Origin of the sequence: Arthrobacter sp. RT-1 (genome assembly GCF_003367205.1) — a bacterium.
GTDB lineage: Bacteria > Actinomycetota > Actinomycetes > Actinomycetales > Micrococcaceae > Arthrobacter.
Genome location: NZ_QRGQ01000040.1, coordinates 1 through 57671, shown reverse-complemented (window position 1 = coordinate 57671; position 57671 = coordinate 1). Strand labels below are relative to the sequence as shown.

The following is a 57671-nucleotide window of genomic DNA, read 5'->3' as shown; positions in this document are numbered from 1 at the left end:
GGCGTGGTGGTGGACACGTCCGACGCCGAGTTGAGGGTTGCGATCATCGCCCGCCTTAACAGGGGCGGACGCCTTGAATGGTGCCTGCCCAAGGGCCATCCGGAGGGCAAGGAAAACAACGAGGAAGCCGCGGTCCGGGAGATCGCCGAGGAAACCGGCATCGAGGGCAGCATCCTCGCCCCGCTGGGCAGCATCGACTACTGGTTTACGGTCAGCGGGCACCGGGTCCACAAAACGGTCCACCACTACCTCCTGCGCGCCACCGGCGGTGAGCTGACCATCGAAAACGATCCCGATCAGGAAGCCGTGGACGTGGCATGGGTGCCTATCCAGGAGCTGGCCCGGAAACTGTCCTTCCCGAATGAGCGGCGCATCGCCGACCTTGCCCGCGAAGTCCTGCCCGGACACCTGTAGCGCCGCACTGCCCGTGGCGGCGTTGCGGCGATAGCGGCGTCCGGGTGAGACGATGAACTCGATGTCAGCTTCCAATTTTCCTTCCGATAAACCCGGCCGGCCCGGCGATGCGGTTCCCGAGGGTGTACCCATAGAACCGGCAGGGCCGGACACCGGTCCAGTAGCCGTCGGCGCCAGCGAAACCCGTTCCAGCGCCATCATGGCCGCCGGCACGCTCGTGTCGCGGTTCCTGGGGTTCGGCAAGACCTGGATGCTGGGCACGGCGCTGGGGCTTGGCTCCACGGTCAATGACACGTTCATCAACGCCAACAACCTGCCCAACCTGATCTTCCTGCTGGTGGCCGGCGGCGTGTTCAACGCCGTCTTGGTTCCGCAGATCATCAAGGCCAGCAAGGCTCCGGACAGGGGAGCGGACTACATCAGCAGGCTGCTGACGCTTGCTGTCCTGCTCCTGCTGGGCCTGACGGCGCTGGTCACCCTGGCAGCCCCGGCGGTCATTGAACTCACCACGCAGGGATACACCCCGCAGCAAAAGGCCCTGGCGGTCACGTTCGCTTTCTGGTGCCTGCCGCAGATCTTCTTTTACGGCCTCTATGCCCTCCTGACCCAGGTCCTCAACGCCAACGGCGCCTTTGGTCCTGCCATGTGGGCGCCCATCCTCAACAACCTCGTGGCCATCGCCGGCCTCGGAATGTTCATCTGGATCTTCGGCACCAACGAGTTTAGTCCGCACACCCTGGAGAACTGGGGTGAGACGCAAACACTGTTCGTGGCCGGGTTCTCCACGATCGGCGTCATCTCCCAGACAGCCATCCTCCTGATACCCGTATTCCGGCTCCGGCTGGGACTCCGGCCACGCTTTGGCTGGCGCGGCGTGGGACTGGGCCAGGCAGCCAAGCTGAGCGTCTGGACCCTGCTGACTGCCGCCGTCGGGCAGCTCGCGTTCCTGTATGTCATGCGCATCGCCACCATCCCGGGTGCGGAACGCCTCCGGCTGCAGGAGGCGGGCGACCCGGCCGCGGAGATGCTGCCGGGCAACGCCGTGCTGGAAGTGGCCAGCCAGCTGTACCTGCTGCCGCACTCCATCATTGCGCTGTCCCTGGCCACGGTGCTGTTCAACCGGATGACCAGGGCCTCGCAGGACGGCAACCGGGACGAGCTGCGGGATGCCCTTTCGCACGGGCTGCGGACCATGGCTGTTGCCACCGTTTTCGGTGCCCTGGCCCTGTTCGCCCTCGCCGGCCCGCTGGGCATGTTCTTCTCGGGCGGGGACAGGCAGGACGGCGTGATGCTGGCCCAGACGCTCACCATCCTGGCGCTCAGCACACCGTTCATGAGCGCCAACTTCATGATGTCCCGGGTGTTTTACGCGAACGAGGACGCACGCACCCCCTTCTACATTCAGCTGCTGCTCGCGGTGGTTTACGTTGCCGGCGCCTTTGCCATCCAGTTCCTGCCGGTCAACCAGATCATCTATGCCATCGCGGTCCTCTACATGGTGGGCAACATCCTGTCCGTGGTCATCAGCGCGTACTTCCTGCGCCGGCTCCTCGGACACCTTGACGGGGCCCGGATCGCCAGCTCCTACATCCGGATGGGCTACGCCGCCCTCGGATCCGCCATCGCCGGTGCCGGTGCGCTGTGGCTGATGGGCAGCTACGACCCCAATGGCTTCGCCTGGCATGACCGGCTGACCGCGCTGATCACGGTCATCGTTGTAGGTCCCGTGATGCTGGTGGTCTACTTCTTCCTGCTCAAACTGTTCCGCGTGGCCGAACTGCGCGACCTCCTCCGCCCCCTGCTCGGCCGCCTGGGCCGCGGCGGCCCCGCTGCGCCCGCGGCGGCAGGCGGGGCCCCGCCGTCGTCCTCTCCGGAGGGAACGCCCTCCGTGGAAGGTGCGGTCGCCGTAGAACGCCCCGTCCGTCCCGAGCGGGCCACGACCTCCGTGGACACGGGGCTCATTCCCCGGATTTCCGGCGAGTTTGATGCTGCTTCCTTCCGTGCCGGCCCCGAGCAGGAGCGTGTGGGCAGCCGCCCGGACTCTTACGACGGCGGCGGCCAGGGAACGTCCGACGGCGGCTACCTGCCGGGCGAGGACCAGCCGGGGACAGCCCGCGGCGGATTGCTCCGTGAGCAGATCCCGCTGCCCGGCCGGCGCACGTTCCAGGGCAAGGCAGGCGAAAACCCCTATTTCAAGCGGCGGCGCCCCCGTAAAAAGTGACTGCCCTGCCGTTTCCGGAGGTCTTTGTCCACGGCGCGCCGGACGCAATCCGCTAGGATCGAAAAGGTACAGGGGGAGTTGTATCCAGGGGCAGGCCGCGCGGCAGTCCCTGAGCGGCGGTTGCGTCATCTATGCCGGCAATCCCGGAAAATCTAGGAGGAACACGTGTCCAACCCGATCGATGTCGGATCAGTACTGGGCGGCCGCTACAAGGTCACAGCCACCGTATTGGCCTCGCACGACCACGATCTGGTGCTGGATGGTGTGGACCAGGTCCTGAACCGGCCCGTCAGCATCCTGGTCGCCGGACCCGAAAACACAGAACAGGTTGCCCAGAGCGCCCGCGAGGTTGCCACCGGTGAACGGCCCGGCACCGTGCAGGTGCTGGACCTCGGCGTCACTGAGGCAGCCACCTACCTCATCACCAACCACACATCCGCCGCTGATCTGCTGGACCTCGTGGTGGCATCAAATCCTCCGTACGTGGAGCCCTTTTTCACCGACACCCTGGGCAGCGAAATCTTTGGCCAGCCCCGGTCACACGAGCCGGAACCCTACGACGATGAAGATCACGTCGACGCCGGCTACATCAACTACGGCCAAACACACCCCAGCCAGGTGGACCCTTACCGGACTGCACCCGTTGTGCCGCCCAGGCCTCCCATCCGGCCCGCAGCATCGCCTAGGGTTGGCCGGTCTGGAGCCTCCGCGGTCGGTGGGTCCTCGGATGATCGTGGGGCCGCCGCTGTTGGCGGTGCTGCGGCTGTTGGTGGTGCTGCCGCTGCGGCGGCTGCCTCCGGTGCCGGTGGGGCATCACGCGGTGGCGCGACGGCGCCCGAAGCTGATCCGGACGCCACCGCCGCGCACCCCGTTCAAGGCGCTTCCCGTGGCGCCGATGCCGGTGCTTCTTCCGGTACTTCAGCCGAAGCAGCAGGCTCGGGGAAGCCCAAGGTCTCGCTGTGGTCGGACGACGATTACGTGCAGTCGGACCAGGAGGGCTACAACCACCACGAAGAACCGGTGGATGAGCCCCAGCCGGTGAACAAGAAATCAGCCGTCTTTGCCCGGGCTGCAGCCCCGGCGGCCGCGGGAGTTTCTTTTGCCGACCCTGGTGACTACGACGGCGACCGGGACGAGCCTGGACGTGAACCGCGGTCCATGCGTTGGCTGGTGGGCGGACTCCTGGCTGTTGTCCTTATCGCCGGTCTCGTGTTCGCCGTAACCAATCTGGGCAGCCTCTTTTCCCAGCCCCAGGCAAATAATCCGGCTCCAGCCACCAACACAAGCGCACCGGAAGGTTCGGCCGCTCCCTCCGCAGCTCCCAGTTCAGCTCCGCCTGCCGCGCCGCCCGTCATTGAGAGTGTGACCCGGCAGGGCAACTTCGACTTTGCCGCCACGTTCGACGGCGACCTGGTGAAGGCGTACGACGGCAATGCCGCAAGCTACTGGTCGGACATGGAATTCGCCACCGACAACTGGGGCGGCCTGGCAGCACAGGGTGTTCCGCTGGTGGTGAAGCTCGAGAGCCCTGCCACTGTTTCTTCCATCACCCTCTCTCAGCTTGGTGGCTCTGGCGGAAACATCACCGTTTACACCAACGACCAGCCATCCCTGGACGGCGCCAAGGCTGTTGGGACCAACAGTTTTACTTCCACGGACCTCAACATGCCGTTGGCCGCGCCTGTGGAAGCGGAGTATGTCATCGTTTCGGTCAACTCCCTTCCCCGGCTCGCTGCACCGAAGACCCGGTACGGCTACGGCATCCGTTTGGCGGAGATCAAAGTCCAGTAGTCGTCCGCTCTTCACCACCTGCGGCCCTCCCCATCAAATGGGGGAGGGCCGCAGGCTTTTAATACGTGTCCGGGTTGCGGTCTTTACAGCCGGTGATGGGGAACTGCTGTGGGACGGTAATCTGGAAAGAGCGTCTGGCGGAGATGGCATGATGCCGTCTACCGGCGGTCTTCCATGTCCAGTCGCCGGAATATCCAGCATCCAGTAGCAGTTGTGCCATATGGCCGGCCTCCACGGGGAGGTGCGTCAAATAAGGAAGAGGTTCACCGTTCAGTGACCATCGAAGAAAACACCGCGTCCGAAGTGCGTGATGTCATCATTGTCGGCTCCGGTCCGGCGGGTTACACGGCTGCCGTCTACACGGCCCGTGCAAATCTCAAGCCCTTGCTGCTCGCTGGCTCCGTAACCGCCGGCGGTGAACTGATGAACACCACTGACGTCGAGAACTACCCGGGCTTCCCCGACGGCATCATGGGTCCGGACCTCATGGAGAACTTCGAGAAGCAGGCTGCCCGCTTTGGCACCGAGATCCAGTTTGAGGATGTCACCGCCCTTGAGCTCGATGGCGCGGTCAAGACGGTGACCATCGCCACGGGGGAGACCTTCCGGGCAAAGGCCGTTATCCTCTCCACCGGCTCTGCATACCGGGAACTGGGGCTGCCGAATGAGAAGCGCCTTTCAGGGCACGGCGTCAGCTGGTGTGCAACCTGCGACGGTTTCTTTTTCAAGGACCAGGACATCGCGGTGATCGGTGGCGGAGACTCCGCAATGGAAGAGGCACTGTTCCTGACCAAGTTCGCGAAATCGGTAACGGTTGTACACCGCCGTGATTCGCTTAAGGCTTCCAAGATCATGGCGGACCGTGCGCTGGCCCATGAGAAGATCAACTTCATCTGGAACAGCACAGTGGATGACGTTATTGGCGAAGACAAAGTCACCGGACTTAAGTTGAAGAACCTGGTTGACGGATCTGTCTCCGATCTTGCCGTTACGGGTGTGTTCGTCGCTATCGGCAACGACCCGAGGACCGACCTCGTGAAGGATGTCCTGGCACTGACCCCGGAGGGAACCATTGCCGTGGAGGGGCGCAGCTCCCGTACCAGCATTCCCGGAGTATTCGCTGCCGGCGACGTTGTCGACCCCACCTACCGGCAGGCAATCACAGCTTCCGGATCAGGTTGTGTAGCCGCCATCGACGTGGAGCATTACCTGGCAGACCTGGCCGCATAAGTTTCGCCCATCCCTATTGGAAAGAAAGACAAGGTATATGAGCAACGCAAAAGATGTAACTGACGCAAGCTTCGGGACCGACGTACTGTCCTCCGACAAGCCGGTTATCGTGGATTTCTGGGCGGAATGGTGCGGTCCGTGCCGCAAGCTCGGTCCGATTCTCGACGAGATCTCCGTTGAGTACAGCGAGAAGGTTGATGTCGTGAAGGTAAATGTTGATGACAACCCCGCCATCGCCGCGGAGTACGGCATCACGTCCATTCCTGCCGTTTACCTGTTCCAGGGCGGCGAAGTGAAGAACACGGTTATCGGTGCGAAGCCGAAGCAGTTCTTTGAAAAGGAATTCTCCGACGTCCTTTCCTAGGGATTCCGATTCTCAGATTGCTATCTGAGACATTCGAAAGTGGTCACTGCCCTCGGGTAGTGGCCACTTTTTGTTTGTCCGGCACATCAGGATCCTGTGTTCTCGTGTGCGATGGTCCCTTGGGTTGCCCTTCGAACCGCTAGCAGCACCAAATCGACCAACTTGAGGATTAGACGTGTCACGGGATGCAAACGTGCGCCCATACATATATTTCACGTGAAACAAGCCGGACCGTAAGGCGCTGCTCCTGTTAGATGGCGGCAGATGGACTTCTGCTCCCCGATACAGCTGGCCGCGGGTTCGCGAAGATGACAGGGAAGATCTGCGTCCTGGTGTCCGTACGGCTGCCGCGAGCTAATTAGGCACTGCATGAGTGTGCTCTCATTATGGTCCGGAGTACGGCAAGCAGGCGGTACTTGTCACAACCTCAAGTAAGCATCGTCAAGGGAATCTGTTGGCGACCACTGGGATGGTCAAATAGGGCTTGACGAGCCGAGTGCTGCTCGTACGCCTGCAATCGGCGCCCTCATGACGGAGGGCGCTCGGACGGTTCGCATTGGCTCAGGCCGACGACTCGCGTGCTGGTGTACTGTTTCACGTGAAACATAGGACCCACCATTTTCGCGCTCCCCAGCTCCGCCGTGGGGAAGGGGGCATTCTGCCGATGCACCTGATACAGTCATCATCGAAATCAAGGTGAATTGCACATCGCTTCGTAAGCGCCCGCTGCCCGCTGACAGCACGATTGTGCTCTGTTGGTATATCCACGAACCTTTCAGTCTCCGCTGATGCCGAGATACCAGCCGTGGTGCGAGCAACTCATGTTTCACGTGAAACAGCGCACCACCGGGGGAAAGTAGCTAGGGAGCATGTAAGCACGCCTACATGTCGCTTTTCCTACTTTCACGTATGCAAGCTTGATTGCATACTCGACGCCCTTCTCCGCCAACGGTGAAGCGAATTTGGCATCTCCTAGGAGCTGTTACGGGATCCCTAGGCCGCAAACGATAGTGGACCATGAGTTCGAAGAGTGCGGGCACGTCAATCGCCGCTTCTTCGTTTGACCCGAACCAGGGGGACCAGGGACGAGTCTCGCACCCATCGCCCCCTTCTTCACAGGCGTAGCCCGCCGACACACGCTTTCGACGCGCCAACTCCAAGTGCCGAATACGAGAGCACGTACAAACGTCCACCTTCTAAAACCATTCGGGCCCAGGACTAGGCCTCCAGAAGGACCATCATCAGCGGCCTGCACACCCACAGAGAGCCTAATCAGACAAGAGAAGCATGCTGCGCGTAAAGACTGGATGAGTCGAAGGGCTCTTCCAGCTGTTCCGGAAGAAGGCGACACAGCTTCAGCTGCTTGCCGTCATCTTCGTCGTGACATAACTTCGCAGCCGCCGGCAACGTCGCCACGTCAACGAAAGGCTGGAGCTTCAGCCGAGGCTTTCGAACCACGCGCCGGATCCGTCGCTGCCACATAGCAACGATTGCCGCCCTGTCGGTTTTCAGAAACACCAGGGGATTGGCCGGCGGCATCGACGTGGAACCCACCGCTAACGTGTGTGATGTTCGTGCTGCCGTAACACAAAGGATCTAGATGATCAGGGTACGACAGTCGGTATCGGCCTAGGCAGCCTTGCCTCAGCAAGGACTGACTAGTGCGACCGAGCAGACCCCGCAAGGAAGCCATAGAGGAACGGCATCTCTAAATGTTTCACGTGAAACGAAAGGCTGCCGGCGGAAGGTGCCAAGAAGCACGAGCTGCACTCGCTCTTGAACCACGCCAAAGCTTCAAGTCGGCCGACATCCAGAAAGTCACCAGTAACCCGGCCTACCACTGGCCGCCCGCTGTCGGTGGATAACCACGACGCTCGGCACCTATCCAATGCCCAGGCCAAGATGGCCTCCGTAGCGAAAGAAGGATGTACAGGGCCAAGATAGGGCGCCATACCAAGAACGGGAAGAGATGAGCGGAACGAACATGCAGTTCGACTGGTGGCTCAACTACAGTTACTGCCTGAGTCGTTTGCACAACGAGCTTTCAGAGGAGACCACTTCAACTATCCGAAGGCCTCGCTTCTGAACTTGCCTGGCTTCGCAGGCAGATGCGTTCTTACCATATGGGCATCAACACCTCGGCGAGTAGACACAAGCTCAGCCGGGCCTTCCACTTCAAACCTCGATGTTCTCCCGGTACATCACGCACTCACGACGACCATACCTACCTCCCCGACACGGAGAGAAAGTCGGCTCTAAGTCGTCCTTGTCCGGCGAGAGACGCGCTGCCGATACCCTCTGATACGGGTCAGGAGACTCCTATGCGCTACGCTAATCCACAAGTTATCCACAAGCAGTGACCCTGGTTATCCACGTAGTTATCAACAGCCCTACGAGGTGTGCTTGTTGTGGTCCGGGAAGCCGCCTCCCCTAATGTGCCTAGCGTCGGGAAGTGTAGACGGCTCTATCTGCCTAGGATCCGCCCTTCAACCTGAAGCGGCAGCACCGGAAGTTGCAGCGTGCGGCCGCTAAAAACGACCATATTCATGCGAGTTTTTGCAGTATGCGCCGCTTCCCGACGCCGTCGTTGGTGTTTCACGTGAAACAGGAGCGCGCGGGAACGGGCGTTAGGTGAACTGGGAGCCTCCAACTTGGGACCTATCCTTCCAAACGCCCTGCATCTGAGTACAGTCCTTGCCGCTTATCCACGCTTGGGCGCCCGGTTGTCCACAAAGTTATCCACAGCGATATCCACTGCCTATGATGTTGCTCATACTCACGGTCAGTGTGGAAATCTCACTGGCCTTGTCGTCCCCTTCGACCTACGGGCGTGACAAGGCGTTGTACTGGAAGTGCTGGGTGTGACCAGAAGTTCACCCGACTGCGACACGTTGTCGGCCCGCATTAAGTCTCGACGGCGTGCTGCCCTGCTGATCCCGAGCCGCCGCACCATAGGAAAGTAGCCCTCCCAACCCGGAAGGAGGCCTGGTCGCTGCAACCCTTCATCAGCGTCTTTGTACGCCAAGCTGAAAGGACAGCGCGAATGCAAGGAGGGTCTCCCTCGAACTCCGCCGTTGTCGGCGCCAGTTCCCGCGGCGGATAAAGAGCATCGAGCTTGTGTCCATTATGAGACTAGTGCCTTTACGTCGGCGCAACGTGAACGCAGGCTTGATGTGATCTCGGCGCAGGGGTTCTGCATCGACGACCACAAACGCAGCGCGGGGTTAGTGGAATCCAATCAGGGGGAGGAATAGGACGGGGATCATGTTTCACATGAAACACTCATCCATGACCGACAGGAGTACGTGAGAGATGGTGGGGCTAGGGCCCGGACGCTATGGTCGACTCGCGGCGGGATTCGCGCCAACTCCAGATTTCCAGGTCGCCCCCTCCGCCCTGGGAGGCCTGCGCCCTTGCCGCGCGACCCCAATCCGCTCATCAAGGCATAACGCTGGGACCGGGTCGTCCTGGTGGCGTCTGATCCTTCTTCCTAGTGCAGCCTTCCGTGCGGTGCTATCGATCGGGGCCTACGAAGGTTTGCCGTGGCGACCATTAGTTCTAGTGATGGCAGCCCCCTGGAGCGGAGGTCTATCGAGAGTGTAGACACCAGGGAGCTCGGAAAGCGCAAGGGGACAGGAGGGTGCGCCAAGTGCCGGCGAGACTGGCGCCGTTTCACGTGAAACACCGACTCCACCTCGATCGCAGACGGGTCAGCGTCCTTGAGGGAAGGGATGGAGAGCCGCAGTTGATCGCGCGATATGCGAGGCTGTAGCTCACCGGCTCGGAGCACAAAACACCACATGGACATAAGGAGCAAGCGAAACATGGGCACGCGGCCTACTGCGGTAGGTGGCGACTATGGCCGCCTCCGCATTATGCTTAGGAAGCGCTGATGCGTAGAGGCTACCAACACCTTTGGTGCCAACCCGCGTGAACAACTCCCGCTTGATCTCTTCGGGATGGCATACGCGCAGTGCAGCTGTCGCCGTGCCGGACGCACACTGGTGCCCGCCTGACAGGAAAACGAGATGCCGAGACTTTTCCGCGTCTGGTGACACCTGTATTCTGCTTCGCCCCACGCCTGCATGGGTGCGCCCCAAGAACCCCATAAAGGATTCTGCTAGGCCGAACGATCAGGGGAGAGAACCGCGCCCGGAACGAGTCCCCATCCACGAGAAGCCCGAAACCGGCCGTCGAGCCATCCTTCGCTTCGGATCACGTGATCGAGCGCGAGTTCTGATGTTCCAGAACCGATAGGCCGGAGCGGCCTACCCCCAGCGGCGGCCATCAAAGTTCCTAACGTTGTTGATCGCCCTTCAGGACCATAATGCCCTCGAGACTCTTGAATGATCTCAGGGTGGATACTCGGGTCCGCTCCATGACGGGCATCATGCCGAACACCGCCACCCGTCTAGCGGGGCCGTTTCACGTGAAACAGTAGGGTTGCCGTACGACGGGTTATCCAAGTCGCTCAGGCTCCCGGGTGCCATCTCCGATAAGTCACACCTGAATTGCCTTGCGGCGAACAAATGGACCAGCTGTCACTTCCCATAAAAGCGCTGAAAGAAGTGCGACCTGAGGGGAGAGCACACGGGGCGGCAGTGCTCCCACGGCCGGCCCGTATGCTTCGCATATCGGTGTCTGTCCCATCCATGGAAAGGCTGCGCATGCTTTTGATGCAGCAGATCGGAGAGGATCCTTGAATGCCTTTGTGTATGACCGAACGGACAACGGTCAGCATCTGGATCTGAACGACGACGCCCGTATTCAAAAGAACTATATTCAGGCCGAAAAAAGGCCCGGTTCGTGGTGAACCGGGCCCTTAGGAAAAGATTAGTTTGTTGAACCGGGAGCCAACACATCCATAATGCGGTTCAGGTCTTCTACACTCGCGAATTCGATGCTGACCTTTCCTTTCCTGACACCCAGCGAAATCTTCACGTTGGTATCCAGGCGGTCTGACAAGGATGATGCGAGGTAGTCAAGACGCTCATGACGCGCGCCGGGACGGGGCACATTGTTTTTCGGCTGCTTCGTCGGGTCCTGGTAAAGGGTGACAGCCTCTTCTGTGGCCCGTACCGACATCCCCTCAGCGACGATCTTTTGGGCCAGACGCTCCATTGCGGCAGCATCTGGAAGGGACAGCAGCGCGCGGGCGTGACCGGCGGACAGGACGCCCGCAGCAACACGCCGCTGCACCAACGGAGGAAGCTTGAGGAGCCGGAGGGTGTTTGACACCTGGGGGCGTGAGCGACCGATACGGTCAGCCAGCTGCTCATGCGTCGTGCCAAAGTCCTCCAGAAGCTGCTGGTAAGCCGCAGCTTCTTCCAAGGGATTCAGCTGGCTGCGGTGCAGGTTCTCCAACAATGCGTCGCGAAGGAGATCATCGTCGGTGGTATCCCTGACGATCGCGGGAATGGTTTCGAGCCCCGCAGCCTGAACGGCACGCCACCGACGCTCACCCATGACGAGCTCATATGGCTCACCACCGGATTCGGTTGATTTACGAACGACAATTGGCTGGAGGACGCCGATTTCGCGAACCGAGTGAACAAGCTCGGCCATGTCGTCTTCATCGAAGACGGAACGCGGCTGCTTCCGGTTGGGATGGATCTCGGAAACGGGTATTTCGGCAAAACGGACACCCGGAACTTCAACAAGCTCAACATCGGCATTGGATCCGGCGAACTCATCCAAAGGCTCGGCGGCAGCAACGTCCGGGCGGACCTCGGGGGATACCTCAGGCTCCTGGCCGGACTCAGCATTGTCGGACTCGCCTTTCCCGGCTGCAGGAGCCGGTGGAGTGGCAGCCTTCTTGGCTGTGGCAGCACTGGAAGAATGGGAAGTAGCTTCGGCAGCCGGGGAGGCGGTGTTCCTGGCAGTCGACTTCGCCGGGGCCTTTCGGGCCGGCGGGGCGGTCAACTTCTCGGCTACGGTCTTTGCTGTGCCCGCGGCATTTTCGTCCGAGGGTTCGGTCTTCCTTCTGCCCTCGGGAAAGAAGAGATCTACAGGACGGGATACGGCTGCACCGTTACCCTGCCCATTGGACGCGGCGGAACTTGGAATCAGCGCGCCAAGACCGCGGCCTAGGCCCCGTCGCTTCTCGCTCATGGGTAAATCCCTCCAGTGGTAGAACCAGGCGTGAGCCGGCTCCGGTCGTTGCAGTGTTGAAGATATTAGCGTTCTGCTATTTCAGCAGCGGCTTCCAAGTAAGACAGGGCTCCACTGGAGGATGGGTCGTACGTCATGACCGTCTGCTGGTAGCTCGGTGCCTCTGAGATCCGTACCGAACGGGGCACCACTGCAGACAGCACCTGGTCGGGGAAGTGCGTCCGCACCTCGGCAGCAACCTGCGCAGCCAGGTTGGTGCGGCCGTCGTACATGGTGAGCAGGATGGTTGAGACGACGAGATCAGCGTTGAGGTGCTTCTGAATCATCTCGATGTTTTTGAGAAGCTGGCTCAAACCTTCGAGGGCATAGTATTCGCACTGGATAGGAATCAGGACTTCATTGGCTGCGCAGAAGGCGTTGACGGTGAGGAGCCCCAGGCTTGGCGGGCAGTCGATGAAGATGTAATCGAGACGCTCTTCGCCGTTCTTTTCACGGGTCTTTGCGTAGACGTCGATCGCCCGGCGCAGTCGCTGCTCCCGCGCTACCAGCGATACCAGTTCAATCTCGGCACCTGCCAAGTGAATGGTGGCCGGCGCGCAGATGAGCTTGTCGATATCGGGGCACTGGGCCACCACATCTGCCAGGGCAACATCGTTGATCAGGACGTCGTAGATGCTGTCCACATCGGCATGGTGCTCAATACCCAGCGCGGTGGAGGCATTGCCCTGGGGATCGATATCGATCACCAGGACGTTCAGTCCCGCTGCTGCCAAAGCGGCGGCGATGTTGACGGTGGTGGTGGTCTTACCCACGCCGCCCTTCTGGTTGGACACGGTGAAGATGCGTGTCTTTTCGGGACGCGGCAGCTTACGTCCCATCAGGCGCTCACGGCGCTTCGTTTCATGGGCCAGCTCCCGCGCAATAGGGCTGGAATCGTCGATTGCATCAATGATGTTGGTTCGACCTGCTGAGGTTGTTTCACGTGAAACAAGCGAGGAGGTTCCAAGGTTTGATACTTGTTTTGGGTGAATTCCCCCTCTGCCGGGGACCGAAAACGGGCCAGCGACAGAACGAGCTGACCCCAATGACACAAACGGCGGTATCCGTTGTGCGGAGGCTTCACTACTGGTCACTGGGGCACACTCACTCTCGTTCAGCCAATTTTGCTGCCGTTGACTAGCCTAACTGCTTGACCCGGCAGACTTCGGTCACCGGGCCTTGATTAGGATTTCTTTTGGGACTTGTTCACAACGATGCGGACTACGGTGGTGGGCTCCTCAAGCAGGTTGTCACCAACTGTAAGGACAGACGTCTGAACACCGCCCAATTTTCGAATGACCTTGGCGGCCTTCTCGATTTCCTCGGCCGCGCTGCGGCCTTTAATGGCAACAACCTCGCCATGGCCGGCCAGGAGGGGGATGGTGAGGCTGGCCAGGTTGCTCAAGGCAGAAACTGCCCGCGCTGTCACCACATCGGCTTCCACTTGGCCCACTGCCAGCTCAGCACGGGTCCGCATCACCGTCACGTTATCCAGTCCGAGGTCGTCGACCACTTCCTGGAGCCAGATCACCCTGCGTTCCAGCGGCTCGATCAGGGTCAGTTCCAGGTCCGGCCGCGCAATCGCGAGGCAGAGGCCTGGCAGCCCGGCGCCGCTTCCGACGTCGGCCACGTGGCTGCCCTGGGCAATCTCGCTTTCGATGACGGCGCAGTTGAGTACATGCCGGCTCCAGAGCCGCGGAATTTCCCGTGGGCCAATCAGCCCGCGCTCTGTTCCGGAAGTAGCCAGATGTTCGACGTAGCGCTTGGCCAGGTCCAGCCGGTCGCCGAAAATCTTCTCAGCGGCCAGAAGCTCAGCTGCCGTGATGTCAACCATGATTAGCGGGTCAGCAATTCTCTAGTCTGCGGAAACAACAATGTGGCGTCCGGTGCCTTCGCCCTCGGACTCGCTGACGAGGCCCAGGTCAGCAACAGCGTCGTGAACAATCTTCCGCTCGTAGGCGCTCATCGGTTCCAGCGCCACGGACTGGCCGGTTTCCTTCACCGTAGCCGCAGCGTCTTCCGCGATCTTCTGCAGGTGGCCGGTGCGTTCCTGCCGGTAGCCGTTGATATCCAGGACCAGCCGTGAACGGTTCTCCGTCGCGGACAGCACAGCAAGCCTGGTGAGCTCCTGAAGGGCTTCAAGGACTTCGCCGTCCTCGCCCACCAGGCTGTCCAGGCCTTCGGTCTCCTCTTCGGCAACGATCGAAATATAGGTGCGGCCGTTGCGGACCTCAATGTCGATGTCACCATCGATGTCAGCGATGTCGAGCAGTTCCTCCAAGTAATCCGCCGCGATGTCGCCTTCTTCTTCAAGACGGCTGACAGCTGAAACCTTGGGGGAGGAAGCTTCTTCGTTCACGGACTCGTCCTGATCTTCGAGGATCTCTTCAGAAAGGGCGTGTTCGGTACTCTCGGCTGACATTACTTCTTCTTCCTGTTCTTGCGTTGTGGCTGGACACGCTGGCCCTTGGATTCAGCGACGGCGGCCGCAGCAGCAGCGTCCGCTGCTTCATCCTTCTTGCCGCTCAGGATCGAAAGGGCCGGAAGGCCCTTGGCGGCACGGCGTTCGGCGAGGGCCTTGGCGGCGGGGGATCCCGGCGTCGGCATGCGGCGGATGACGAAGAACTGCTGGCCCATGGTCCACAGGTTGGTGGTGGTCCAGTAGATCAGGACGCCAATGGGGAAGTTGATGCCACCCACGCCAAAGACGATGGGCAGGATGTAGAGCATCATCTTCTGCTGGCGCATGAAGGGGCTGGCCATGGCTTCTTCAGACATGTTCTTGGCCATGATCTGCTTCTGGGTGATGAACTGCGAGGCCGTCATGGCCAGGATCATCAGAATCGAGAGGATGGCAACAGTGATCTGGTTATCGCCGCCGCCGCCGTGCAGCAGCGTTGCATTCAGCGGTGCGCCGAAGATGGTGGAGTCGTCGAACTGCACCACCTGGTCGTGGCTCATGGCACCGATGCCCTCGCCCTTGTCGCGGGCACCGGAGATGCCGGACAGCACAGTGAACAAGGCGAAGAAGAACGGCATCTGGATCAGCATGGGCAGGCAGGCCGAGAACGGGTTGGTCCCGTGCTTCTTGTACATGGCCATCTGTTCCTGCGCCATTGCCTGGCGGGACAGCTGGTCCGTCTTGCCCTTGTACTTGTCCTGGAGCTTCTTCAGGTCCGGCTGCAGCAACTGCATGCCGCGCTGGGCCTTGATCTGCTTGACGAAGACGGGAATCAGGGCGGCACGGATCACCAGCACGAGGCCAATGATGGACAAGGTCCAGGTCCAGCCGGAGGCTTCAGGAAGCCCAATAGCAGTCAGGCCCTCATGGAAGCCCACCATGATGATGGACACAAGCCATTTGAACGGAAACATGATTGTTTCAAAGAAGTCCATACTTATCCCTATTCGTCAGGCCGCACTGCGGCCTTCTTCATCAGTCCGAGCAGCCAGGTACTTGTCCGGGTTGTTCAGCACAACAATTGTGGGGGCTTGGCTCTCCGGCCAATCCCGCTTACCGGCGGGGACATGGTCCACGCCGCCGGCATTCCATGGATGGCAGCGGCCAAGGCGCCTGACTGCGAGCCAGCTGCCCTTGACGGCTCCATGGACAGTAACCGCTTCAAGGGCGTAGGCCGAGCATGAAGGGAAGAATCGGCAAACCTGGCCGTACAAGGGAGAAATCACCTTGCGGTAGGCCTTGAGTAACACGATGAGGATGTTCCTGGGCAGGTTCCACAAGAACATCCCGACGGCGGCGGCAACAGGATGGGGACGGGCGACGACGGCGGTGGCGTTACGCACGCGGTGTCCCCTCCTGTGTTGTACCGGCCGAACCGTTGGCGGCAGCCTTCGGGAGGCGGCCGGCCAGCCGGGTCAGCGTCGATTCCAGTGCAGCGTTGTAGTCCGACAGCAGCTGATCCCAGCTGGCAGTCGCGGACGCAGGAAGCGCCCGGACCACTATGGCGAAGCCTGTGCCATGCTCGCGCAGCGACGCAGCACCTGCTTCTCTTAGTCTCCTCTTAACGAGGTTCCTGACCACAGCGTTCCCTACACTCTTGGAAACGATGAACCCGATCCGGCTGGGTTCGTCGGCAGCAATAGCTGCCGCATATAACACTACGTTCCGGCGCCCATTGCGGACACCGGAACGTACAGTTGTTGAAAAATCGGATGCAGTCCTTAAGCGGTTGCGGGTGGCCAGCACCTTAAACTCGCAAAGAGATGTCTACCGAAAAGTTCAGTTATTTAAGCCGACAGCTCGGTACGGCCCTTGCCACGACGGGCTGCCAGGATGGCGCGGCCGGCACGGGTACGCATACGAAGGCGGAAGCCGTGCTTCTTGGCTCGACGGCGGTTATTCGGCTGAAAAGTCCGCTTGCTCACGTTAGTTACTCCAGTGGATCAAAGGTGCGCCCACCCGATCAGTATGGGGAAGAACTGGCCGACGCTAAGTTTTGTATATGCACGCTTCCCCCGGCTGCTCAAACGCGGAGCGCCTGAGAGATTCAGATGGGGCCAAAAAGCGGACACAAAGGACTTCACAACGTTAGGGCAATTTAAGCCTTCGAGTCAAACCGGCTGGTCGCCCCCACGCTATCCCCAGCTGTGCCTAACCCACCCGCCGTGCCTGTGGATGAAGTGGCTCACAAGCCCCTTTTTCGAACAACAACCGTGTAATTATCCACAAGCTACTTGCCAGCTATCTTCTAGGCTTTTCATCCCCTAGAGTGGCTCAGTAGCCGATTATCCACGGACTGTGCATAACCCTGTGGATGAAGCTGAACCGATAGCGGTTCACGACTTGCGGCTGCAGGCAATGCAGGCAAAGCAAGTTTTGAGGGAACCGATTGATGACAGTAGACGAAGCCAACCACGCCAATACTGTCGGAAGTTCCTGGCGGCGCGTTGTCAGCCTGCTGGAACAGGACCACCGTGTTTCACCGCGGCAGCGTGGCTTTGTCATCCTCGCCCAGGCGCAGGGCCTGATTGGCTCCACCCTCCTGGTGGCGGTTCCCAATGAACTCACCCGTGAAGTCCTCCAGACGCAGGTCAAGGACGCCCTCGATGATGCCCTGCACAACGTCTTCTCCGAGGACATCCGGTGCGCCATCGACGTCGACACAGACCTGGTTCCCATCCACGAGGAGCCCGAACCCGCCGTCGAGCCGTCCTTCGCTTCGGACCAGCTGATCGAGCAAAAGCCGCAGCCCATGCTTCCCAGCACCTCCCATGAGTTTGGCCGGCTGAATCCGAAGTATGTCTTCGACACCTTCGTGATCGGTTCCTCCAACCGGTTCGCCCACGCTGCCGCCGTCGCCGTCGCGGAGGCCCCGGCAAAGGCATACAACCCGCTGTTCATCTACGGCGATTCCGGATTGGGCAAGACCCACCTCCTGCACGCGATCGGCCACTATGCCCGCCGCCTGTACAGCGGTATCCGCGTCCGCTACGTCAACTCCGAAGAATTCACCAACGACTTCATCAACTCCATCCGCGATGATGAAGGCGCCAGCTTCAAGACCACGTACCGGAACGTGGACGTCCTGCTCATCGACGACATCCAGTTCCTGGCCGGCAAGGACCGGACGCTGGAGGAGTTCTTCCACACATTCAACTCGCTGCACAACAACAACAAGCAGGTGGTCATCACCTCGGACCAGCCGCCCAAGCTGCTCGCGGGATTCGAAGACCGGATGAAGTCCCGCTTCGAGTGGGGCCTGCTGACAGATATCCAGCCGCCGGAACTTGAAACCCGCATCGCCATCCTCCGCAAGAAGGCCCTGAGCGAAGGTCTGTCCGCGCCCGATGATGCCCTCGAGTACATCGCTTCCAAGATCTCCAGCAATATCCGTGAACTCGAAGGTGCCCTGATCCGCGTCACGGCCTTCGCCAGCCTCAACCGGGAGGCCGTGGATGTGGCGCTGGCGGAAATGGTCCTCAAGGACCTCATCACCGACGACGGCGCCCAGGAGATCACCTCGAGCCAGATCCTGCAGCAGACGGCCGACTACTTCAAGCTCAGCATGGAAGAGCTCTGCAGCAAGTCACGGACCCGCACTTTGGTGACTGCCCGGCAGATCGCCATGTACCTGTGCCGGGAGCTGACGGACATGTCCTTGCCCAAGATTGGACAGGAGCTCGGCGGCCGCGACCACACCACCGTCATCCACGCCGACCGGAAGATCCGCGAGCTGATGGCCGAACGCCGTGTGATCTACAACCAGGTAACAGAGCTGACCAACCGCATCAAGCAGCAGCAGCGCGACTCCTAAGCGCCCCGCCTATACCTTATTAACAGGTGCATGTGGATAAGCCTGTGGATAGTTAAGGGGACAACCGCGGTTAATGGGCTTAAAACCCTTAAGCCGCCTGTGGATCGGCAAAATCGCCAAAATTCTTATCCCCATCCACACCCTGTTTAAAACCTGCTGCGCCCACAGTCCATGAACAGGGCTTAACCGCCGGAACGCGGGGCGGGACGAGGTTATCCACAGTTTCCACAGCAGTTATTAACACTACTAATCCCAAAAAATTGAAATCCCTCAAACAACAAGATCGATCCGCACCCCACAAGGGTCGGGCCGGGCGGCCCTGGCCTTCCCCAGGACGAACTCGGGGGATGGGTTAATCCCGGATCTTCCGGCTAAGCTGTCAGCAGCGCTCCCATCCCCGGGTTCCTGCGTGGTTTCCATCAGCAGGGACCATGCACGTTCCGGGTGTGGGGCACCACTTTTTGGGATTCCCCCACGGGAGTTTCCAGTCCACATGGCAGCAGCAATGAAAGGCGGCACCCTTCCGTGAAGTTCAGAGTCGATCGGGACGTCCTGGCAGAAGCCGTCACCTGGACAGCCCGGTCCTTGTCTCCGCGGCCGCCTGTGCCCGTCCTTTCCGGGCTTCTTTTGAAGGCTGAAGCCGGAACAGTCAGCCTCTCGAGCTTTGACTACGAAACCTCGGCCCGCCTGGAAATCGCAGCCGACATCCGGGACGAAGGCACCATCCTGGTGTCCGGGCGCCTGCTTGCCGATATCTGCCGGAGCCTCCCGTCGGCTCCTGTCGACGTCGAAACCGACGGCAACAAGGTGACTCTCACCTGCCGCCGCAGCAGCTTCCACCTGGCCACAATGCCTGAAGCCGAATATCCGCCGCTGCCGGCGTTGCCGGCTATCAGCGGAACCGTGCCCGGGGACTCCTTCGCCCAGGCTGTTTCCCAGGTGATCATCGCTGCCAGCAAGGACGACACCCTCCCCATCCTGACCGGTGTCCGGATGGAAATCGAAGACGACCTGATCACCCTTCTCGCCACGGACCGCTACCGCCTTGCCATGCGTGAGGTTCCGTGGAAGCCGGTGACCCCCGGGATCTCCACCAGCGCCCTGGTCAAGGCAAAAACCCTGAACGAAGTAGCGAAAACGCTGGGCAACAGCGGAGATATCAACCTGGCCCTCTCCGACGACGACAGCCGCCTGATCGGCTTCGAAAGCGGCGGACGCACCACCACGTCCCTGCTGGTTGACGGCGACTACCCGAAGATCCGCTCGCTCTTCCCGGAATCCACCCCCATCCACGCCACGGTGCAGACCCAGGAACTGGTGGAAGCTGTCCGCCGCGTGTCGCTCGTGGCCGAACGCAACACCCCGGTCCGGCTTGCCTTCACCGAGGGCCAGCTGAACCTGGACGCCGGTACCGGCGAAGACGCCCAGGCATCAGAGGAACTTGAAGCCCAGCTTTCCGGTGAGGACATCACGGTGGCCTTCAACCCGCACTACCTGGTGGAAGGCCTGAGCGTCATCGAAACCAAGTTCGTCCGGTTCTCCTTCACCTCGGCTCCCAAGCCCGCAATGATCACCGCCCAGGCAGACGCCGACGGCGAGGACCAGGATGACTACCGTTACCTGGTGATGCCCGTCCGCCTCCCCAACTAGTCCCCATCGGCTCCCAGCCTTCGCAAGCTCAGGCCGGGCCCCTCGCCGATGGGGCCCCAACCACCGCCACCCTCGCCTCGCAGAAAAGAGTTCCATCATGCACATTGGACTGATCGGCCTTGGCAAAATGGGATTCAACATGCGCGAACGGCTGCGCAAGGGCGGCATCGACGTCACGGGTTATGACCGCAACCCGGACGTCACCGACGTCGCCTCGGTGGATGAACTCCTCGCCGCCATCCCGGCGCCCCGGCTGGTCTGGGTGATGGTTCCGGCCGGCGCGGTCACCGATGCCGTCATCATGGAACTGGCGGAGAAGCTGGACGAGGGCGACCTGGTGGTCGACGGCGGCAACTCCCGCTTCACCGAGGACCAGAAGCATGGCGAACTCCTCGCCGCCAAAGGCATCCGGTTCGTTGACTGCGGAGTTTCCGGAGGTGTCTGGGGGCTGCAGAACGGCTATGGCCTGATGGCCGGCGGGGACGCCGCAGACATCGAACGTGCACTGCCGGTCTTCGATGCACTGCGTCCCGAAGGTGAACGCGAGGACAGCTTTGTGCACGTAGGCGGCATCGGCGCCGGCCACTACGCCAAGATGGTCCACAACGGAATCGAATACGGCCTGATGCAGGCCTACGCCGAGGGCTACCAGCTGCTCGCTTCCAAGGACATCATCAATGACCTGCCCGGGACCTTCCGCGCCTGGCAAAAAGGCACCGTGGTCCGGTCATGGCTCCTTGACCTGCTGGTCAAGGCACTGGAAGAGGACCCTGGGCTGCAGAACATCGACGACTACGTCGAGGATTCCGGCGAAGGCAGATGGACGGTGGAAGAGGCCATCGCCAACGCCATCCCCGCCCCGGCCATCACGGCCGCACTGTTCGCCAGGTTCGAGTCCCGTGAAGACAGTTCCCCTGCCATGAAAATGGTGTCTGCCCTCCGGCACCAATTCGGCGGACACGCAACCCGTCCGGCCAAGTAGCATCCACCGGGGACAGCTGCTGTCCCCAGAATTGTCGAAACCCGCGTGTATCTGGAACACCTTTCCCTGACCGATTTCCGCAGCTACGCCCAGGTTGACCTTGCCTTCGAACCGGGCGTCACCGTCCTGGTGGGATACAACGGCATCGGCAAAACCAATCTGATGGAAGCCATTGGCTACCTTGCCACGCTGAGCTCCCACCGGGTCAGTTCAGACGGACCCCTCCTGCGGTTCGGTACAGACCGCGCACTCGTCAGGGCACGGCTTGTCCGCGGCGGGCAAACCACCGTCCTGGAACTGGAAATCAACGCCGGGCGGGCCAACCGCGGACGCATCAACCGCAGCAACCCGGTGCGTGCCCGCGATCTGCTGGGCATTTGCCAGACTGTCCTCTTCGCTCCGGAGGACCTGGCGCTGGTCAAGGGCGACCCTTCCAACCGCCGGCGTTTCCTCGACGAACTGCTCGCCAGCCTCATCCCGCACCACGCTGCCACCCGCAGCGACTACGACAGGGTGCTGAAACAACGCAACGCCCTGCTCAAATCGGCGCGGGGCGGAAAGTTCACGTCCGGACACGAGGCAACCCTGGACGTGTGGGACCAGCACATGGCAAAAGCGGGCGCCGAACTGCTCCACGCGCGCCTCGAACTGGTGGAACGCCTGCGCCCGCACCTGGCACGCGCCTATGCCGAACTGACGGACGGGTCCAAATCCGCTGACGCCACCTACCGCTCCACGCTGCAGAACCAGATGGACGACGACGGCGCGCCGCTGCCAGGTGGGCCACGCACCGCAGTGCCAGGCACCGCCGTCGAACCGGACGACCTGCGCACGCTTTCCGTGGAAGAGCTCACCGAACGCTACGTCCGGGCCTTCACCGAATCACGGAAAAAGGAGGTGGAGCGCGGTATTTCACTGGTGGGCCCGCACCGGGACGACCTGGAACTTGTCCTGGGACAGGCGCCGGCGAAAGGCTATGCCTCGCACGGTGAAACCTGGTCCATGTGCCTGTCCCTTCGGCTCGCTTCCTACTACGTGATGCTCGACGACGCCCGCACGGGCGGTTCCGCCCCCATCCTGATCCTCGACGACGTGTTTGCCGAACTGGATGTGCAGCGCCGGCGTAAACTGGCCGCTATAGTCTCCGGCGCGGAACAGGTCCTGGTGACCGCCGCCGTCGACGCCGATATCCCGGAAGAGCTGTCCGGACGGCGGGTGAAAGTCATCCCGGGAGGAATTGATGGTCAGGGACAGTGAAGACGCCGGGCTGCAGCCCGGCCGCGATCCCGACAACATTGATGCCCCGCAGGCAGCACTGAACAGAATGCGGGAGGCCGCCGCGGCGCGCGGCGAAATCCGCAGGAAGGCAGTGCGTCCGGGGTCCGCAAAAGCCAAAAACGGAATCCGGGACACCCGCGGCTTCAGCCAGTTCCACGCCACCGGCCGCGACCCCCTGGGGCTGGGCAAAGTGGTGGGCCGGCTGGTAGCCGAACGCGGCTGGACATCACCAGTGGCCGTCGGCTCCGTCATGGCCGAATGGGCCACCCTGGTGGGACCGGAAATCTCAGCCCACTGCACCCCCGAAAGCTTTACGGCCACCACGCTCCACGTCCGCTGCGATTCAACCGCATGGGCAACCCAGCTCCGCCTATTGAGTGCCAGCCTGCTCGAGAAATTCAGGGTGGAACTCGGTGACGGAGTGGTCACCAGCATCCAGGTGCTGGGCCCCTCGGCCCCGAGCTGGCGCAAGGGCGGCCGGACCGTCAACGGCCGCGGCCCTCGGGATACCTACGGCTAGCTTCGCTGCCGACTCTTGAAAATACCCCCAACGGCGTGTAGAGCGCTGAAAGGGCCGGAGGGTGTATAGGCACCCGGAGGCCGTCCTTCTGGGGCGCCCTAGGCGCGGTCAACGGCCTCACACGGCCACGTTGCCGCCTGTCCACGCCCCTGGAATGCGGGGTTATGGCCTGTTTCGCGGTAGAATCGTTGCAGATAACTGGGCGCGGGTGAAACGTTGACTGAGTCCGTTCTCCGTGCGCATCCGGCACACGGAGTGCGGGCCCCCAACCGTCAGCAAGTCACCGGCGCCATAAGTTTGTGCCTGTTGGCGGGTGACTTTTCCGGATGGAAGGGAAACCGGCCGGCCATCATCGAGAACAGAGGAGTCGACAGCGCCTGTGGCTAACGACAATACAGATATTCTGGCAGTTGAACCCGCAGTCGAGGATGCCCGTACCCCTGACACCCCGGCTGAATCCGCGAAGCCGCGCGAGTACGGCGCCAGCGACATCACTGTCCTTGAAGGCCTCGAAGCAGTCCGGAAGCGACCGGGCATGTACATCGGTTCCACCGGACCGCGCGGGCTCCACCACCTGGTGTACGAAGTGGTGGACAACTCCGTCGATGAGGCCCTGGCCGGGTACTGCACCCACATCGAGATCGTCCTGCAGGCCGACGGCGGCGTCAAAGTCGTGGACGACGGCCGCGGCATCCCCGTGGACATGCACCCTACAGAGCACAAGCCCACCGTCGAAGTGGTCATGACCATCCTGCACGCCGGCGGCAAGTTCGGCGGCGCGGGCTACGCGGTTTCCGGCGGCCTGCACGGTGTGGGCATCTCGGTGGTCAACGCGCTGTCCAGCCGCGTGGACACCGAGGTCCGCCGCCAGGGCCACGTCTGGCGCATGTCCTTCGCTGACGGCGGCAAGCCCCAGGGCAGCCTGGTCAAGGGCGAAGAGACCGACCGCACCGGCACCACCCAGACCTTCTACCCGGACCCGGCAATCTTCGAAACCACCGAGTTCGACTTTGAGACCCTCCGCGCGCGGTTCCAGCAAATGGCCTTCCTCAACAAGGGCCTGCGCATCACTCTGACGGACGAACGCGCACCCGCCAAGGATGAAGCCGACGCCGATCTCGACCTGGACGCCATCGCCACCGAAGGTGAGGTCAGCGCCGAGCACCGCACCGTGGTGTACCAGTACGACGAAGGCCTCCTGGACTACGTCAAGCACCTGAACTCAGGCAAGAAGGTGGACGTTGTCCACGAGGACGTCATCGCCTTCGAAACCGAGGACAAGGAACGCCGGATTGCCCTGGAAATGGCGATGCAGTGGACCAACGCCTACTCCGAGAGCGTCCACACCTACGCCAACACCATCAACACCCACGAGGGCGGAACCCACGAAGAGGGCTTCCGCGCTGCCATGACCTCCCTGATCAACCGCTATGCGCGGGAAAAGGGGATCATCAAGGAAAAAGACGACAACCTCACCGGTGACGACATCCGCGAAGGCCTGACCGCCGTCATCTCCGTCAAGCTGTCCGAGCCCCAGTTCGAGGGCCAGACCAAGACCAAGCTCGGCAATTCCGAGGTCAAGGGCTTCGTCCAGCGCGTGGTCACTGACGGCCTCGGCGACTGGCTGGAACGCAACCCGGGCCCTGCCCGTGATGTCATCCGTAAGGCAATTTCCGCAGCGCAGGCCCGCATGGCAGCACGCAAGGCACGGGACAACGCCCGGCGGAAGAGCCCCCTGGAATCCTTTGGCATGCCCGGCAAGCTCTCCGACTGCTCCTCGAAGGACCCGGAGAAGTGCGAGGTCTACATCGTGGAGGGTGACTCCGCAGGCGGATCCGCCAAGCGCGGCCGCAACCCCGAAACCCAGGCCATCCTGCCCCTCCGCGGCAAGATCCTGAACGTGGAGCGCGCACGCCTGGACAAGGCCCTGGGCAATGCCGAGGTCCAGTCCATGATCACCGCTTTCGGCACGGGCATCGGCGAAGACTTCGACCTTTCGAAGCTGCGGTACCACAAGATCGTCCTGATGGCCGATGCCGACGTGGACGGCCAGCACATCACCACCCTGCTGATGACCCTGCTGTTCCGCTACATGCGGCCCCTCATCGAAAACGGCTACGTCTACCTGGCGCAGCCCCCGCTGTACCGGATCAAGTGGTCCAATGCGGCCCACGACTACGTCTACAGCGACCGGGAACGCGACGCCAAGCTGGTGGCCGGCCAGGCCGCAGGCCGCAGGATTCCCAAGGACAACGGCATTCAGCGCTACAAGGGTCTTGGCGAGATGGACTACACCGAGCTGTGGGACACCACCATGGATCCGGACAACCGGACGCTGCTGCAGGTCACCATGGACGACGCCCTCGCCGCTGACCAGATTTTCTCTGTCCTCATGGGCGAAGACGTGGAATCACGCCGCAACTTCATCCAGCAGAACGCCAAGGACGTCCGGTTCCTGGATATCTAGAGCGCCGCTCCTAAATATTCAGAATCTGACATATACCTGAAATGGAAATAAATAAATGAGCGACGAAACACCCGAGACCCCGGCATCAGACGCCGGGACCCCGGACACCGTTCTTGAAGGCGACGTGCTGATTGACCGTGTGGAGCAAGTGGACCTGCAGACGGAAATGCAGCGGTCCTACCTGGACTACGCCATGGCCGTCATCGTGGGCCGTGCCCTCCCCGACGTCCGCGACGGGCTCAAGCCCGTCCACCGACGCGTTCTCTACGCGATGTTCGACGGCGGCTACCGCCCCGACCGTTCCTTCAACAAGTGCGCCCGCGTGGTGGGCGAAGTCATGGGCCAGTACCACCCCCACGGCGACACCGCGATCTATGACGCCCTGGTCCGCCTGATCCAGGACTGGACCATGCGCTACCCGCTGGCACTCGGCCAGGGAAACTTCGGTTCCCCCGGCAACGACGGCGCTGCCGCACCGCGTTACACCGAAACCAAGATGGCGCCGCTGGCCATGGAGATGGTCCGGGACATCGACGAGGAAACCGTCGACTTCCAGGACAACTACGACGGCAAAAACCAGGAACCCACCATCCTTCCGGCCCGGTTCCCCAACCTGCTGGTCAACGGGTCCTCCGGCATCGCCGTCGGCATGGCCACCAACATCCCGCCCCACAACCTCCGCGAAGTGGCAGACGGGGTGCAGTGGTACCTGGCCAACCCCGGCGCCAGCCGCGAGGAACTGCTCGAAGAACTCCTGCTGCGGGTCAAGGGCCCCGATTTCCCCACCGGCGCCACCATCCTGGGCCACAAGGGCATCGAGGACGCCTACCGTACCGGCCGCGGTTCCGTCACCATGCGTGCAGTGGTCAACGTTGAGGAACTGCAGGGCCGCACCTGCCTGGTGGTTACCGAGCTTCCGTACCAGGCCAACCCGGACAACCTGGCCATCAAGATCGCCGAACTGGTCAAGGACGGCAAGATCCAGGGCATCGCCGACCTTCGCGATGAAACCTCGGGCCGCACCGGCCAGCGGCTGGTCATCGTCCTCAAGCGCGACGCCGTGCCCAAGGTTGTCCTGAACAACCTCTACAAGCACACCGAACTGCAGAGCAACTTCTCCGCCAACATGCTGGCCATTGTTGACGGCGTGCCCCGCACCCTGAGCCTGGATGCCTTCATCCGCCACTGGGTGACGCACCAGATGGACGTCATTGCCCGGCGCACCCGCTACCGCCTGCGCAAGGCGGAAGAAGAAGCACATATCCTTCGCGCGCTGCTCAAGGCCCTGGACATGCTGGACGAGGTCATCGCCCTCATCCGCGCGTCGAATACCACCGAAGCAGCACGCGACGGACTCATGGAGCTCCTGGACATCGACGAACTGCAGGCCCGGGCCATCCTGGACATGCAGCTGCGCCGCCTCGCCGCCCTGGAACGCCAGAAGATCCAGGACCGGCACGCCGAACTCGAGGAACTGATCGCCGAGTACAACGCGATCCTGGGCTCCGAGCAGCGGCAGCGCGAGATCATCAGCACCGAACTCGGCGAGATCGTGGACAAGCACGGCGATGACCGGCGCACCAGGATCCTCATGGGCTACGACGGCGACATGTCCATGGAAGACCTCATCCCCGAAGAGGAGATGGTGGTCACCATCACCCGCGGCGGCTACGTCAAGCGCACGCGGAGCGACAACTACCGCTCCCAGCAGCGCGGCGGCAAGGGCATCAAGGGTGCCCAGCTCCGCGGGGACGACGTGGTGGAACACTTCTTCGTCACCACCACCCACCACTGGCTCCTGTTCTTCACCAACCTCGGCCGGGTGTACCGCGCCAAAGCCTATGAGCTGATGGAAGCCGGCAGGGACGCCAAGGGCCAGCATGTGGCCAACCTGATGGCGTTCCAGCCCGACGAACACATTGCCCAGGTCCTGGACCTGAAGGACTACCAGCAGGCACCATACCTGGTCCTCGCCACCAAGCGCGGCCTGGTCAAGAAGACGCGGCTTGAGGATTACGACACCAACCGTTCCGCCGGCGTGATCGCCATCAACCTCCGCGACGGCGACGAACTGGTCTCGGCGCAGCTGGTGTCCGAAACCGACGATTTGCTGCTGGTGTCACGCAAGGGCCAGTCCATCCGCTTCACTGCCACCGAGGACGCGCTCCGGCCCATGGGCCGCGCCACGTCCGGCGTCACCGGCATGAAGTTCCGCGAAGACGACGAGCTGCTCGCCGCCAACGTGGTCACAGACGGTTCCTACGTGTTCATCGTGACCGAGGGCGGCTACGCCAAGCGCACCGCAGTGGAGGAATACCGCCTCCAGGGCCGCGGCGGCCTGGGCATCAAGGTGGCCAAGCTTGCCGAGGAACGCGGCGACCTGGTAGGTGCGCTCATCGTCCAGGAGGAAGATGAAGTGCTGGTGGTCATGGAAGGCGGCAAGGTTGTGCGGTCCTCGGTGGCCGGCGTGCCTGCCAAGGGGCGCGACACCATGGGCGTCATCTTCGCGAAGCCGGACAAGAACGACCGGATCATCGAAGTGGCACGGAACAGCGAACGGGGTCTTGAGGGCGAGGAATCGCTGGAGGATGACGTAACGTTGGCTGAAGATGGCGGGACCCCCGAGGAATCCGCCGCGCCAGCAATGGCAGAAGAATCACCGGCCGTTGAGTCAGAGGACGCCTCGGGCGACGCTGAGCCGAACGAAGACAACACGGAGGTAACGAGTGAGTAATTCCGACTCATTTCCCAAGCCGAACAGTACTGTTCCCGACGGAAACCGGCCCTCGGCGGCGCCCCGCGTGAACGCCCCCGTTCGTCCGCAGCAGCGGCCGGCAGCGCCTGCCGGTGCTCCGGGCCAGCGTCCGGCCGTCCCCGGCCAGCGTCCCGTCCAGGGCCCGCAGGGCCAGCCCGGCCAGCGGCCGGCGCAGGGCCCCCGTCCTGCGGCTGTGGCTCCCGGGCAGGGAACGCCGGGGCTGGTCAAGCCGGCGCCAAAGGCAAAAGTCCGGCGTGCCCGGCTGCTGGTCAGCAGGGTTGACCCCTGGTCCGTCCTGAAAATGGCGTTCCTGCTGTCCGTGGCTTTGGGAATCGTCACAGTGGTGGCTGCCATCGTCCTGTGGACTGTCCTTGACCTCACCGGCATCTTCGACCAGGTGGACAGCCTGCTCGGCACGCTGGCCGGCTCCGAAGGCGGCGGCTTCGAACTGAAGAAGGTCGCATCCCTGGGACAGGTGGCTTCATTCGCCACCATCATCGCCGTGGTGAACGTGGTCCTCCTGACGGCGCTGTCCATGCTGTCCGCCGTGCTGTACAACATCTCCGCCACCCTTGTGGGCGGCATCGGCGTTACCCTTACCGACGATTAGGACCCCGTTTCCGCCGGCTTCAGGCCGGCGGAAAGGCCCGATTTGAGATCGGGCCGGGATGTGCTGTAAAGTCATGTCTCGGCCCGATGAGGCATCGGGGCGTATAGCTCAGGCGGTTAGAGCGCTTCGCTGATAACGAAGAGGTCCCAGGTTCAAGTCCTGGTACGCCCACGGAACCTGTGCAGGTTCAACTGGAGGTTTGGTTCGGGGTAACCCGCAGCCGGGCCGGAACGGGGAGCATGTGAAGAAGTTGCTGGTACTTGCAGCTGCAATCGCAGGCGTCCTGGTCTACCGGAAAGCACAGGAATCCGAAGCCCGGAAAGATGTCTGGAGCAAGTCAACCGATACGGTGGACTAGCCTGGACGCCCGGCCCGGGAGCTGGTCAAAGGCTCTCCGGTTCTAGGGTATGATTGACGGGTTGCTTCTTATGGGGGCATGGCGCAATTGGTAGCGCACCTGCTTTGCAAGCAGGGGGTTCGGGGTTCGAGTCCCCGTGCCTCCACCATAGGAAAGTCCCGGTCAGCGGAAACGCTGGCCGGGACTTTTGTTTTGCCCCGCAGGTACCGACATTAGGGTTGGACAGTGAACCCCTTACTCGCGGCCCTGGGTGTCCTGGGTGTTGCCTCTTCCGGCCCGCTGATTGCGGCTACCCTGGGTGCCACCAGCGTCAGTGCCCTGGCCATCGCCTTCTGGCGGAATGCCATCGGAGCGGCCGTTATGGCCACCCCCACCCTTGTCCGTGAACCCGGCCAGTTCGGCAGGGTCACCCGCCGTGAGTTCCACTGGTCGCTGCTGGCCGCCGTCGCATTGGCCCTCCACTTCGCCTGCTTCATCACCTCGCTGCAACTGACGTCCGTTGCCGCGGCCACCGCGCTGGTCTGCCTGCAGTCAGCCTGGATTGCCGTCTTCCAGCTGTTCCGCGGCATCCGCCACCGCTGGCAGGTGATGGCGGGGCTCAGCATCGCCTTCGCGGGCGTCGTGGCCATCACAGGGTTCGACATGGGCTCGTCCCCGGACGCGCTGCTGGGTGACCTCCTGGCCGTGGCAGGCGGAGCGCTTGCCGGCCTCTACACCCTGGCAGGGGGCAAGGCCCGGCAGAGCATGACCACGGGAACGTACACAACCCTGTGCTACGGGATGTGCGCCGCCTTGGTGGCACTCATGGCAGTGCTGGCAGGCCAGCCGCTGGCGGGCTTTGAGGCGGCGGGATGGCTGGGAATCCTTGCCATCACCGTGTGCGCGCAACTGGTGGGCCACACTGCTTTCAACCACCTGCTGGCCACCATGAGCCCGCTCCTGGTCTCAATGATCATCCTCCTCGAGATTCCGGGCGCCGCCCTGCTGGCGGCCGTCTTCCTCGGGGAGACGCTTCCCGCCGGCACCTATGCCGGGCTCGGCCTCATCCTGGCGGGACTCGCCGTCGTCGTCCTCGGACAGAAGCCCGGGAGGGCAGGGCGGCGGAACAGGGCACCCGGGGACGAACCGCCGTCGGACCGACCCTTGGCGGAGCTGGGCACCGACTAGCAGAGGGGCGGCTACTGGCCGCCGCGGCGGACCGGCTGTGCCGTATTGACGGTGTGGATGGCCCGCAGGATCTTGGCCGGGAAATACACCGAGAAGAAGACCACCATCGGAGCCTTCAGCGCCATCTTCTTGACGTTGTGCGCCTTGTAGGTGCGGTCGAACCGCGTCACGTAGTAGCGGTAGTCCCGGGGTGAGTCCTCCAGCCGCCGCGCGGACATCCCGGAGACCATCTGCGGGCAGTACTGGATCTTGAGTTCGTGGTCGGCCAGGTGCAGGGACAAATCGATGTCCTCGTGCATCTCGTCCCGCTCATCGCGGCAGGTCTCAGCACGGATGGTTGCCCAGGCGGAGGCGCGCAAGGCCATGTTTGACCCGAACAGGAAGTGATACTGGTGCTTGGCCAGCTTCAGCATCAGCTGGCGCATCTTGTCGTCGGCCTTGAGCCCGAAGCGGCGCATCGGCATGTCGTAGTAGACCACCGGGCCGGTGGCTGCCTGGACCGAGGAATCGAGGAACGCCCGCTGCACCTGCTCCACCCAGTCGGGCTCCAGCACCGAATCAGCATCGATGCGGCCCAGGACGTCACCCGTTGCGTTGTCCAGGCCGAAGTTGCGGGTGGGAATCAGTCCCTGTTCCCGGTCCTGGCTCAGCAGGATAAGGGGGCTTTCCGGATACTCAAGCTGCATTTGCCGCACGATGTCAGCTGTGCGGTCCTTGGAAAGGTTGTCCACCACGATGATTTCGTGGGCAGGGACGGACTGGTAGATGGCAGCTATAAGGCACTGCCGGATGACGCTCTCCTCGTTGTACGCCGGGATAACGATGGACACACGGGGCAGCTCGGCTGCGTCGTTCAAGGCATCCCCAAGGGATTGATCGGCTGACATCACCTCAAATCTAGCACCGCCCGGCAGTCCTGCCCGGAAGGGGAGGCAGGACATCGGATGAAGATTAGGAGTCCCGGAGACAGCAGAAGGGGCCCCGTGCAACGGGACCCCTTCCGGTGATGCTGTGACTAGGCCTGGGTGCTGCCCTTGTCTGCGTTGCTCCTGGTGGCCGACTTGGCGTCGGCGGCAACCGTGGCAGTGCTGTCGGAAACATCCTCGGCCACGTGCTTGGCCTTGTCGGCAGCGTCCTCGGCCTTTTCCTTGGCGGCGTCCGCAGCCCCGGAGGTCTTGTCCGCACCGGCGGCTGCGAAGGACGCGGTGGCGTCTGCCGCCTTGTCCGAGGCGTCCAGGGTGGTTTCCTTGACGTCATTGACCGTCGTTGCGGGGACCGGAGCCGGCGTGGGCGTGACGGGCGACGGGGTCTTCCAGGGGTCCTCGACCGGCTTGGAGGCCTTCCAGGCCGCAACGCCAGCAGCGACCGCCGCGGCAATGACGCCAAAGACCAGCCAGCCGCGCTGCTTCTTGGGCGGCTCCGGCTGTGCCAGCTGGATGCCGACAGTACGCCCGGCTCCGGTGGCGGCCGCCTTCAGCTGGCTGCCCGTGGCCTGGGCCTGCTCCTGGATGATGTGGACGATTCCCACGTCACCAAGCTTCTGCGCAACGGCGTCCACGCGGGCCGGGGTGTTCTCCAGGGTGCGGTGCACGGCCTCGGAAGCGTGGCCGATCTGATCCGACAGCCGGGGCAGGTACTCCACGACGACGCGGTCGCGGGCGCTCAGGACCACCGGGGTGGCCTTGTCCAGCGCTTCGTGCAGACGCGGGGAGGCGCCTTCCACGGCGTCATTGATCCTGGGGGCGAGCTGCGCCAGGCCGTCCTGGATCCGGGGAGTCACGGTGGCAACACCGTCCGCCAGGTTGTGTGCGGCCGACTTCAGGCCTTCCTGGATCTTGGGAGATGCGGTGTCCAGGCTGTGCTGGAGGCGCGGAACAGCCCAGTCCACAGCTGCTTCCACTCGGGGGGCCGCCCAATCCTTGGCATTCCCAACGGCGCCAATGACTGACAGCTCAAGGTCACGGGCAATACGATCCGATTTCTTCACAACTACCTCCCGATTAATGTGACGGTTTGTGGTTAGCCTACGTGGCTTGGTCATCACCGGCTATTCACACGGCGGATTTTAGGCAGATTTCACCCAGCGCGGAACTGTTGCCGAGGCCGCACCCGCCCTTGGACGGCGTGGAAGAATGGGCCCTATGACTGCCATCGCAACTGCAAAAGCAACCATCCACACGAGCCTCGGCGACATCAGGGTTAACCTCTTCGGGAACCATGCGCCCAAGACCGTCAAGAACTTCGTCGGCCTCGCCACCGGCGAGCAGGCGTGGACCCACCCCGAAACCGGCGAGGAAAAGACCGGCACCCCGCTGTACAACGGGACCATCTTCCACCGCATCATTAAGGACTTCATGATCCAGGCCGGCGATCCGCTGGGCCGCGGAACGGGTGGCCCCGGTTACCGGTTCGACGACGAGATCCACCCTGAGCTCAGCTTCAACCAGCCCTACAAACTGGCCATGGCCAACGCCGGCATCCAGATGGGCAAGGGCACCAACGGCTCACAGTTCTTCATCACCACCATCCCCACCGACTGGCTCCAGGGCAAGCACAGCATCTTCGGTGAGGTGGCGGACGACGAATCCAAGAAGGTTGTTGACGCCATCGAGGGTGTCCGCACCGGCATGGGCGACCGCCCGGTGGAGGACGTCACCATTAACAGCATCGACATCGAACAGCTGTAATACCGCACCATGAGTTACGGAATTCCGTCGGCTGAGCCGTCCGCCCAGGTCCCGGTGTGCCCCCGGCACCCGGACCGGCCATCGTATGTGCGCTGCCAGCGGTGCGGGCGCCCCGCGTGCCCCGACTGCCAGCGGGCGGCCGCCGTCGGATTCCAATGCGTTGACTGCGTCAACGAAACAAGGCGTACGACGCCGGAGGTACGGACCGTCTACGGCGGCGCCGTTGCCACCGGCAAACCTATGGTGACGTTTGGGATCATCGCCGTCTGCGCGGTGCTGTACGTCCTGCAGTGGCTGATCCCCAACGACGCCGTCTACCAGAGCCTGGGCTTTGCGAATATCTATGCCGAGCCGCGTTACGGGCAGTTTGAGCCATGGCGGATGCTCACGGCCGCATTCCTGCACTCCCAGGGGTTCATCCTTCACATCGCGCTGAACATGTACATGCTCTGGGCGTTTGGCCAGGCCCTTGAACCGCTGCTGGGGCGGGCCCGGTTCCTGGCGCTCTACCTGATTTCCGCGATCGGCGGCTCTGTGGGCTATCTCCTGCTCACTCCCCTGTATCAGCCGGGCCTGCCGCTTTATGGTGTGGTGGGTGCTTCGGGCGCCATTTTCGGGCTCTTCGGCGCCATGCTGCTGGTCCAGCGGCACCGGGGCGGCGACACCCGCCAGCTGTGGGTGTTGATCGCGATTAACGGCGTCATCGGCTTCCTCATCCCCCAAATCGCCTGGCAGGCGCATCTGGGAGGCCTCATCACGGGCGGGCTCTGTGCTGCGGTGCTCGCCTACACACCCCGCGGACGCCGCCAGGGGCTGATCCAGGCCGCAGGCCTGGTGGCGGTACTGGTCCTGCTCGCAGTGGCGGTATGGGCCCGCGTCTCCATGTAATACCCGCGAACCCCCACATGGACAGTTTCCATCACAAAACCCCCGGCGCTCACGGTCGCCGGGGGTTTTTTGTTTTCCACAGCTGTTATCCACAGTGTTGGTAACTTACACGCCTGTGATTCATAAGAACCAGCAACTTTCGCGCCGCGTTGCCGGGGTTTTCCCCGTTTGGCGCGTGGTTTTCTCCACACCTGTGGATAAGTCTTGGGGATAGGCATGTGCTTAAGTGGACAAAATGCCCCTGCTGCGCCGAACTGTGGAAAAGTCGCGCTTAGCTGTGGCTTTTCCGTGTCGGCAGTGCCATGGCAGCGCGTGAATCAACAGCTTTATGCACACTGTTAATAAGTTCCGCCCATGTCATTCCGCATGGATAATCCCGGCGGATGGCAACGTGCAGGCCTCGGACGCCGAATTTTCCCCCAACTGTTTCCACAGTTGTGGATAACTTGTGGGTATCGGGATGTTGGTAAGTGGATAAGCTTCTGATGCTCTTATCCTGCCGCCGGCTTCCAGGAGGAAACCTTGACCGCCACCACCAAGCACATCTTCCTCGACAAGCAGCATCCTGCGCTCTGGCGGGCCATTAACGGGCTGGCGCTCAAAATCAAGGAAGCTGCGCAGGACGCCGGCATCGACGCGAAGACCCTGGAACTCCTCAACGTGCGGATTTCCCAGATCAACGGCTGCGCCTACTGCCTGGACCTCCACGTGAGGGACGCGCTCAAGGCGGGTGAAACGTCCCAGCGGCTGGCCGTGCTTCCGGCGTGGCGGGACACGGCACTGTTCACGGAGAAGGAACGCGCCGCACTGGCCCTGGTCGAAAGCATCACCGAACTCCCCTCCGAGCGGCTGCGTGAGCAGGAGGAGGGTTTTGCCCGTGACTATCTGACCGAAGAGGAATTCTCGGTAGTGAGCTGGGCGGCTGCCAGCATGAACGCCTTCAACCGCATCTCCATCACCAGCCACCATCCTGTGCGCCGGGAGCGCTGACCTGGAGCGGCTCTCCGGGCCCGCGATTGTTTATCCACAGGTATTCCACACTGTTAATAACTGCATTTCGGGGGCGTGATTCGGAAGTTGGCCCCAGTTCTGGCCCTCGGCCCGGGCTACCCATGGTTATCCGCAGGTTTTCAACACTGTGGATAACTTTCCCAACAGCTGGGGAGAACCCGCTACCCGGTAGAAACGGTCCATACCCCTGATGAACCCCTCCGGTGGCTGTCCACGAGGTGTGTGTCCACCATCCCGATGGCTTCCATCAAGGCGAACATGGTGGTTGGCCCAACGAAGGAGAAGCCCTTTTTGCGGAGGGCTTTGGAGAGCGCTACGGACTCCTCGGACTGGGTGGGGATATCGGTGTGTACCACCGGCTGTGGAGTCTCTGCAGGCTGGAATTTCCAGACGAAGTCCACCAGGCCGCCCTCTTGCCGCAGGGCGAGAGTGGCCCGGGCGTTCCTGATGGCGGCGAGGATCTTCAGTCTGTTCCGCACGATGCCGGGGTCCTGCAGGAGGCGTTCTACGTCAGCGTCGGTAAACAACGCCACGGCATCGGGATTAAAGTCCGCGAAGGCGGCACGGAAAGCCGGGCGCTTGCGCAGGATGGTGGCCCAGGAGAGCCCCGACTGGAAGCCTTCCAGGCAAATACGTTCGTACAGGCCACGTTCGTCCGTGACCGGAAGGCCCCATTCATGGTCGTAGTAGTCCCGCATCAGCGGATCCACTGATGCCCAGGCCGGCCGGGCCAGGCCGTCGTCGCCCACCACCACGCCTGACGTGTCAGCTGCCATACGTATCTCCCGGCGGAATGGGCCCGTGGGTGGTGAGGAAAGGCTAGGAGCGCCAGCGCGTGGTCATCAGGAAGCCCACGATGGCGATGCCAAAGCCGGCCACGATGTTCCATGATTCCCATGCCTGGACGGGAAAACGTCCCTCGCTGATGTAGAACGTGATGATCCAGAACAGGCCAATAATCATCAGGCCAAACATTACGGGCTTGAACCACACCGGATTTGGTTTGTATGCCTGGGGGGTAGCCTTCTCGGCTGTGCTGGCAGTCTTCTTGCGCGGCTTTGACTCGGGCACTGGCTCTCCTTGGCGGGCTGAGGCAAGCTCGGCGTCCCGGGCTTGATATCCTGCAAGAAGGAAATTGCCAGCGGTCTGCGCGATCTTGGTCAAATCTGGATTCTTACTAGCAGCCAATTCTAGCCGGAGTTCACGGGCCGCCGGTGCCCACCGGAACCGCCCCGAGGAGAACACGTGGTATTGCAGGAGAAGGTGAGGCCAGCCGCTGCGCCGGCTGCCGGCGGCGGGATTCTGCGCGGAACAATCCAGGTGCTCGGTGAGCTGCTGATTACCGCCGGCATCATCCTCCTGCTGTTCGTCGCCTGGCAGCTGTGGTGGACCAACGTGGAATCCGACGCCAAACAGAGTGAAGTCATCAAGGAATTCGCCCAGGACTTCGGCGGCGCAGCCCCCGAAACCCCTGATGCTGCCGCTCCGCCGGCCGTCGAGGATTTCGGGGCGCCCGTAGTGACGGCCGCCCCCGGCCACGCCGGGACAATCGGCATCATGTACATCCCCCGTTTCGGCGCCAACTACACCCGGCCCATCGTGCAGGGAACCACCGGTGACGTCCTGGACACCCTGGGCCTGGGCCACTACGCCAACACCGCCATGCCGGGCGCCGTGGGCAACTTCGCGGTCGCAGGGCACCGCCAGACGCACGGCGCCGTGCTGGACAATATCCACACCCTGGTCCCCGGCGACAAGATCTACGTCCAGACCAAGGACGGCTACTACGTCTACGTGTTCCGCAACAACCAGATCGTGATGCCCTCCCGCACCGACGTCCTGGAACCGGTGCCGACCCTTCCGGGCGTCACCCCCACCGAAAGCTTCCTGACCATGACCAGCTGCAACCCGCGCTTCGGTGCGGAAGAACGCATCATCGCCTACGCCCTGCTGGACAGCTGGCGCCCCGCATCGGCCGGGCCGCCGGCGGAAATCGCAGCCCAGGTGGCCGCAGCGATCGGAAAGGGCTGAGCATGTACGGCTGGATCTTCCGCCACCTTCCCGGGCCGCTGTGGCTCAGGATCGTCACCTCACTGGTACTCATCGCCGTCGCACTGGTATTGATGGTGCAGTTCCTTTTTCCGTGGATGTCCGAGTACACCCAGTTCACTGACTCAACGATTGGTGCAGCAAGCCAGCCATGACCACAACCAAGATCCTCGTGGTGGATAACTACGACAGCTTCGTCTATACCCTGGTGGGCTACCTCCAGGAACTCGGCGCCGAGACCACCGTGGTCCGCAACGACGACGTCACCCTGGCCGAGGCCGTCGAGCTGGCCAGCACCCGCGACGGCGTCCTGATCTCACCCGGCCCTGGCAACCCGGCCGAGGCAGGCGTCTGCATTGAGCTGATTAAATGGTGCGGCGAAAACAGCGTCCCGATGTTCGGCGTATGCCTGGGGCACCAGGCGCTGGCGGAGGCATTCGGCGGCAAGGTGACACACGCCCCCGAGCTCATGCACGGCAAGACGTCGCTCGTTGAACACATTGGCACCAGCGTTTTCGCCGGGCTCCCCTCCCCCGTCACGGCCACGCGCTACCACTCGCTTGCCGCTGTCCGGGAGTCCATTCCCGATGTCCTTGAGGTCACCGCTGAAACGGCCTCCGGCGTCATCATGGGCCTCCAGCATCGCACCGCACCCCTTTGCGGGGTGCAGTTCCACCCGGAATCGGTCCTGACCGAGGGCGGCTACCAGATGCTGGGCAACTGGCTGGAGTCGCTGGGCATGGCTGGCGCGGCCGCGCGGGCTGCCAAACTGAGCCCGCTCATCCAGCACTGAACTGACAGCCCCAACCTGACAGCACCGGCCTGACAGCACTGACCCTGGCACGCCCCCGGGCGCCCCGCTCCGGCTCATCCCCTCCGGGACGACGTGGGTGAGGGCGTCGGCGTGGGCGTGGGGGTTGGTGTCGGGGAGGGCGACGGGGGTGGCGGCGGCGCCTTGGCCACCACGATGGTCACGGTCTTGCCCTGCTCCACGGCGGCGTTGACCGGGTCGCTCTGCTCCATCACCCTTCCCGGCTCCACCTGGGCGTTCTCCGCCTCGATGACGGCGGGAACCAGGCTCAGCTCCTTGAGGGCAGCCTCGGCCTCCTCACGGGTACGCCCGCGCAGTTCGGGGACAGCCACCTTTCCGGTGGACACCACCAGTTCAACGCTGGTTCCCACGCCCACCATCTGCCCGGGGGCAGGGCTGGTGGTGATGACGATTCCGGCAGGTACAGAGGCGCTGTTGGCCGTCGTGGTGGACGGCGCGCCCACCAGGCCGCTTTGCCGCAAGATATCCCGCGCTGCCGCTTCTGTCTTGCCCGGCAGGCTCTCCGGGATCTTGACCGCACTGGGCCCCTCGGAGATATTCAGGACCACTTCGGCGCCGGGATCCAGGGAAACACCGGACGCCGGGTCGGTGCCGATGGCCTGGCCCTTGGGGACGGTGTCGTTCTGGCTGCGGACAATCCGCGGCTTCAGGTCCGCGTTGTAGAGTTCCTGCAGTGCCGCCGATTCGGTCATGGTGGCCACTACCGGAATCTCCACCTTGGGCGGTGCCGGTTCGGGCCGGTTTACTGTGTTGTACAGCCACGGCCCGCCCCCGGCCAGGACCAGCAGGGTAAGAACCACCAGGGTGGCGATCCACGCACGACGGCGTGACTTCTGGCGGGCGGTGGGCTCACGTTCCGGAACGAGGCCCAGGGGCAGCGGTTCGGCGTCCCGGGGATCCTCCATCCCAACGGCCGGTCCGCCGTCGGGCTGGTATGCCGTGACGGCCAGCCGGCCAGTGGGCGCATCGTCCAGGAAGCTGGCTCCTGTGGCCGCAAAAGCCTGGGTCGCCGGAGCGGCCGCCGGTACATGGTCGTTCGGGTCGGTGGGAGCCTCGGAGGCGGCCACGGCAGGCACCGGAACGCCGGACCGTGCGGCGCGCAGGGCACGCCGGAAGGCGGCAGCGTCCTGGAACCTGTCATCCCGGTTTTTCTGCAGGGCCTTGGCCAGCACGGTGTCCAGTGCCGGCGTTACTTCCGGATTCAGGCTGCTGGCAGGCGCGGGGATTTCGCGGACGTGCTGGTACGCAACGGATACCGGGCTGTCGCCGATGAACGGGGGCCGGGACGTCAGCATTTCGTAGAGCAGGCAGGCGGCCGAGTACAGGTCGCTCCGGGCGTCCACGGTCTCGCCCCTCGCCTGCTCCGGCGAGAGATACTGTGCGGTGCCCACCACTGCCTGTGTCTGGGTCATGGTGGCTGAGGAATCGGCGATGGCGCGGGCGATGCCGAAATCCATCACCTTCACGGAATCGGTACCCTCGCAGTACATGACATTGGCCGGTTTGATGTCCCGGTGGACGATGCCCGCCTTATGGCTGTATTCCAGCGCACCGAGGACCCCGAGGCAGTAGTCGATGGCCCGGTCAATGGTGACGTCGTTCGACCGGATGAGGTCGCGGATGGTCTTGCCCTCGACGAACTCCATCACGATGTAGGGCACCCGGACGTTTTCCGCCGACCCGTCGGGAACCAGGTGTTCACCGGTGTCATAGATGGCGACGATGGACGAGTGGTTCAGGGCGGCAACAGCCTGGGCCTCGCGCTTGAACCGCGCCTGGAACTGGGGATCCCGTGCCAGGTCCGGCCGCAGCAGCTTGATGGCGACGGTCCTCCCCAACCGGGTGTCCACACCGCGGTACACGTCCGCCATGCCGCCACGGCCAATCAGGCCACCCAGTTCGTAGCGGCCGCTCAGGACACGCTGGTTATCCACCGGGAGGCTGTCCTCACGGTGCAACGGTGTGCGCGGTGACTCGTTCACTGATCGTCCTGGCGGTTATGGCGTGCAGGTGGGCGGCGTTCCCGGGGTCTCGCCGGGGGCACACGTGGGCAGGGTCAGCCGGGGCGAAGGAGCAGATTGGGCGGTGGTGGGCGACGCAGTCTGGACCGGAACTGGAGCGCTGCTGGTCGTGGCTGGTGGCGGTGCCACGGCGTAGGTCACGGTGATGGGCGATCCCACGGGCAAGGGACCAGTCGGGTTTAGTCCCACTACCCTTCCCGGTGCGGCCTCGCTGGTTTGCAGCGGCTCCACCGTCACGGCAAGCCCCAGGTTTGACAGCTCCGACTGGACCTGGCGGTAATCCTTGCCCAGGTAAGCAGCAGGTATCACGTTGACAGTCTCCGGCGTGGGCTCCTGCGTGGGCGTCGGCGTATTCCGCGTTTGGGTTGGAGTGGGAGTTGGTGTTGCGCTGGTGGGGGTTGCGCTCGTGGCGGGCGGGCTGCTGGACGGCGCGCTGGACGTGGCGTTATTGGAGGGGAAGAGGACTCCCTGCTGGTTCAGGAAAAACCCCACCAGGGCGAACAGCACCAGCAGGATCAGCGCGATCAGCGGCCAAGTCCACGGGCTGCGGCCGCGACGTTCAGGCTCATCGGCGGGCTCGTCGTCGTACGTTGTTTCTTCCGGAACCCACGTACGCTCAGCGGCCAAGGCATTCGCGCGGGCCAGCTGGCTCTGGGGGCTCTCCGGATCAACCGCCGAGGCACCGGCAGCGCCGGCTGCCACCCCGGCAGCTGCACCGGCCGCGCCGGCACCAAGCACCGGCAAGGCAGACGTGGGAGTTGGTGATGAATCCCGTGAGGCGCCGATGATTCCGGTCGGTGCCGTGGCTGTATCCACAGGGGCAGTAATGGGGCCCGTATCCGGGGCGTCAAAAAGCAGCATGCCGGGGACGGCGGCGCGCGCGGCGCTGACGTCGCCGTTGCGGATGGCTTCGGCGGCTTCGGCCAGCTTGATGGCGTTGGCCGGCCGGTCCTTGGGATCCTTGGCCAGCATGGACATCAGGAGGGCACGTACCGGCGTGGGCAGGGTTTCCGGCAGCGGCGGCGGAGCATCGTTGACCTGGGCCAGGGCGATGGCGATCTGCGATTCCCCAGAAAAGGGGCGGTGCCCGCTGAGGCATTCATAGCCAATGACGCCCAGGGAGTAGATGTCCGAGGATCCCGTGGCGGTCTGGCCCGTTGCCTGCTCGGGAGCGAGGTACTGGGCGGTGCCCATGACCTGGCCCGTCTGGGTGAGGGGCACCTGGTCGGCAAGGCGGGCAATGCCGAAGTCCGTGACTTTGACTCGCCCTTCGGGCGTGATCAGCAGGTTGCCCGGCTTGATGTCGCGGTGCACGAGGCCCTGGGCGTGCGCCACGGACAGGGCACGGGCGGTCTGCGCGATGATGGACAGGGTCCGGTCCGGGGACAGCACCTGCTCGTGTTCGATGATGCTGCTCAGCGGCTGGCCCGGAACGAGTTCCATGACCAGGTAGGCCGAGCCTTCTTCCTCGCCGTAGTCAAAGACATTGGCGATGCCCACATGGTTCAGGAGTGCTGTGTGGCGGGCCTCTGCACGGAAACGCTGAAGGAATCCGGGATCGCCCGTGTATTCCTCCTTGAGCACCTTGATGGCGACGATGCGGCCCAGGACGAGGTCTTTCGCCTTCCAGACTTCCCCCATGCCGCCGATCGCGATCCGCGTGGTCAGCTGGAATCTGCCGCCGAGGGTGATTCCGGTTGTAGGCCTCACTTATTCAACACCGCCTCAAAAATTCTCTTCGCGTTCGGACTGGTCAGCTGTGCGCCGGTGGTGATGTCTACGCCCTCCATGACGATCGTGACACCCACCTGCGGGTTGTTTGCGGGGGCAAATCCGGTAAACCAGGAGTTGTTGCTCCCGTTGCCCAGTTCGGCGGTTCCGGTCTTTCCCGCCACCTGGACACCGGGGACGGCGGCCCGGTTCGCGATGCCTTCGCTGACCGCACTCACCATCCATTCCGTGATCTGGTTGGCGATGTCCGGGGTGGTGGAGGTGCGCAGGCTCTTCGGTTGCGGTTCGTCAATCACCCGCAGGTCTGGAGACCGCAGGGTCTTGATGAGGGTGGGCTGCATCTGGACGCCGTCGTTCGCGATCGCGGCAGTCATCATGGCCACCTGCAGGGGGGTGGCTCGGACGTCCTTCTGGCCGATGACGGACTGCGCCAGTCCGGGGCCGTCGAGGTCGTCGGGGAAGGTGTTGCCTCTGGCGTAGTCCAGCTTCAGCTGGTCGCCCATGTCCTGGCCGAACCCGAACTTCTCTGCCTGTTCGGCAATGGCGTCCCGGCCCAGGTCCAGGGCAATGCTTGCAAAGGGGGTGTTGCAGGACTGCTGGAGCGCGAAAGCGAAGCTGGCCGTGTCCCGGGTATAGCAGTTTCCGCCCGCGTAGTTGGGCAGGCGGTACTGGATGCCTTCGAACGGGAGTTCCGCAGGGTTGGGCAGCACGCTGTCCTTGTTGTACTTGCCGGATGCAAGGGCGGCTGCGGTATCCACCAGCTTGAACACGGATCCGGGGGCGAGCTGCTCGCCGGTGGGCCCGCTGACATTCGGGTTCAGGTTGATTCCGGGAACCTTGATCAGTTCAGCCATGCTGGCGTCAGCGGCGGTGAGGTCCTGGGTGGCCACCAGGTTCGGGTTGTAGGAGGGCTTGGACACCATGGCCAGGATGGCGCCGGTCTTGGGGTTGGTGACCACAATGGATCCGCGCTGCCCGTCCGGGATCAGGCTGTAGGCGAGCTGCTGGATTTCGGGGTCGATGGTGAGTTCCACGGACGCACCCTTGGGCTGGTTGCCGAGGAACAGCTGCCCCACCCGGTCCAGGAACAGCTGGTCGGACTCGCCGGCCAGCTCGCTTCCAATCGATTGCTCCAGGGCGGTGGCGCCAAAATTCTGCGAGAAGTAACCGGTGATGCCCGCGTACAGTTCCGGCTGCGGATATGTGCGCTGGAAGGCGCAGGTCTCCGAACCGGTCTCCACGGACTCTGCCACGGGTGATCCACCCACGATGATGGCGCCGCGGTCGTTGCAGAAGCTTTGCAGGACAGCGCGCTGGTTCCAAGGGTTCGCCTTGAGTTCGTCGGCGCCGATTACCTGGACGTAGCTGATGGCCCCGAAGATGAGGGCAAACATGGCGATGGCCGCCACCCATGAATGCCGTATTGCCTGGTTCACAGGTGCTTCACCGCCTCGGTAGGAGTATCAATGCCGGTTGCTTCAGAACCCTTGCCAGCAGGCAAGGGAGTGGTGTCCACAGGGCCGCGGGCTGTATGCGAAATCATCAGCAGCAGGCCAACAATGATCCAGTTGGCCAGCAGGGAAGAACCGCCGGCCGCCAGGAACGGCGTGGTCAGGCCTGTCAGGGGGATCAGGCGGGTCACACCGCCGATCACCACAAAGCACTGCAGCGCCACCGCGAAGGACAGGCCGCACGCCAGGAGTTTCCCGAATGCGTCCCGGGTGCCCAGCGCAGCGCGGAAGCCGCGCGTGAACAGCAGGAGGTACATCAGGACGACGGCGAAGAGGCCAATCAGCCCCAGCTCCTCGCCCAGGGAGGCAATGATCATGTCGCTGTTGGCGAAGGGAACCAGGTCGGGGCGCCCCTGGCCCATGCCGGTGCCCACCAGGCCGCCGTTGGCCATGCCGAACAACCCCTGGATGATTTGCCGGCTTCCGCCGGGAAAGCGGTCGTAGACCTCCGGCGTGAAGGCGTTGAGCCAGCCGTCGATGCGCAGCTGCACGTGCGAGAACACCTGGGCTGCCACGAACCCGCCGCCCGCGATGAGCGCCAGGCCGATGACTACCCAGCTGATCCGGCTGGTGGCCACGTAGATCATCACGATGAACAGGCCGAAGAACAGGATGGAGGAGCCCAGGTCGCGCTGGAAGATGAGCACGCCGATGCTGACCAGCCACGCCGTGATCATGGGGCCCATGTCCTTGAAGCGAGGGAACTGCAGGGGCCCGATCTTCCGGCCCGCCAGCAGGATGAGGTCCCGGTTCGAGGAAAGATACCCGGCGAAGAATATGGCCAGGGTGATCTTGGCTACCTCACCGGGCTGGAACGTCATGGGGCCAAGCCTGATCCACACCCGGGCGCCCAGGATCTCGCCGGCGCTGATGCCGGGAACCAGCGGCAGGATGAGCAGCAGTGCACTGGCCGCAAGGGAGATGAAGGTAAACCGGCGCAGTATCCGGTGGTCTTTAAGGAACCAGATCACGGCAATGGCCACGGCCATTGCAATCAGGGTCCAGCGCAGCTGGTTGTTGCCGGTGTCGTCGCCCGGCGCGTCCAGCCGGTGGATCATGGCCAGGCCAATTCCGTTCAGGGCGACCACCAGCGGAAGTATTACCGGGTCAGCATATTTAGCGCGGAAGCGAAGGACGCCGTGGAAGACCAGGGCGGCTATTGCCAAGAGGCTGGACTGGAACCAGAAATCGGAGTCAAAGGCCTTCTCCTGGTCCACACCCACCAGCATGTTCGCGCCGATGCCGATAGTGAGGGCCAGCAGGAGCAGTGCAAGCTCCACATTGCGGCGTGGTTTGGGAGTAGTGCTGAGCTGGCTCATTGGCCCACCTCGCAGGTAACAGTGGGAGTGGGTGAGGGGGATGGGCTTGCCGGAGTAGGGGCCGGTGCCTCGGCAGCGGGGCTGGCCGCCGGATCCGTGGGTGTTGGGGCGGGAGCGGATTGCGTGGCGGGGGCGGAAGCCGACGCCGTGGCGCACTCCTCTTCCGGCGACGTGGTGCCGGTGAGCTCCAGGTTCTTCACGATCCGCTGGGCGTCATAGAGGTCGTTGGCCGGAACGGTCTGGCGGACCCGCTGCTGGGAGAACGGAGGCAGGGAACTCATCGGGAGTTCCGTGACTGTTTCCAGGCGGGACAGCTGGATGGGCCCGAGCCGCTGGGACACGCCGTTGTAAATGGCTACGCGCGAATCGAATTCTCCCACGTAGTAGCGGGTCTGGGTCCAGGCATAGCCCAGCCACAGTCCGACGCCAAGAACCAGGAGGACCACGGCGGCGATGGACCAGGTGACCCACCGGCGGGGCTTCAGCGGGACGAGGGTTTCGTCCTCGTCGCCTTGCGCCGGTTCTGCCTTGTGGGTGAGGAGGGTGGCCGCCCGCCGAGCGACGGTGCGTCCGCCGATGGTGGGGATGGAGCCGGTCTCCGCCGCCGACGCCGCAGCCCCCACAAGTTCGTGGGGACGCGATGCCAATTCTTCCCGGAGGACCTCTGCGGTCAGATGTTCACCCAGGTGGGGGTCGGTGGAAGCCGGCTCCACAACGCTGGAGCCTGACCTCTCCGTGTTTGGCTCCGCTGTGCTGTCCGCATCGGGCTCGCCGTCGTCTGTGGACTGGTCCCCGGCCGGTGCGCCGGGAGCCTCAGCCGCGGCAGCGGGCTTGGCGGCCCCAACGGAAGGGATGACGTCGACGGCGGCGGTGCTGACGTCGTCGGGCGTTTCCTCAACGATCTCCACCATCACGACGGTGACGTTGTCCGGGGATCCCGCTTCAAGGGTGAGGTCAACGAGGGTTTCCACGCACTCGCGGAGGTCCTTGGTTTCCTTGACGGTGCGCTCCACGGCATGGCCGGCGACGTAGTTGAGGCCGTCGGAGCAGAGCAGCCAGCGGTCGCCCGGCTTCACGTCCAGGGTGTCCAGGTCCAACTCGGGGCTGGCATCAACATCGCCGAGCACGCGCATCAGGACATTCTTGTGGGGGTGGGTTTCCGCTTCCTCGGGCTTGAGCCTGCCTTCGTCAATGAGCCGCTGCACGAAGGTGTGGTCAACGCTGACCTGCTCGAACTCGCCGTCCCGGAGGCGGTACGCCCGGGAGTCGCCGATGTGGGCGAAGTGCAGTTTGCCCTCGGCCAGCAGGAGGGCGGTGACGGTGGTGCCCATGCCCGCCAGCTTGGGGTTGATGTGCACGAGCTCGGAGAGCAGGGAGTTCGCCGTCTGGATCTCGTCGGCGAGGATAGTACCGGCGTCGCCGTCGTAGTCATCGCGGTCCAGGTGGATCATGTCCAGGACGGTGGCGGCGGAGGCGACATCACCGCCGGCATGGCCGCCCATACCGTCAGCCACCACGGCCAGGTGGCGCCCGGCGTAGGCGGAGTCGTCGTTTTTGGAACGGATCCGGCCGACGTCGGACCGGGCGGCGAACCGCATGATGAGGGGCCGCTCCGCGGGCTTTTGCCCGTTAGCGGGGTTCTCGGAGACGGCCACGGCTATGGCCTCAATTCAATGACCGTCTTGCCGATTCTCACAGGTACGCCTGGCTCAACGGGCAGGGCACGGGTAAGTTGCTGGTCCGCCAGGTAGGTTCCGTTGGTGGAGCCCAGGTCTTCGATGAACCAGCGGCTGCCCTGCGGGAACAGCCTGGCGTGACGGCCGGAGGCGTAGTCGTCCTCGAGTACCAGCGTGGCTTCCTGCGCCCGTCCCAGGAGGATGGGGCTGGCAGCCAGCGGAAGGGTGGTTCCCTTCAACGGACCCTCCACCACCACCAGTTGCCGGGCCTGCTGCTTGACGGGCTGCGGCGGGGCCTCGGCGAGCTCCGGATTCTTGCGGACCTGGCGCGCAGTGGGTGCCCCGGCAGCAGCCTTGCGACCCACCATGAGGTCGCGGCGCATCGCCGAAACGATGCTGAAGATCAGAACCCAGAGGAGCAGCAGGAAGCCAAACCGCAGCGCGGTGATGGTCAGGTCGCTCATGCGTTGCCACCAGGGCTGGCAGGAAGCAGGCGGAAGATGATCTTTGTCCGTCCCATTGTGATGGTGGATCCGTCAGTAAGTTCGGTACTTCCGGAAACCTTTTGCCCGTTGACGTAGCTTCCATTGGTGGAGCCCATGTCCACGGCGCTCGTGACGCCGTTTGCGGTGCGGATTTCCAGGTGCCGGCGTGAAACCCCGGTGTCTTCGACGTGGATGTCAGCCTCCGAGGACCTGCCCAGCACGATGGACGGGGCGTTCAGTGAGTAACGCTGCCCGTCGATGTCCAGCACGGGCTGCAGCCTGACGGGCTGGCGGCTGGGGGCGGCCGGAAGATTGGGGCGGGCCGGTGGATTGCCGGGGGCGCCTGTCGATTTTTCGGTCGAGGAGGCAATTTCAAAGTCCCCGGCGCGCAGTTCCGCATCGCGGCGGAATGAGATCCGCACCGAGCCCTGCAGGGTGTAGCCCTGGCTGCGCACGTGGTTGATGACAACATCGCACAGTTCTTCTGCAAGCGGAGTGCCCCATTCCTGGGCCCGGCGGAAGTCGTCGTCACTGAGCCGGACGTCAAAGACGTTCGGGACCAGTGTCCGTCCAGCCGCTACCGTGAGGGATTTGTGGTCCACTTCGCGGCGGAGCCGGCTGGCGATCTCCACGGGTTCAACCTGGGCCTTTGAGCCGGTGGAGAAGACGCCCCGGACAGCCTTTTCAATGCCGCGTTCAACTTTGTCCAGCAGTCCCATGGTTCTTCTCCTTTCCCCCCGCGTGCGGGGCCGTTTGCGTGCCGGAACCCCACTTGCCGTGCAGTTCACAACTCAACAGTGCGCCTGCCTGCAGCAGCCGCCTCTACATCCGATACTACTGGGCAGGCCTGTGAATGACCTTAATCCACAACGGCCGGGCGCCGGGAAAAGTTCAGTTTTCATGGACGGCAGGCCCTGGGTTGGCACCGGTTGCCGCGGCACGAAAGGGCCTCTTTTCGTTGCGTTGAACGGGGCTTCCCGGGTCCTTCCGGAGCCCGATTGGTGTTTTTCCGCATCAGTCCGTTATGCTTGATCTCGCTGCTTTTGCAAGACTGCGGATTCGGGAAACCGGCCGTTGTCGGGCGAAAGAAGTTGCGCGCGAGTGGCGGAACGGCAGACGCGCTGGCTTCAGGTGCCAGTATCCGAAAGGGTGTGGGGGTTCAAATCCCCCCTCGCGCACGCAAATGAAAGAGCCCCGGTCTTAGGACCGGGGCTCTTTTGCATTCTCCAAGGGTGCCGGACCTAAGCTCGTTCGCAGATCCGGCCCTTGATGGTCCGGATTCGCGAACAGGCTTAGGTTTGGGCGGGGGAGGCCGCACCCGGGCAAAGCTAGGGGCGCGCGGAAGCCTTGAACCGGCGTCGGGAGTTGGCCAGGTGGCTGCGCATGGCGGCCGCGGCTGCTGCTTCATCGCCGTCGGCAATGGCCTCGGCGATGGAGCGGTGTTCCTGCACCACCTGGTCGAAGTGGTCCCGGGCGTAATGCTCGACGTCGGTCATCAGCCGGGTGCGGGGCATGGCGATCATGGTCTGGCCCAGCGCGGCGAGGCAGTCAGAGTAAAACGGGTTGCCCGATGCCGCGGCCACGGCCCGGTGGAATTCGAAGTCAGACTTCATGGCGTGGGCCGGATGCCCAGCGCTGGCCGTGAACTCCTCAAGCGCCGAGGTCACCGCCCGCAGTTGGCGCTCGGAGTGGTTGCGGGCAGCCAGCGCGGCGGCTTCCGTTTCCACTCCCATCCGGAATTCCAGCATGTGCAGCCGGTCCTCGGTGGTGGCCACCGGACGGGCCCCCGGCGCTGCCGAGGGCCCTTCGGAGGGCGGAGTAAGGGCAAAGCTGCCGCGTCCCCGCTCCGTTTCCACGAGCCCTTCGGCCTGGAGCCGGGTCAGGGCGGCGCGGACCACGGTGCGGCTGACGCCGAAATCACTGATCAGCGTGTTTTCGCTCGGAAGCTTCTCGCCTGGCTGGATCACGCCGTCAACAATGCGGTTTCGAAGGTCGGCGGCGAGGTCCGCGGTGAGGTTCCGGCTCATGGATTCAAGATTACGCGCCGAACTCCACGGACTCGGTTGTCCAGGCGCGGGCCTGGTCGCTGAGGGTGACGCCGAGGCCGGGGCGGTCCGGGACGATCATCCGGCCGTTCTTGGTTTCGAGGCGCTCGTTGAACAGCGGGTCAAGCCAGTCGAAGTGCTCAACCCACGGCTCGCGCGGATAGGCGGCGGCGAGGTGGAGGTGGATTTCCATGGCGAAGTGCGGGGCCAGGCCCAGGCCGCGTTCGTCCGCGAGGGCGGCCAGGCGCAGGAACTGGGTAATGCCGCCGACGCGGGGGGCGTCCGGCTGGATGATGTCGCAGCCGTTCGCGGTGATGAGGCCCTTGTGCTCCGCCACGGAGGCGAGCATTTCACCCGTGGCGATGGGTGTGTCCAGGACCTGGGCCAGGTGGGCGTGGCCTTCGAAGTCGTAGGCGTCCAGGGGTTCCTCGATCCAAATGAGGTTGAATTCCTCGAGCTGCCGGCCCATGCGGAGGGCGGTGGCGCGGTCCCATTGCTGGTTGGCGTCCACCATCAGCGGGACGTCCCAGCCGATGTGCTCGCGGATCCCCGCGACGCGGCGGAGGTCCTCCTTGCTGTCCGGGAGGCCCACCTTGATCTTGATGCCGCCGATGCCTTCTTCAATGGACTGGGTGGCGCGTGCCTTGACCTCGTCGAGCGTTGCGTTGAGGAAGCCGCCGGAGGTGTTGTAGGTCTGGACGGAGTCGCGGTAGGAGCCGAGGAACTTGGCCAGCGACAGGCCAGCGCGCTTGGCCTTGAGATCGTAGAGGGCGATGTCGATGGCGGCCAGCGCCTGGGTTGCGACGCCGGAGCGGCCCACCGAAGCGCCTGCCCAGAGCAGCTTGGTGTAGATCTTGGCAATGTCGTTGGGGTCCTCGCCGATGATGCCCTCCGCCACTTCCTTGGCGTGGGCGTACTGGGCGGGACCGCCTGCGCGCTTGGAGTAGCTGAAGCCGAGGCCGGTGTGGCCCAGTTCGGTGGTGATCTCGGCGAAGAGGAAGACCACCTCGGTCATGGGCTTCTGCCGGCCGGTGAAGACCTTGGCGTCACTAATGGGAACAGCAAGGGGAAGGCGGGCGGTGGACAGCTTGACGTGCCGGATCAGGTCAACGGTGCTCATGGATTCTCCTAAAGGCGGGGCTGGGCTCCTTCGCCCACACCCTTAGGATATAAGTTACTAACTTGTATTACAAGTGTTTCCAGGGCCCTTACCCCTAATTGCCGGAATAACCATGTCCCCGGACGCCGGCGATAACTACACTGGGACGCATGACCGGGCACGAACCGGCTCCGTCCGGGGCCGCTGAAGCTCACGACGGCGGCGCGAACCTTTCGGAGGAAGCGGCGGCACCATTCAGCCAGGGTGGGGAAGACCGCCCAACCGATCCTGCCGCCGTCGACACGTCCCTGCGGAGCCCGGAACAGCGGTCCCGCACCTTCACGGGAATCCTGGTGAACACCGCGCTGGCCAACATCACCACCAGCTACCTGTGGTTCGCCCTGACGTTCTGGGTGTACCTGGAGACCCGCAACGTCATTGCCACCGGGGTAATCGGCGGCGCGTACATGCTCCTGATTGCCCTTTCCAGCATCAGCTTCGGCACCTTCGTGGACCGCTACCGGAAACTGGCCGTGATGCGCTTCGCCGCGGGCTTCACCCTGGTGATGTTCGTGCTGTCCGGCGTGATGTTCCTGCTGACGCCCACGCCCCGGCTGCTGGACCTGACGCAGCCGTGGTTCTGGATTTTCACCATGATCATCCTGGTGGGCGCGGTGGTGGAGAACATGCGCAACGTCGCCCTCTCCACCACGGTCACCATCCTCATCGAACCGGACCGCCGGGCCAACGCCAACGGCATGGTGGGCATGGTGCAGGGGCTCGCGTTTATCGTCACCTCGGTGCTCTCCGGCCTGTCGGTGGGGCTGCTGGGCATGGGCTGGACGGTGGTCGTCGCCGTCGTCCTCACTGTGCTGGCCTTCGCGCACCTGCTGACCCTGCGGATGCCGGAGGAAGTACGCGTTGCCGCCACCGACGCCCACGGTGCGTTTGACCTGCGCGGGTCCATCGCAGCCGTCATGGCCATCACCGGACTGTTCGCGCTGATTCTGTTCTCCACGTTCAACAACTTCATCGGCGGCGTCTACATGGCGTTGATGGATCCGTACGGTCTCGAAATGTTTCCCGTGGAGGTGTGGGGCGCCGTCTTCGCGTTGGGGTCCACCGGGTTCATTATCGGCGGTGCGCTCATCGGCAAGTTCGGACTTGGCGCCAACCCGCTCCGCAGCCTGCTGCTCGCCGTGGTGGCAATGGGGTTCCTCGGCGCGGTGTTCACCATCCGGGAGTGGGCGTGGCTCTACATCGCCGGCATCTGGCTGTACCTGATCCTGATCCCGGTGGTGGAGGCGGCCGAGCAAACGGTCATCCAGCAGGTGGTGCCGCTGAACCGGCAGGGCCGTGTGTTCGGTTTCGCCATGGCCTTCGAGTCTGCCGCGGCGCCGATCACCGCGTTCCTCATCGCACCGATCGCCCAGTTCTGGATCATTCCGTACGCGCGGTCGGAGGAGGGATCTGCGCAACTTGCCCCGCTGCTGGGTGAAGGCGTTTCCCGCGGCATCGCGCTGGTGTTCCTGATCGCCGGGATCATCATGATTGCCGCCGCGCTGCTCGCCTTCCTGACCCCGGTGTACCGGCGTGTTTCAGCCACCTATGCCCAGGCAGCCGCGGAGAATGCCAACGACAAGGCCGCCGGTGACGATAGCGCCGGCAGCGACGCCGACGCCGGCACCATCAGCGAGCGGAATGCCGCACCCCGTCCGCCGGCCGGGTAAAAAAGCTTCAGCCCCGCAGGGCCCCCAGACCGGAAATCAGCGCCTCCAGTCCCAGGCTGAACGCCGTGTCCGCCGGACGTTCCGACGACGGCGGCCCGCCCAGGCTGCGCACGGCCGCGGTGAAGTGCGGGGTTGATTCAGCCATGGTGCCGGGCTCGAAGATGTCCTCGGGCGCGGTGACGTCGTACGCGGAGCCGAAGATGAAGGACTCCAACGCCACGATCGATGACACAATCCGCGACTCTGGAAAACCGGCGTCGAGGAAGCCCTTACTGATGGCCTCGTACATCGCCAGGGTCTGCGGCGCGTCCGTGACGGGCAGCACGGCAATCACCGGGATCAGCGGCGTGTGTTCCGCGAAGACATTCCGGTAGCTCCAGGCCCAGGTCCGCACGGCCTCCTCCCACTCCGAAATGCCGAAGCCGGAGACGTCCACCAGGGACATCAGGTGGTCCTCCACCAGGAGCAGTACGTCCCGCTTGGATGCCACGTGGTTGTACAGGGCCGAAGGTGCGACGTCCAGCTGTTTCGCCAGGGCGGCCATGGTCAGCCCGTCGTAGCCTTTCCGGCTGACGAGCTCCAATGCGGCGGCGGTGATACCGGTTTTGTCCAGCACGGCGGCCGAGGGCCTGCCGGCGCGCCGCCGCCGTGTCTCGGCATTGCCGGACCCATTCGCGGCGGCGGTCCCGGTGGCGCGCCCCTGTGCGGCTGATACTGCCGGCATTCCCGCCCTTTCTTTGGTGGTCTCCAGCATTATTCCACCCGGGCACTTCCGGTCCCTGCCAAGAGCCGCTATAGTTCTAATAAATGAATGGCATTCATTTAGTGGTCCCGGTCACCTGACGGGCCGCAGAAAGGACATCATGCTGAACCTGAACCGCGACGTTGTGGTCGTTGGAGCCGGGCCGTCCGGATTGACCGCGGCACGTGAACTGAAAAAGGCCGGCCTTACCGTCGCCGTGCTCGAGGCCCGTGACCGCGTGGGCGGCCGCACCTGGACCGACACCGTGGACGGGGCCATGCTGGAGATCGGCGGCCAATGGGTCTCGCCGGACCAGACCGTACTCCTAGAGCTCCTGGACGAGCTGGGCCTCAAGACCTACCCCCGGTACCGCCAGGGCGAGTCCGTCTACATCGGCTCGGACGGCATTCCCGTTCGCTACACCGGCGACACCTTCCCGGTGGACCCCGCCACCGCCGTCGAAATGGACAGGCTGGTGGCACTGCTGGACGGGCTCGCGGCGGAGATCGGTGCCACCGAACCCTGGGCGCATCCCAAGGCGCGCGAGCTGGACACCATTTCCTTCCATCACTGGCTGCGGCAGAACTCCGCCAACGAGGAGGCCTGCAAGAACATCGGCCTGTTCATCGCCGGCGGCATGCTTACCAAGCCCGCGCACGCCTTCTCCGCACTGCAGGCTGTCCTGATGGCAGCCTCGGCCGGTTCCTTCACCCACCTCACGGACGAGGACTTCATCCTGGACCGGCGCGTGGTGGGCGGGATGCAGCAAGTGTCCCTGCTGCTGGCGCAGGAACTCGGCGACGACGTGGTCCTCAATTCCCCGGTGCGCACCATCAACTGGGGGCCGGACGCGGACGGCGGCCACCGCGTCACCGTCGAATCAGAGCAGGCCACCGTCAATGCCCGGTTCGTGATCATGGCCGTGCCGCCCAACCTGTACTCACGCGTATCCTTCAACCCGCCGCTGCCGCGCCGCCAGCACCAGATGCACCAGCACCAGTCCCTGGGGCTGGTCATCAAGGTCCACGCCGTCTACAGCAGGCCGTTCTGGCGTGACGCCGGGCTCTCAGGCACCGGCTTCGGCGCCGACGCCCTGGTGCAGGAGGTGTACGACAACACCAACTTTGGCGATACCCGCGGCACCCTGGTGGGCTTTATCTCCGATGAAAAAGCCGACGCCGTGTTCGAGCTCAGTGCCGAAGACCGCAAGAAGGCCGTCCTCAACTCCATCGCCGGCTTCCTGGGCCAAGAGGCGCTGACGCCGGAGGTCTACTACGAGTCCGACTGGGGCTCGGAGGAATGGACCCGCGGCGCCTACGCCTCCAGCTACGACCTGGGCGGACTGCACCGCTATGGCAAGGACCAGCACGCCCCGGTCGGGCCCATCTACTGGTCCTCCTCCGACCTGGCGGCGGAGGGCTACCAGCACGTGGACGGCGCCATCCGGATGGGCCTTCGCACCGCCGCCCGGGTCGCCGAAGAAGCGAAAGTAACTGTTCCCGCCGGCTGGTAAATAAGCATGCTTACTAATAGGCTGGCCGATGGGGAACGTCCCCGACCCCACACGAAAGAGGTGAGGCATGACTGACGCCCAAAGCATCAGCAAGGTTACGGAAATCATCAACGATTCCAAGATCGGAATGTTGACCACCATCAACGAAGAGGGTGCCCTCGTCAGCCGTCCGCTGGCCGTCCAGGAAGTAAAGGACGACGGCGACATGTGGTTCTTCACCGGGCTAGGCACGTCCCAGGTTGCGCATGTCCGGGCCGACTCCCGCGTCAACGTCGCCTTTGGCAAGAACACCGAGTGGGTTTCGGTGGCAGGCCGGGCCGAGGTTGTAACGGACCGCGCCAAGATCCACGAGCTGTGGAACCAGGCGGTTGAGGCCTGGTTCCCGGACGGGCCGGACACCCCGGAGGTGTGCCTGCTCCACATCGACTCGGACTCGGCGGAGTACTGGACCAGCCCCGGCGGCACCGCCGCAACCGTGCTGCAGTGGGTGAAGTCCAAGGTCACCAACAGCCGCATGAGCGTCGGTGAAAGCGGCACGGTAGAGCTGTAGATTTACGTGAAACATAAGGCGGGGCAGCTGCTGCTGCCCCGCCTTTCGCATGTTTCCGCTAAGGCGTGGGTGTCACCGGGGGCTGACAGCCGGCCGCGCTACCCCTGGCCCGTCAGTGCCCCGAGGACTGCCGGCAGCAGCACGTCATTGCGTCCCCAGACCGGGTCCAGGATTTCCACGTACCAGGAATCGGCCAGCAGGAGTGCCAGGGCGTCATTTGTCTCGTCGGCCCAGTCACTGATCTGGTCGTCGTCCACGGGGTTCTCGCTGGATCCCAGCACGGTGGTTACTTCCGTTCCGGCCAACGTCACAGGAATGGCCGCGCTGCTGGCCTCACCGGGGGCGTGGGCCACGGTGACCAGTTCCGTCCGGGTGCTGAGTGCCAGCAATTCGCCGGCCAGGGAGGGACCGCAGAATCCCGTGACATACTGCCGCTGCGCCGCTGAAGCCGTGAGCAGGCCAGGCTGGGATTCCTTGGTGAAAAGGCCGTTCCGGTTCAGCTCTGCCAAAGCTCCGGCGATGGGACGCGTTTCCTCGTCGAAGCCCGCCGCCAGGTGACCCGGCTGGTAGGAGCTGCCACCCTCCAGCCACCGCGCGGTGAGCTCGCCGGCGGCTTCCAGGGTGGTGGCCTGCCGCCAGACCCCGCGGTCCTCCAGCAGCCGGCCGAACTGGTCACGTGCTGGTATTTCCTCTGGCTTCATCTTCGGATGCTATCCCCGCGGCCGCGGCCCCTTCCACCGCGGCCGACACACCACTTAACGTCCGGCCCCGGATGTCCGCGGCCTAGGCCTGCTCGGCGGGAATTCCCGCTGCCCGCTCCGCAGCGGCGAGGGAGGCAGCCAGGCTGGTGACGGCGTCGGGATATCCCTGGTGCGGATTGCCGCGCAACTGGTCGGCAGCCTTCATGGCCTTGATGAGCGCGGACGTCTCCGGCAGCCGCACGTCCGTCAGGGACGGGTAGTCGATGCTGCAGGCAGGGTCCAGCTCGTAGCGCCGCCACCGGGCAATCAACGCATCATGCTGCGCCTGCGCTGCCAGGTGCGCCGATTCCAGCGCCTGGTAGTCACGCCGGGCGGCCCGCCGCGCCAGGTAACGGGGAGTGCCCCGGTAGGCGGCGATGCCGGCAGCCACGCCCGCGCCGCCCAGGAACAGGCCGGTCCACGGCGACATCAGGGTAGGGATCAGCAGGGCTGGAACCGCAACGGCAGACCCCAGGAACAGGTCCCAGAACAGCTGGTCCGAGCGCTCAGCCTCGGTGTCTCCGCCGGCAAGGGCACGGCGGCGGACCACAAAGACCGTCGCGGCAATGCTGGCCACCAGTACGGGACCGCAGAGCAGCAGTGCCCAGGCTCCCTGGATCAAACCCTCGAACATTTCCCCCATGGCTGACACCTGACCTCCAGCGGACGCCCGGGCCGCGGATTCCCGGGCTGGTCCTTCCATTGCACAGTGTCCGGGAACCAGCGTCAATGGGCTGGCGGATTCGAAGCCTGCACCCGTCCGGGGCACCCTTTCCGCTGTCAGTGCTGCCGCGTACCGTGGGGACCATGAGACTCAAAATGTGCAGCATCCACGTCAAGGACCCCGCCGCAGCCCACGCCTTTTACACCGGCACCTTGGGCTTCGAGACCCTGATGGCCATGCCGGAGTACAACCTGTTCATCATCAAGGATCCGGGCACCAACGAACAGGGCGCTGACGCCGGGTCCGTGGGCCTTCTGCTTGAGCCCAGCGACAACCCCATCGGCGCCAATTACATGAATGCCCTCCACGACGCGGGGATGCCCGCCATCGTCTTCGGCGTCCCGGACGTGCAGGCGGAGTATGACCGGCTCCGGGAAGCCGGCGTGGTGTTCAAGGGTGAGCCGGCCGAAGACGCGTCCGGCATCAGCGCAGTGTTTGACGACGGCTGCGGCAACTTCGTCCAGCTGCACCAGGACTGATTCCTTAAACGCCAGAGGCTTGTTCGCGGATCCCACCCGTCAAGGTCCGGATCCGCGAACAAGCCTCTGATACGAGGAGGGCTACTCCGCCTTGGCGCGGACCTTCTTCGCTTCCTTCTTGGCGGCTTCTTCCTTCACGCGCTGGGCTTCGGCGCGCACCGCGGCGTGCGTGGCGCGCTCGGTGACCAGCCACTGCGGGGGAGCCTGCAGCAGCGCGGTGATTTCCGCCGTCGTCAGCGCTTCCTCAACGCCGCCGCGGGCTAGGCCGCTGATGGAGACGTTCAGTTTCTGCGCCACCACGGGACGGGGGTGCGGGCCGTTGCGGCGCAGTTCGGCGAGCCATTCCGGCGGGTTGGCCTGGAGTTCGGCGAATTCTTCCCGGGTGATGGTTGATTCCTGGAACTCCCGGGGTGTTGCGGGCAGGTAGATGCCAAGTTTCTTGGCAACGGTGGCCGGCTTCATGGACTGGGAGTTTGCAGAGGTCATGCTTCAAGGGTATCCGGGCGGACGGTACTGTGAAGACGTGCCCTCCGACAACATCTCCCCACCTGACGCTTCCGCTGAGCCTGACGACTCCGCGGAGCAGGCTGCGCCCCGGACCCTCCGCATCGCCTACGTGGCGGGGGTGACGCCCGGAAAGTGGATCCGGCGGTGGGAAGAGCGCATGCCGGACATTCCCCTGCAGGCATTTATGCACGACGGCGGCACGAGTGTTGAGGCAGTGCGCGCGGGTTCCGCGGACATGGCCTTTGTCCGCCTCCCCATCGAGCGCGACGGCCTCAGCGTCATTCCCCTGTACGAGGAGCAGCCCGTGGTGGTGGCTCCCAAGGGCCACGAAATCTCGGTGTTCGAGGAAGTTGCCTACAACGACCTGGGGCAGGAAGCCTTCCTGGACGTCGACGCGCTGGGCGGGCCAGAACCGGCCCTCGAGGTGGTTGCCACCGGAGCCGGGCTGGTGATCCTGCCCATGTCCGTGGCCCGCCATTTTAATGTCAAGGACACCGTGGCCCGGCGGCTTACCGGCGCACCCGTAACCGAAATTGCCCTCGTGTGGCCCGTGGATTCCACCGACGAGGTGCTGGAGGAGTTCATCGGGATCGTCCGCGGCCGCACCGCGCAAAGCTCACGGCAGCCGTCCGCGCAGCCGGTCAAGGTGAAGAAGGAACCCAAACCGGACCGGCGCGGCAGCGGCACCAAGAAGGCGCCGAAGGTGGCCCAGCGCTACGCCCCCAACCCGGACAAGGGCCGCGGCAAGGGCTCACGCAAAAAGGGCAAGCGCTAACCGGACATGACAACAGGCCGGCTCCCGTGGGGGAGCCGGCCTGTCCTGTCTGCCTAGGACACCGTTTTAGGTGTTCTGGACGTGGTCCTTGGCGTCGGTGGCGCGGTCCTTGACGTCGGTGGCGGCGTGCTGGCCTTCGGCTTTGACGTTCTGGGCTGCGTCGGTGGCGGTGGCTTTGACGTTTTCCATGGCTTCCTGGGCCGGTTCCTTGAGGTCCTGGACCATGTCCTTGGCGGCGTCGGTGACCTGGGTGGCCAGGGGCTGCGCGGCGGTCTTGAGCTGGTCGGCCGCTTCGCGTTCCTTTTGGCTGGCCGGGATCAGGGAC

The 57671-nt window shown here is 63.7% G+C and carries 51 protein-coding genes, 3 tRNA genes and 1 pseudogene (1 of these 55 running past the window's edge); 29 read left to right on the top strand and 26 right to left on the bottom strand.

Annotated elements, in window-relative coordinates; all coding sequences use genetic code 11:
- From DXK94_RS18425 to trxA, 5 genes are all read left to right on the top strand, one after another.
- On the top strand, positions 1-414 hold the 3' portion of the coding sequence (locus DXK94_RS18425) for an NUDIX hydrolase (protein ID WP_058269716.1). The gene continues 87 nt to the left of window position 1, outside the view; only the last 414 of its 501 coding nucleotides appear in the window; its start codon lies off the left edge, out of view; it ends in the stop codon at positions 412-414.
- A 61-nt stretch (positions 415-475) separates the two neighbouring features.
- Positions 476-2635: a murein biosynthesis integral membrane protein MurJ gene (gene murJ, locus DXK94_RS18420; RefSeq protein WP_115526037.1), complete on the top strand. Its 2160-nt coding sequence runs from the start codon at positions 476-478 to the stop codon at positions 2633-2635.
- A gap of 165 nt (positions 2636-2800) precedes the next feature.
- Positions 2801-4426, top strand: coding sequence for an ABC transporter substrate-binding protein (locus DXK94_RS18415; RefSeq protein ID WP_115526036.1), 1626 nt, complete (start codon positions 2801-2803; stop codon positions 4424-4426).
- A 273-nt stretch (positions 4427-4699) separates the two neighbouring features.
- Complete coding sequence (gene trxB / locus DXK94_RS18410) at positions 4700-5656, top strand: thioredoxin-disulfide reductase (protein WP_115526035.1); 957 nt, start codon at positions 4700-4702, stop codon at positions 5654-5656.
- Between the two features lie 37 nt (positions 5657-5693).
- Positions 5694-6020: a thioredoxin gene (trxA, locus tag DXK94_RS18405; RefSeq protein WP_079597934.1), complete on the top strand. Its 327-nt coding sequence runs from the start codon at positions 5694-5696 to the stop codon at positions 6018-6020.
- A gap of 4833 nt (positions 6021-10853) precedes the next feature.
- Here the strand turns inward: trxA and DXK94_RS18395 are convergent.
- The 8 genes from DXK94_RS18395 to rpmH form a co-directional block, all read right to left on the bottom strand.
- Positions 10854-12131: a ParB/RepB/Spo0J family partition protein gene (locus DXK94_RS18395; RefSeq protein WP_115526033.1), complete on the bottom strand. Its 1278-nt coding sequence runs from the start codon at positions 12129-12131 to the stop codon at positions 10854-10856.
- Between the two features lie 65 nt (positions 12132-12196).
- Entirely contained in the window at positions 12197-13264 is a 1068-nt protein-coding gene (locus DXK94_RS18390) for a ParA family protein (RefSeq protein ID WP_303048429.1), read from the bottom strand.
- Between the two features lie 89 nt (positions 13265-13353).
- Positions 13354-14004 (bottom strand): 16S rRNA (guanine(527)-N(7))-methyltransferase RsmG, encoded by a 651-nt coding sequence (rsmG, locus tag DXK94_RS18385; protein ID WP_115526032.1) that lies wholly within the window; start codon positions 14002-14004, stop codon positions 13354-13356.
- 21 nt (positions 14005-14025) lie between these two features.
- Complete coding sequence (locus tag DXK94_RS18380; RefSeq protein ID WP_079597938.1) at positions 14026-14592, bottom strand: R3H domain-containing nucleic acid-binding protein; 567 nt, start codon at positions 14590-14592, stop codon at positions 14026-14028.
- A complete protein-coding gene (yidC, locus tag DXK94_RS18375; RefSeq protein ID WP_079597939.1) occupies positions 14592-15566 on the bottom strand; it encodes a membrane protein insertase YidC in 975 nt (324 codons plus the stop codon). The genes DXK94_RS18380 and yidC overlap by 1 nt, the downstream gene beginning before the upstream one ends.
- Before the next feature lie 15 nt (positions 15567-15581).
- On the bottom strand, positions 15582-15974 hold the full coding sequence (gene yidD / locus DXK94_RS18370; protein WP_181884877.1) for a membrane protein insertion efficiency factor YidD: 393 nt from the start codon (positions 15972-15974) through the stop codon (positions 15582-15584).
- A complete protein-coding gene (gene rnpA / locus DXK94_RS18365; RefSeq protein ID WP_079597941.1) occupies positions 15967-16377 on the bottom strand; it encodes a ribonuclease P protein component in 411 nt (136 codons plus the stop codon). Before rnpA ends, yidD begins: the two co-directional genes overlap by 8 nt.
- 41 nt (positions 16378-16418) lie before the next feature.
- On the bottom strand, positions 16419-16556 hold the full coding sequence (rpmH, locus tag DXK94_RS18360) for a 50S ribosomal protein L34 (RefSeq protein WP_003800212.1): 138 nt from the start codon (positions 16554-16556) through the stop codon (positions 16419-16421).
- A 467-nt stretch (positions 16557-17023) separates the two neighbouring features.
- On the opposite strand from rpmH, the gene dnaA reads away from it, so the two are divergent.
- The 12 genes from dnaA to DXK94_RS18305 all read left to right on the top strand — a co-directional run bounded on the left by dnaA (position 17024) and on the right by DXK94_RS18305 (position 30232).
- Positions 17024-18445, top strand: coding sequence for a chromosomal replication initiator protein DnaA (gene dnaA, locus DXK94_RS18355; RefSeq protein ID WP_079597942.1), 1422 nt, complete (start codon positions 17024-17026; stop codon positions 18443-18445).
- Positions 18446-18970: 525 nt separating this feature from the next.
- On the top strand, positions 18971-20095 hold the full coding sequence (dnaN, locus tag DXK94_RS18350; protein WP_079597943.1) for a DNA polymerase III subunit beta: 1125 nt from the start codon (positions 18971-18973) through the stop codon (positions 20093-20095).
- 97 nt (positions 20096-20192) lie between these two features.
- Positions 20193-21077, top strand: a complete 885-nt coding sequence (gene gnd, locus DXK94_RS18345; protein ID WP_115526030.1) for a phosphogluconate dehydrogenase (NAD(+)-dependent, decarboxylating) — start codon at positions 20193-20195, stop codon at positions 21075-21077.
- Between the two features lie 45 nt (positions 21078-21122).
- The gene (gene recF / locus DXK94_RS18340) at positions 21123-22334 is read left to right on the top strand and encodes a DNA replication/repair protein RecF (RefSeq protein WP_115526029.1); all 1212 of its coding nucleotides are present in this window, start codon (positions 21123-21125) and stop codon (positions 22332-22334) included.
- Positions 22318-22875 carry a DUF721 domain-containing protein gene (locus tag DXK94_RS18335; RefSeq protein WP_115526028.1) on the top strand — a complete coding sequence of 186 codons (558 nt, stop codon included), beginning with the start codon at positions 22318-22320 and terminating at the stop codon, positions 22873-22875. The genes recF and DXK94_RS18335 overlap by 17 nt, the downstream gene beginning before the upstream one ends.
- A 379-nt stretch (positions 22876-23254) precedes the next feature.
- Positions 23255-25342 carry a DNA topoisomerase (ATP-hydrolyzing) subunit B gene (gyrB, locus tag DXK94_RS18330; protein WP_115526027.1) on the top strand — a complete coding sequence of 696 codons (2088 nt, stop codon included), beginning with the start codon at positions 23255-23257 and terminating at the stop codon, positions 25340-25342.
- A 55-nt stretch (positions 25343-25397) separates the two neighbouring features.
- Positions 25398-28076 (top strand): DNA gyrase subunit A, encoded by a 2679-nt coding sequence (gyrA, locus tag DXK94_RS18325; protein ID WP_115526026.1) that lies wholly within the window; start codon positions 25398-25400, stop codon positions 28074-28076.
- Complete coding sequence (locus DXK94_RS18320) at positions 28069-28707, top strand: DUF3566 domain-containing protein (protein ID WP_079597949.1); 639 nt, start codon at positions 28069-28071, stop codon at positions 28705-28707. The genes gyrA and DXK94_RS18320 overlap by 8 nt, the downstream gene beginning before the upstream one ends.
- A gap of 97 nt (positions 28708-28804) precedes the next feature.
- Positions 28805-28878, top strand: a tRNA-Ile gene (locus tag DXK94_RS18315).
- A 70-nt stretch (positions 28879-28948) separates the two neighbouring features.
- A complete protein-coding gene (locus DXK94_RS21560) occupies positions 28949-29065 on the top strand; it encodes a DLW-39 family protein (protein ID WP_217700331.1) in 117 nt (38 codons plus the stop codon).
- A 72-nt stretch (positions 29066-29137) separates the two neighbouring features.
- Positions 29138-29213, top strand: a tRNA-Ala gene (locus DXK94_RS18310).
- 77 nt (positions 29214-29290) lie between these two features.
- Positions 29291-30232 carry a DMT family transporter gene (locus tag DXK94_RS18305; RefSeq protein ID WP_115526025.1) on the top strand — a complete coding sequence of 314 codons (942 nt, stop codon included), beginning with the start codon at positions 29291-29293 and terminating at the stop codon, positions 30230-30232.
- 11 nt (positions 30233-30243) lie between these two features.
- Here DXK94_RS18305 and DXK94_RS18300 read toward each other — a convergent pair whose 3' ends face one another.
- Both DXK94_RS18300 and DXK94_RS18295 read right to left on the bottom strand, forming a co-directional pair.
- Positions 30244-31119 carry a glycosyltransferase family 2 protein gene (locus tag DXK94_RS18300; protein WP_079597951.1) on the bottom strand — a complete coding sequence of 292 codons (876 nt, stop codon included), beginning with the start codon at positions 31117-31119 and terminating at the stop codon, positions 30244-30246.
- A 128-nt stretch (positions 31120-31247) separates the two neighbouring features.
- Positions 31248-32219: a hypothetical protein gene (locus DXK94_RS18295; RefSeq protein WP_115526024.1), complete on the bottom strand. Its 972-nt coding sequence runs from the start codon at positions 32217-32219 to the stop codon at positions 31248-31250.
- A 154-nt stretch (positions 32220-32373) separates the two neighbouring features.
- Between DXK94_RS18295 and DXK94_RS18290 the strand changes: the two genes are divergently transcribed.
- The 3 genes from DXK94_RS18290 (at position 32374) to DXK94_RS18280 (ending at position 34797) form a co-directional block, all read left to right on the top strand.
- Entirely contained in the window at positions 32374-32919 is a 546-nt protein-coding gene (locus DXK94_RS18290; RefSeq protein WP_115526023.1) for a peptidylprolyl isomerase, read from the top strand.
- Positions 32920-32928: 9 nt separating this feature from the next.
- Positions 32929-33807 (top strand): rhomboid family intramembrane serine protease, encoded by an 879-nt coding sequence (locus DXK94_RS18285; RefSeq protein WP_115526022.1) that lies wholly within the window; start codon positions 32929-32931, stop codon positions 33805-33807.
- 522 nt (positions 33808-34329) lie between these two features.
- Positions 34330-34797, top strand: coding sequence for a carboxymuconolactone decarboxylase family protein (locus tag DXK94_RS18280; RefSeq protein WP_079597955.1), 468 nt, complete (start codon positions 34330-34332; stop codon positions 34795-34797).
- Between the two features lie 182 nt (positions 34798-34979).
- On the opposite strand, the gene DXK94_RS18275 is transcribed toward DXK94_RS18280, so the two are convergent.
- Both DXK94_RS18275 and DXK94_RS18270 read right to left on the bottom strand, forming a co-directional pair.
- Positions 34980-35594 carry a DNA-3-methyladenine glycosylase I gene (locus tag DXK94_RS18275; protein WP_115526021.1) on the bottom strand — a complete coding sequence of 205 codons (615 nt, stop codon included), beginning with the start codon at positions 35592-35594 and terminating at the stop codon, positions 34980-34982.
- Between the two features lie 43 nt (positions 35595-35637).
- Positions 35638-35889 (bottom strand): cell division protein CrgA, encoded by a 252-nt coding sequence (locus DXK94_RS18270; protein ID WP_115526020.1) that lies wholly within the window; start codon positions 35887-35889, stop codon positions 35638-35640.
- 174 nt (positions 35890-36063) lie between these two features.
- Here DXK94_RS18270 and DXK94_RS18265 point away from each other — a divergent pair, with 174 nt between their 5' ends.
- The 3 genes from DXK94_RS18265 to DXK94_RS18260 are packed head-to-tail and all read left to right on the top strand — an operon-like array spanning position 36064 to position 37660.
- On the top strand, positions 36064-36849 hold the full coding sequence (locus tag DXK94_RS18265; protein WP_115526019.1) for a class E sortase: 786 nt from the start codon (positions 36064-36066) through the stop codon (positions 36847-36849).
- Between the two features lie 2 nt (positions 36850-36851).
- Positions 36852-37022 carry a hypothetical protein gene (locus DXK94_RS21460; protein WP_165976935.1) on the top strand — a complete coding sequence of 57 codons (171 nt, stop codon included), beginning with the start codon at positions 36852-36854 and terminating at the stop codon, positions 37020-37022.
- Positions 37019-37660, top strand: a complete 642-nt coding sequence (locus DXK94_RS18260) for an aminodeoxychorismate/anthranilate synthase component II (protein WP_115526018.1) — start codon at positions 37019-37021, stop codon at positions 37658-37660. Before DXK94_RS21460 ends, DXK94_RS18260 begins: the two co-directional genes overlap by 4 nt.
- A 74-nt stretch (positions 37661-37734) precedes the next feature.
- Here DXK94_RS18260 and pknB read toward each other — a convergent pair whose 3' ends face one another.
- Genes pknB through DXK94_RS18225 form a run of 7 tightly spaced genes read right to left on the bottom strand, consistent with a single transcriptional unit; the run spans position 37735 to position 47161 of the window.
- Complete coding sequence (pknB, locus tag DXK94_RS18255) at positions 37735-39681, bottom strand: Stk1 family PASTA domain-containing Ser/Thr kinase (protein WP_181884876.1); 1947 nt, start codon at positions 39679-39681, stop codon at positions 37735-37737.
- A gap of 15 nt (positions 39682-39696) precedes the next feature.
- Complete coding sequence (locus tag DXK94_RS18250; protein WP_115526016.1) at positions 39697-41430, bottom strand: protein kinase domain-containing protein; 1734 nt, start codon at positions 41428-41430, stop codon at positions 39697-39699.
- Complete coding sequence (locus DXK94_RS18245) at positions 41427-42887, bottom strand: penicillin-binding protein 2 (protein ID WP_115526015.1); 1461 nt, start codon at positions 42885-42887, stop codon at positions 41427-41429. The genes DXK94_RS18250 and DXK94_RS18245 overlap by 4 nt, the downstream gene beginning before the upstream one ends.
- The gene (locus DXK94_RS18240; protein ID WP_115526014.1) at positions 42884-44281 is read right to left on the bottom strand and encodes an FtsW/RodA/SpoVE family cell cycle protein; all 1398 of its coding nucleotides are present in this window, start codon (positions 44279-44281) and stop codon (positions 42884-42886) included. The genes DXK94_RS18245 and DXK94_RS18240 overlap by 4 nt, the downstream gene beginning before the upstream one ends.
- Entirely contained in the window at positions 44278-45936 is a 1659-nt protein-coding gene (locus tag DXK94_RS18235; protein WP_115526013.1) for a PP2C family serine/threonine-protein phosphatase, read from the bottom strand. The genes DXK94_RS18240 and DXK94_RS18235 overlap by 4 nt, the downstream gene beginning before the upstream one ends.
- A 2-nt stretch (positions 45937-45938) precedes the next feature.
- Entirely contained in the window at positions 45939-46421 is a 483-nt protein-coding gene (locus DXK94_RS18230) for an FHA domain-containing protein (RefSeq protein ID WP_079597965.1), read from the bottom strand.
- Entirely contained in the window at positions 46418-47161 is a 744-nt protein-coding gene (locus tag DXK94_RS18225; RefSeq protein WP_079597966.1) for a DUF3662 and FHA domain-containing protein, read from the bottom strand. The genes DXK94_RS18230 and DXK94_RS18225 overlap by 4 nt, the downstream gene beginning before the upstream one ends.
- Positions 47162-47537: 376 nt before the next feature.
- On the opposite strand from DXK94_RS18225, the gene DXK94_RS18220 reads away from it, so the two are divergent.
- Positions 47538-47620: transfer RNA gene (locus DXK94_RS18220), tRNA-Leu, on the top strand.
- Between the two features lie 150 nt (positions 47621-47770).
- Here DXK94_RS18220 and DXK94_RS18215 read toward each other — a convergent pair.
- Both DXK94_RS18215 and DXK94_RS18210 read right to left on the bottom strand, forming a co-directional pair.
- Entirely contained in the window at positions 47771-48469 is a 699-nt protein-coding gene (locus DXK94_RS18215; RefSeq protein ID WP_115526012.1) for a FadR/GntR family transcriptional regulator, read from the bottom strand.
- A gap of 10 nt (positions 48470-48479) precedes the next feature.
- Positions 48480-49607, bottom strand: a complete 1128-nt coding sequence (locus DXK94_RS18210; protein WP_115526011.1) for an L-talarate/galactarate dehydratase — start codon at positions 49605-49607, stop codon at positions 48480-48482.
- Between the two features lie 149 nt (positions 49608-49756).
- Here DXK94_RS18210 and DXK94_RS18205 point away from each other — a divergent pair, with 149 nt between their 5' ends.
- Positions 49757-51316 (top strand): MFS transporter, encoded by a 1560-nt coding sequence (locus DXK94_RS18205; RefSeq protein WP_258868608.1) that lies wholly within the window; start codon positions 49757-49759, stop codon positions 51314-51316.
- 7 nt (positions 51317-51323) lie between these two features.
- On the opposite strand, the gene DXK94_RS18200 is transcribed toward DXK94_RS18205, so the two are convergent.
- Positions 51324-52040 (bottom strand): TetR/AcrR family transcriptional regulator, encoded by a 717-nt coding sequence (locus DXK94_RS18200; RefSeq protein ID WP_115526211.1) that lies wholly within the window; start codon positions 52038-52040, stop codon positions 51324-51326.
- A 139-nt stretch (positions 52041-52179) separates the two neighbouring features.
- Between DXK94_RS18200 and DXK94_RS18195 the strand changes: the two genes are divergently transcribed.
- Both DXK94_RS18195 and DXK94_RS18190 read left to right on the top strand, forming a co-directional pair.
- Positions 52180-53571 (top strand): NAD(P)/FAD-dependent oxidoreductase, encoded by a 1392-nt coding sequence (locus DXK94_RS18195; protein WP_115526010.1) that lies wholly within the window; start codon positions 52180-52182, stop codon positions 53569-53571.
- 67 nt (positions 53572-53638) lie between these two features.
- Positions 53639-54121, top strand: a complete 483-nt coding sequence (locus DXK94_RS18190; RefSeq protein WP_079597971.1) for a pyridoxamine 5'-phosphate oxidase family protein — start codon at positions 53639-53641, stop codon at positions 54119-54121.
- Between the two features lie 98 nt (positions 54122-54219).
- Here DXK94_RS18190 and DXK94_RS18185 read toward each other — a convergent pair whose 3' ends face one another.
- A complete protein-coding gene (locus DXK94_RS18185; RefSeq protein ID WP_079597972.1) occupies positions 54220-54822 on the bottom strand; it encodes a DUF6919 domain-containing protein in 603 nt (200 codons plus the stop codon).
- Between the two features lie 82 nt (positions 54823-54904).
- A complete protein-coding gene (locus DXK94_RS18180) occupies positions 54905-55504 on the bottom strand; it encodes a hypothetical protein (protein ID WP_181884875.1) in 600 nt (199 codons plus the stop codon).
- Positions 55505-55668: 164 nt separating this feature from the next.
- Here DXK94_RS18180 and DXK94_RS18175 point away from each other — a divergent pair, with 164 nt between their 5' ends.
- The gene (locus DXK94_RS18175; protein WP_115526209.1) at positions 55669-56064 is read left to right on the top strand and encodes a VOC family protein; all 396 of its coding nucleotides are present in this window, start codon (positions 55669-55671) and stop codon (positions 56062-56064) included.
- An 81-nt stretch (positions 56065-56145) separates the two neighbouring features.
- Here the strand turns inward: DXK94_RS18175 and DXK94_RS18170 are convergent, their stop codons facing one another.
- The gene (locus DXK94_RS18170; RefSeq protein WP_115526009.1) at positions 56146-56550 is read right to left on the bottom strand and encodes a DUF5997 family protein; all 405 of its coding nucleotides are present in this window, start codon (positions 56548-56550) and stop codon (positions 56146-56148) included.
- On the opposite strand from DXK94_RS18170, the gene DXK94_RS18165 reads away from it, so the two are divergent.
- Positions 56513-57346: a LysR family transcriptional regulator substrate-binding protein gene (locus DXK94_RS18165; protein WP_258868607.1), complete on the top strand. Its 834-nt coding sequence runs from the start codon at positions 56513-56515 to the stop codon at positions 57344-57346. The two genes, DXK94_RS18170 and DXK94_RS18165, sit on opposite strands and share 38 nt — an antisense overlap.
- 66 nt (positions 57347-57412) lie before the next feature.
- Here DXK94_RS18165 and DXK94_RS18160 read toward each other — a convergent pair.
- Positions 57413-57671 (bottom strand): annotated as a pseudogene (locus DXK94_RS18160) (hypothetical protein); the annotation flags it as partial.

What these genes read in the sequence shown, in the direction of transcription:
- murJ (WP_115526037.1), top strand. Translation starts at nt 476, where the DNA reads ATGTCAGCTTCCAATTTTCCTTCCGATAAACCCGGCCGGCCCGGCGAT.
- trxA (WP_079597934.1), top strand. Translation starts at nt 5,694, where the DNA reads ATGAGCAACGCAAAAGATGTAACTGACGCAAGCTTCGGGACCGACGTA.
- DXK94_RS18395 (WP_115526033.1), bottom strand. Translation starts at nt 12,131, where the DNA reads ATGAGCGAGAAGCGACGGGGCCTAGGCCGCGGTCTTGGCGCGCTGATT.
- rsmG (WP_115526032.1), bottom strand. Translation starts at nt 14,004, where the DNA reads ATGGTTGACATCACGGCAGCTGAGCTTCTGGCCGCTGAGAAGATTTTC.
- DXK94_RS18380 (WP_079597938.1), bottom strand. Translation starts at nt 14,592, where the DNA reads ATGTCAGCCGAGAGTACCGAACACGCCCTTTCTGAAGAGATCCTCGAA.
- yidC (WP_079597939.1), bottom strand. Translation starts at nt 15,566, where the DNA reads ATGGACTTCTTTGAAACAATCATGTTTCCGTTCAAATGGCTTGTGTCC.
- dnaA (WP_079597942.1), top strand. Translation starts at nt 17,024, where the DNA reads ATGACAGTAGACGAAGCCAACCACGCCAATACTGTCGGAAGTTCCTGG.
- gnd (WP_115526030.1), top strand. Translation starts at nt 20,193, where the DNA reads ATGCACATTGGACTGATCGGCCTTGGCAAAATGGGATTCAACATGCGC.
- DXK94_RS18335 (WP_115526028.1), top strand. Translation starts at nt 22,318, where the DNA reads ATGGTCAGGGACAGTGAAGACGCCGGGCTGCAGCCCGGCCGCGATCCC.
- gyrA (WP_115526026.1), top strand. Translation starts at nt 25,398, where the DNA reads ATGAGCGACGAAACACCCGAGACCCCGGCATCAGACGCCGGGACCCCG.
- DXK94_RS18300 (WP_079597951.1), bottom strand. Translation starts at nt 31,119, where the DNA reads ATGTCAGCCGATCAATCCCTTGGGGATGCCTTGAACGACGCAGCCGAG.
- DXK94_RS18290 (WP_115526023.1), top strand. Translation starts at nt 32,374, where the DNA reads ATGACTGCCATCGCAACTGCAAAAGCAACCATCCACACGAGCCTCGGC.
- DXK94_RS18285 (WP_115526022.1), top strand. Translation starts at nt 32,929, where the DNA reads ATGAGTTACGGAATTCCGTCGGCTGAGCCGTCCGCCCAGGTCCCGGTG.
- DXK94_RS18275 (WP_115526021.1), bottom strand. Translation starts at nt 35,594, where the DNA reads ATGGCAGCTGACACGTCAGGCGTGGTGGTGGGCGACGACGGCCTGGCC.
- DXK94_RS21460 (WP_165976935.1), top strand. Translation starts at nt 36,852, where the DNA reads ATGTACGGCTGGATCTTCCGCCACCTTCCCGGGCCGCTGTGGCTCAGG.
- DXK94_RS18260 (WP_115526018.1), top strand. Translation starts at nt 37,019, where the DNA reads ATGACCACAACCAAGATCCTCGTGGTGGATAACTACGACAGCTTCGTC.
- DXK94_RS18240 (WP_115526014.1), bottom strand. Translation starts at nt 44,281, where the DNA reads ATGAGCCAGCTCAGCACTACTCCCAAACCACGCCGCAATGTGGAGCTT.
- DXK94_RS18230 (WP_079597965.1), bottom strand. Translation starts at nt 46,421, where the DNA reads ATGAGCGACCTGACCATCACCGCGCTGCGGTTTGGCTTCCTGCTGCTC.
- DXK94_RS18225 (WP_079597966.1), bottom strand. Translation starts at nt 47,161, where the DNA reads ATGGGACTGCTGGACAAAGTTGAACGCGGCATTGAAAAGGCTGTCCGG.
- DXK94_RS18215 (WP_115526012.1), bottom strand. Translation starts at nt 48,469, where the DNA reads ATGAGCCGGAACCTCACCGCGGACCTCGCCGCCGACCTTCGAAACCGC.
- DXK94_RS18210 (WP_115526011.1), bottom strand. Translation starts at nt 49,607, where the DNA reads ATGAGCACCGTTGACCTGATCCGGCACGTCAAGCTGTCCACCGCCCGC.
- DXK94_RS18205 (WP_258868608.1), top strand. Translation starts at nt 49,757, where the DNA reads ATGACCGGGCACGAACCGGCTCCGTCCGGGGCCGCTGAAGCTCACGAC.
- DXK94_RS18200 (WP_115526211.1), bottom strand. Translation starts at nt 52,040, where the DNA reads ATGCCGGCAGTATCAGCCGCACAGGGGCGCGCCACCGGGACCGCCGCC.
- DXK94_RS18195 (WP_115526010.1), top strand. Translation starts at nt 52,180, where the DNA reads ATGCTGAACCTGAACCGCGACGTTGTGGTCGTTGGAGCCGGGCCGTCC.
- DXK94_RS18190 (WP_079597971.1), top strand. Translation starts at nt 53,639, where the DNA reads ATGACTGACGCCCAAAGCATCAGCAAGGTTACGGAAATCATCAACGAT.
- DXK94_RS18185 (WP_079597972.1), bottom strand. Translation starts at nt 54,822, where the DNA reads ATGAAGCCAGAGGAAATACCAGCACGTGACCAGTTCGGCCGGCTGCTG.
- DXK94_RS18180 (WP_181884875.1), bottom strand. Translation starts at nt 55,504, where the DNA reads ATGGGGGAAATGTTCGAGGGTTTGATCCAGGGAGCCTGGGCACTGCTG.
- DXK94_RS18175 (WP_115526209.1), top strand. Translation starts at nt 55,669, where the DNA reads ATGAGACTCAAAATGTGCAGCATCCACGTCAAGGACCCCGCCGCAGCC.
- DXK94_RS18170 (WP_115526009.1), bottom strand. Translation starts at nt 56,550, where the DNA reads ATGACCTCTGCAAACTCCCAGTCCATGAAGCCGGCCACCGTTGCCAAG.